This is a genomic window from Spirillospora sp. NPDC049024, assembly GCF_040649235.1.
In the GTDB taxonomy this organism is placed as follows: Bacteria; Actinomycetota; Actinomycetes; order Streptosporangiales; family Streptosporangiaceae; genus Spirillospora.
On record NZ_JBEZFD010000005.1, the window covers coordinates 115,344 to 173,014 of the forward strand.

The 57,671-nt window shown below is 71.3% G+C and carries 40 protein-coding genes, 1 tRNA gene and 3 pseudogenes (2 of these 44 cut by a window edge); 25 read left to right on the top strand and 19 right to left on the bottom strand.

Annotated elements, in window-relative coordinates:
• Positions 1 to 563, top strand: the 3' portion of a protein-coding gene (locus tag AB0C21_RS11000; protein WP_500203849.1) for a DUF2461 domain-containing protein. 67 nt of this gene lie to the left of the window's left edge; 563 of the gene's 630 nt are visible here — the last part of the coding sequence; its start codon lies beyond the left edge, outside the window; its stop codon occupies positions 561 to 563.
• A 58-nt stretch (positions 564 to 621) separates the two neighbouring features.
• Here AB0C21_RS11000 and AB0C21_RS11005 read toward each other — a convergent pair whose 3' ends face one another.
• Together AB0C21_RS11005 and AB0C21_RS11010 are read right to left on the bottom strand one after the other, a co-directional pair.
• Positions 622 to 1,452: an SDR family NAD(P)-dependent oxidoreductase gene (locus AB0C21_RS11005; protein WP_500203850.1), complete on the bottom strand. Its 831-nt coding sequence runs from the start codon at positions 1,450 to 1,452 to the stop codon at positions 622 to 624.
• Positions 1,449 to 2,789 carry a flavin-containing monooxygenase gene (locus AB0C21_RS11010; RefSeq protein ID WP_500203851.1) on the bottom strand — a complete coding sequence of 447 codons (1,341 nt, stop codon included), beginning with the start codon at positions 2,787 to 2,789 and terminating at the stop codon, positions 1,449 to 1,451. Before AB0C21_RS11010 ends, AB0C21_RS11005 begins: the two co-directional genes overlap by 4 nt.
• Positions 2,790 to 2,920: 131 nt before the next feature.
• On the opposite strand from AB0C21_RS11010, the gene AB0C21_RS11015 reads away from it, so the two are divergent.
• The 3 genes from AB0C21_RS11015 (at position 2,921) to AB0C21_RS11025 (ending at position 6,186) form a co-directional block, all read left to right on the top strand.
• Positions 2,921 to 4,048, top strand: a complete 1,128-nt coding sequence (locus tag AB0C21_RS11015; protein WP_500203852.1) for an RsbRD N-terminal domain-containing protein — start codon at positions 2,921 to 2,923, stop codon at positions 4,046 to 4,048.
• 116 nt (positions 4,049 to 4,164) lie between these two features.
• Positions 4,165 to 4,443: a dsRBD fold-containing protein gene (locus tag AB0C21_RS11020; RefSeq protein WP_500203853.1), complete on the top strand. Its 279-nt coding sequence runs from the start codon at positions 4,165 to 4,167 to the stop codon at positions 4,441 to 4,443.
• Between the two features lie 72 nt (positions 4,444 to 4,515).
• The gene (locus AB0C21_RS11025) at positions 4,516 to 6,186 is read left to right on the top strand and encodes a PP2C family protein-serine/threonine phosphatase (RefSeq protein WP_500203854.1); all 1,671 of its coding nucleotides are present in this window, start codon (positions 4,516 to 4,518) and stop codon (positions 6,184 to 6,186) included.
• Positions 6,187 to 6,211: 25 nt separating this feature from the next.
• On the opposite strand, the gene AB0C21_RS11030 is transcribed toward AB0C21_RS11025, so the two are convergent.
• A complete protein-coding gene (locus AB0C21_RS11030) occupies positions 6,212 to 6,658 on the bottom strand; it encodes an Lrp/AsnC family transcriptional regulator (protein WP_149261388.1) in 447 nt (148 codons plus the stop codon).
• A 93-nt stretch (positions 6,659 to 6,751) separates the two neighbouring features.
• Here AB0C21_RS11030 and AB0C21_RS11035 point away from each other — a divergent pair, with 93 nt between their 5' ends.
• Both AB0C21_RS11035 and AB0C21_RS11040 read left to right on the top strand, forming a co-directional pair.
• A complete protein-coding gene (locus AB0C21_RS11035) occupies positions 6,752 to 7,570 on the top strand; it encodes an LLM class flavin-dependent oxidoreductase (protein WP_500203855.1) in 819 nt (272 codons plus the stop codon).
• Positions 7,567 to 8,034: a nucleoside deaminase gene (locus AB0C21_RS11040; protein ID WP_500203856.1), complete on the top strand. Its 468-nt coding sequence runs from the start codon at positions 7,567 to 7,569 to the stop codon at positions 8,032 to 8,034. Before AB0C21_RS11035 ends, AB0C21_RS11040 begins: the two co-directional genes overlap by 4 nt.
• Positions 8,035 to 8,098: 64 nt before the next feature.
• On the opposite strand, the gene AB0C21_RS11045 is transcribed toward AB0C21_RS11040, so the two are convergent.
• Positions 8,099 to 9,346: a M24 family metallopeptidase gene (locus tag AB0C21_RS11045; protein ID WP_500203857.1), complete on the bottom strand. Its 1,248-nt coding sequence runs from the start codon at positions 9,344 to 9,346 to the stop codon at positions 8,099 to 8,101.
• A 124-nt stretch (positions 9,347 to 9,470) separates the two neighbouring features.
• On the opposite strand from AB0C21_RS11045, the gene AB0C21_RS11050 reads away from it, so the two are divergent.
• The 7 genes and pseudogenes from AB0C21_RS11050 to AB0C21_RS11080 form a co-directional block, all read left to right on the top strand.
• A complete protein-coding gene (locus AB0C21_RS11050) occupies positions 9,471 to 12,185 on the top strand; it encodes a helix-turn-helix transcriptional regulator (RefSeq protein WP_500203858.1) in 2,715 nt (904 codons plus the stop codon).
• A gap of 621 nt (positions 12,186 to 12,806) precedes the next feature.
• The gene (locus tag AB0C21_RS11055; RefSeq protein WP_500203859.1) at positions 12,807 to 17,318 is read left to right on the top strand and encodes an RICIN domain-containing protein; all 4,512 of its coding nucleotides are present in this window, start codon (positions 12,807 to 12,809) and stop codon (positions 17,316 to 17,318) included.
• 83 nt (positions 17,319 to 17,401) lie between these two features.
• Positions 17,402 to 24,451, top strand: coding sequence for an RHS repeat-associated core domain-containing protein (locus AB0C21_RS11060; protein WP_500203860.1), 7,050 nt, complete (start codon positions 17,402 to 17,404; stop codon positions 24,449 to 24,451).
• A 132-nt stretch (positions 24,452 to 24,583) separates the two neighbouring features.
• On the top strand, positions 24,584 to 24,904 hold the full coding sequence (locus tag AB0C21_RS11065; protein WP_500203861.1) for a hypothetical protein: 321 nt from the start codon (positions 24,584 to 24,586) through the stop codon (positions 24,902 to 24,904).
• 325 nt (positions 24,905 to 25,229) lie between these two features.
• Positions 25,230 to 25,603, top strand: a pseudogene (locus AB0C21_RS11070) (transposase); the annotation flags it as partial.
• Between the two features lie 341 nt (positions 25,604 to 25,944).
• Positions 25,945 to 27,170: pseudogene (locus AB0C21_RS11075) on the top strand (IS110 family RNA-guided transposase).
• A 26-nt stretch (positions 27,171 to 27,196) separates the two neighbouring features.
• A pseudogene (locus tag AB0C21_RS11080) lies at positions 27,197 to 27,637 on the top strand (IS5 family transposase); the annotation flags it as partial.
• Positions 27,638 to 28,283: 646 nt separating this feature from the next.
• Here AB0C21_RS11080 and AB0C21_RS11085 read toward each other — a convergent pair.
• The 5 genes from AB0C21_RS11085 to AB0C21_RS11105 form a co-directional block, all read right to left on the bottom strand.
• Complete coding sequence (locus AB0C21_RS11085) at positions 28,284 to 29,039, bottom strand: sulfotransferase family protein (RefSeq protein ID WP_500203862.1); 756 nt, start codon at positions 29,037 to 29,039, stop codon at positions 28,284 to 28,286.
• Positions 29,040 to 29,080: 41 nt separating this feature from the next.
• The gene (locus tag AB0C21_RS11090; protein ID WP_500203864.1) at positions 29,081 to 29,854 is read right to left on the bottom strand and encodes a class I SAM-dependent methyltransferase; all 774 of its coding nucleotides are present in this window, start codon (positions 29,852 to 29,854) and stop codon (positions 29,081 to 29,083) included.
• Positions 29,855 to 29,859: 5 nt separating this feature from the next.
• Positions 29,860 to 30,906: an aspartyl/asparaginyl beta-hydroxylase domain-containing protein gene (locus AB0C21_RS11095; protein WP_500203865.1), complete on the bottom strand. Its 1,047-nt coding sequence runs from the start codon at positions 30,904 to 30,906 to the stop codon at positions 29,860 to 29,862.
• A gap of 5 nt (positions 30,907 to 30,911) precedes the next feature.
• Complete coding sequence (locus AB0C21_RS11100) at positions 30,912 to 32,399, bottom strand: M28 family peptidase (RefSeq protein ID WP_500203867.1); 1,488 nt, start codon at positions 32,397 to 32,399, stop codon at positions 30,912 to 30,914.
• 265 nt (positions 32,400 to 32,664) lie between these two features.
• A complete protein-coding gene (locus tag AB0C21_RS11105; RefSeq protein ID WP_500203868.1) occupies positions 32,665 to 33,831 on the bottom strand; it encodes a cytochrome P450 in 1,167 nt (388 codons plus the stop codon).
• 255 nt (positions 33,832 to 34,086) lie between these two features.
• Here AB0C21_RS11105 and AB0C21_RS11110 point away from each other — a divergent pair, with 255 nt between their 5' ends.
• From AB0C21_RS11110 to AB0C21_RS11120, 3 genes are all read left to right on the top strand, one after another.
• The gene (locus AB0C21_RS11110; protein WP_500203869.1) at positions 34,087 to 35,355 is read left to right on the top strand and encodes an MFS transporter; all 1,269 of its coding nucleotides are present in this window, start codon (positions 34,087 to 34,089) and stop codon (positions 35,353 to 35,355) included.
• A 529-nt stretch (positions 35,356 to 35,884) separates the two neighbouring features.
• Positions 35,885 to 37,003 carry a methyltransferase domain-containing protein gene (locus tag AB0C21_RS11115; protein ID WP_500203870.1) on the top strand — a complete coding sequence of 373 codons (1,119 nt, stop codon included), beginning with the start codon at positions 35,885 to 35,887 and terminating at the stop codon, positions 37,001 to 37,003.
• 229 nt (positions 37,004 to 37,232) lie between these two features.
• Positions 37,233 to 37,661, top strand: coding sequence for a DUF5959 family protein (locus AB0C21_RS11120; RefSeq protein ID WP_500203871.1), 429 nt, complete (start codon positions 37,233 to 37,235; stop codon positions 37,659 to 37,661).
• 117 nt (positions 37,662 to 37,778) lie between these two features.
• On the opposite strand, the gene AB0C21_RS11125 is transcribed toward AB0C21_RS11120, so the two are convergent.
• Positions 37,779 to 37,852, bottom strand: a tRNA-Arg gene (locus AB0C21_RS11125).
• Between the two features lie 105 nt (positions 37,853 to 37,957).
• Here AB0C21_RS11125 and AB0C21_RS11130 point away from each other — a divergent pair.
• From AB0C21_RS11130 to AB0C21_RS11150, 5 genes are all read left to right on the top strand, one after another.
• Positions 37,958 to 38,749, top strand: coding sequence for a phosphotransferase enzyme family protein (locus tag AB0C21_RS11130; protein WP_500203872.1), 792 nt, complete (start codon positions 37,958 to 37,960; stop codon positions 38,747 to 38,749).
• Positions 38,733 to 39,629: a cobalamin biosynthesis protein gene (locus AB0C21_RS11135; protein WP_500204099.1), complete on the top strand. Its 897-nt coding sequence runs from the start codon at positions 38,733 to 38,735 to the stop codon at positions 39,627 to 39,629. Before AB0C21_RS11130 ends, AB0C21_RS11135 begins: the two co-directional genes overlap by 17 nt.
• Positions 39,626 to 41,137 (top strand): cobyric acid synthase, encoded by a 1,512-nt coding sequence (locus AB0C21_RS11140; RefSeq protein ID WP_500203873.1) that lies wholly within the window; start codon positions 39,626 to 39,628, stop codon positions 41,135 to 41,137. Before AB0C21_RS11135 ends, AB0C21_RS11140 begins: the two co-directional genes overlap by 4 nt.
• Before the next feature lie 37 nt (positions 41,138 to 41,174).
• Complete coding sequence (locus tag AB0C21_RS11145) at positions 41,175 to 41,810, top strand: DUF1444 domain-containing protein (protein ID WP_500203874.1); 636 nt, start codon at positions 41,175 to 41,177, stop codon at positions 41,808 to 41,810.
• Between the two features lie 64 nt (positions 41,811 to 41,874).
• Complete coding sequence (locus tag AB0C21_RS11150) at positions 41,875 to 42,513, top strand: LysE family translocator (protein WP_500203875.1); 639 nt, start codon at positions 41,875 to 41,877, stop codon at positions 42,511 to 42,513.
• 13 nt (positions 42,514 to 42,526) lie between these two features.
• Here the strand turns inward: AB0C21_RS11150 and AB0C21_RS11155 are convergent, their stop codons facing one another.
• On the bottom strand, positions 42,527 to 44,485 hold the full coding sequence (locus AB0C21_RS11155; protein WP_500203876.1) for a protein kinase domain-containing protein: 1,959 nt from the start codon (positions 44,483 to 44,485) through the stop codon (positions 42,527 to 42,529).
• Between the two features lie 113 nt (positions 44,486 to 44,598).
• Here AB0C21_RS11155 and AB0C21_RS11160 point away from each other — a divergent pair, with 113 nt between their 5' ends.
• Positions 44,599 to 45,549, top strand: a complete 951-nt coding sequence (locus tag AB0C21_RS11160) for an alpha/beta hydrolase (RefSeq protein WP_500203878.1) — start codon at positions 44,599 to 44,601, stop codon at positions 45,547 to 45,549.
• 15 nt (positions 45,550 to 45,564) lie between these two features.
• On the opposite strand, the gene AB0C21_RS11165 is transcribed toward AB0C21_RS11160, so the two are convergent.
• The 4 genes from AB0C21_RS11165 to AB0C21_RS11180 all read right to left on the bottom strand — a co-directional run bounded on the left by AB0C21_RS11165 (position 45,565) and on the right by AB0C21_RS11180 (position 50,529).
• Entirely contained in the window at positions 45,565 to 47,262 is a 1,698-nt protein-coding gene (locus AB0C21_RS11165; RefSeq protein WP_500203879.1) for a serine/threonine-protein kinase, read from the bottom strand.
• Positions 47,263 to 47,346: 84 nt separating this feature from the next.
• Positions 47,347 to 48,690 carry a DUF4389 domain-containing protein gene (locus tag AB0C21_RS11170; RefSeq protein ID WP_500203880.1) on the bottom strand — a complete coding sequence of 448 codons (1,344 nt, stop codon included), beginning with the start codon at positions 48,688 to 48,690 and terminating at the stop codon, positions 47,347 to 47,349.
• Between the two features lie 72 nt (positions 48,691 to 48,762).
• Positions 48,763 to 49,725 (bottom strand): quinone oxidoreductase family protein, encoded by a 963-nt coding sequence (locus tag AB0C21_RS11175; RefSeq protein WP_149261411.1) that lies wholly within the window; start codon positions 49,723 to 49,725, stop codon positions 48,763 to 48,765.
• Between the two features lie 111 nt (positions 49,726 to 49,836).
• Positions 49,837 to 50,529, bottom strand: coding sequence for a TetR family transcriptional regulator (locus AB0C21_RS11180; RefSeq protein ID WP_500203882.1), 693 nt, complete (start codon positions 50,527 to 50,529; stop codon positions 49,837 to 49,839).
• A gap of 315 nt (positions 50,530 to 50,844) precedes the next feature.
• On the opposite strand from AB0C21_RS11180, the gene AB0C21_RS11185 reads away from it, so the two are divergent.
• From AB0C21_RS11185 to AB0C21_RS11195, 3 genes are all read left to right on the top strand, one after another.
• Entirely contained in the window at positions 50,845 to 51,117 is a 273-nt protein-coding gene (locus tag AB0C21_RS11185; RefSeq protein ID WP_353818399.1) for a hypothetical protein, read from the top strand.
• Between the two features lie 103 nt (positions 51,118 to 51,220).
• A complete protein-coding gene (locus AB0C21_RS11190; protein WP_500203883.1) occupies positions 51,221 to 51,496 on the top strand; it encodes a DUF6504 family protein in 276 nt (91 codons plus the stop codon).
• A gap of 1 nt (position 51,497) precedes the next feature.
• Positions 51,498 to 54,860, top strand: a complete 3,363-nt coding sequence (locus AB0C21_RS11195; protein WP_500203884.1) for a DNA polymerase III subunit alpha — start codon at positions 51,498 to 51,500, stop codon at positions 54,858 to 54,860.
• A 15-nt stretch (positions 54,861 to 54,875) separates the two neighbouring features.
• Here AB0C21_RS11195 and AB0C21_RS11200 read toward each other — a convergent pair whose 3' ends face one another.
• The 4 genes from AB0C21_RS11200 to AB0C21_RS11215 all read right to left on the bottom strand — a co-directional run.
• Positions 54,876 to 55,550, bottom strand: a complete 675-nt coding sequence (locus tag AB0C21_RS11200) for a DUF4328 domain-containing protein (RefSeq protein WP_149261415.1) — start codon at positions 55,548 to 55,550, stop codon at positions 54,876 to 54,878.
• Positions 55,551 to 55,646: 96 nt separating this feature from the next.
• Positions 55,647 to 55,994: a hypothetical protein gene (locus AB0C21_RS11205; protein WP_500203885.1), complete on the bottom strand. Its 348-nt coding sequence runs from the start codon at positions 55,992 to 55,994 to the stop codon at positions 55,647 to 55,649.
• Positions 55,995 to 56,064: 70 nt separating this feature from the next.
• Positions 56,065 to 56,712, bottom strand: coding sequence for a response regulator (locus tag AB0C21_RS11210; RefSeq protein WP_500203886.1), 648 nt, complete (start codon positions 56,710 to 56,712; stop codon positions 56,065 to 56,067).
• Positions 56,713 to 56,754: 42 nt separating this feature from the next.
• Positions 56,755 to 57,671: the 3' portion of a sensor histidine kinase gene (locus AB0C21_RS11215; RefSeq protein ID WP_500203887.1), read on the bottom strand. It continues 277 nt past the right edge of the window; only the last 917 of its 1,194 coding nucleotides appear in the window; its start codon lies off the right edge, out of view — the gene reads right to left on this strand; its stop codon occupies positions 56,755 to 56,757.

Here is a 57,671-nt window from a genome sequence, read left to right on the forward strand (position 1 = left end):
GCGAGCACTGGCACGCGCACAAGGCCGACTACGACAGCGCCGTGCGCGGACCGATGCAGGCGCTGCTGGAGGAGCTGGAAGAGGAGTTCGGGGCGGGCAAGCTGTTCAGGCCGCAGCGCGACACCCGGTTCAGCAAGGACAAGTCGCCCTACAAGACGAGCCAGAGCGCCACCGTGGGCGGCGACGGCCCAGCGGGCTACTACCTGGAGCTCGGCGCCGACGGCCTGTTCGTGGGCGCGGGTTTCCACGCCTTCTCCTCCGAGGGCGTCGCCGCCTACCGGGCCGCCGTCGACGACGACAAGTCGGGCCCCGAGGCGCAGAAGATCGTGGACCGGCTGCTCGACCAGGGGTTCTCCCTGGTCGGCGAACGGGTCAAGACCCAGCCCCGCGGCTACAAGGCCGACCACCCGCGCATCGAGCTGATCCGCTACAAGAACCTGGGCGCCGAGAAGCGCATCCCGAAGACCAAGACCACCGGAGCGCAGGCCCTGCCCGCGGTCCGCGACGCCTGGCGCGACCTCCGTCCTCTGGTGGAGTGGCTCTCCGCGCATACCGCGTCCTGAGGCCCCTGGATCGAGGGGGCGGCCCTCCCGGCGCGGATCCCCTCTTCGCGGGACGTGGTCATCTGGTTGACCGGTGACGCGCGATGACCCCGGCGGCCAGCTCGGCGCCCTGGAACGCGCCGGAGCGGACCCGGCCGGCCAGCGTGCCGGCGACGATCCGGTCGGTCAGGGCGGGCAGATGGCGGGCGAGGAAGAACTCGACGGCTCCCCGCCGGGTGGTCGGCAGGTCGCGGCGCGGGCGTCCGCCCAGGGCGGCGCGGAGCACGGTGCGGACGACGCCCTCCAGGGGCTCGTACCGGCTCATGCCCTCCAGCGAGAGCCCGGCGGCGGCCGTCGAGTCGTGGATGGGGCTCCGCACGGCGGACGGGTACACGCAGGTGACGTCGACATGTGTGCCGATCTCCAGGCGGAGCGCGTCCGCGTACGCCACCAGCGCGCGCTTGGACGCGCCGTACGCGGCCGCCAGCGGCAGCTGCATGACGGCCATCCGCGAAGAGACCATGACGACCCGGCCGCGGGAGGCGACGAGGGCGTCCACGCATGCGGCGGTCACCCGCCAGGTGCCGAGCAGGTTGACGTCGAGCTGGCGGCGGACCTCCGCGCCCGGCGGCAGCTCGGCGGGGGCGGGCCCGCCGATCCCGGCATTGTTGATCAGCAGGTCGAGGCCGCCGAGCCGGTCGATCGCCTCGGCCACCGCGGCCGGGACGGCGTCGTCGTCGGTGATGTCGCAGGCCAGGACCGTGACCGGGTCGTCCTCGCGGGGCTCCAGGTCCAGGCCGACGACGCGGGCGCCGAGTTCGCTCAGCCGGGCGCACATCGCCCGGCCGAACGTCCCGGACGCGCCGGTGACGAGGACGCGCATGCCGAGGGGGTCGCGGCGGGTGCTCATACGAGGGTCTCCTTGGGAGTGAACGGGCGCGCGCCGCGGGCGAGGCGGGCGCGGCCGGCCGCGATCTCGCGGGGCAGGTCGGCGACGTACTGGTCGAAGTCGATGCGCATGTGGGGCCGGGCGTTCTCGCCCCAGCGCTTGACGGCGGCGCGCAGGGCGCGGGCGACGGCGCGTCGCTGCTCGTGGGCCGGAGGCAAGGCGTAGGAGCCCGACAGGTACGCGGCGGCCAGTCTCGCCTGGGCCTCCACCACGGGAAGCGCCGCGCCCGTGGACTGCATCAGGCCGACGAACGCCAGGCTGGGGTCTTCCAGATGGAAGACCCGCTTGTAGAGCGGCAGCCCTTCCGGGTCGGGCCCCAGCCAGCGCGGGGACAGGAACGGGATGCTCACCCGGTAGCCGGTGGCCCACACGATCAGGTCGACCGGGTCGGCGGTCCCGTCGGTGAAGACGACCCGGTCCCCGTCGAGGCGGTCGATCCCGGGGCGCGCGGCCACCTCGCCGTGGGTGAGGCGGTGCAGGATCGTGTCGCTGATCGTGGGGTGGTTCTGGAACAGGCCCCCGGCGGGAGCCGGGAGGCCGTAGCTCTGCGGGGTGCCCACCGCCAGCCGCAGCATGGTCTCGGCGACGCGCTGGCGCAGCCGCCACGGCAGGACGGCGAGGGCGCCGCCGGTCGCGTCCGACGGGCGGCCGAACAGGTACTTCGGGACGATGTGGACGCCTCGCCGGGCCGAGAGCAGCACCGGGCCCCGGGCCGTGTACGAGGCGTCCACGGCGATGTCCATGGCGGAGTTGCCCATCCCGACGACGAGAACCCGCTTGCCCTGGAAGACGTCGGCGGTGCGGTAGCCGTGGGCGTGCATCTGGACGCCGTCGAACGTCCCGGGATACATCGGCTCCGGGAAGCGCGGATCCCAGTTGTGGCCGTTGGCGACGACCACGGCGTCGTACCGCTCCACGTCCCCGGATTCGGTCGTCACCGTCCACGCTTCGCCGCGGTCGACACGGGTCACGGAGTTGCGGAAGCGGATGTGCGGCGTGAGCCCGAACCTTCCGGCATAGTCGGCCAGGTAGCCGGCGATGTGGTCGGCCGACGGGTAGTCGGGCCATTCCGCGGGCATCGGGAAGTCGGCGAACTCCGTGCGGCCCTTGCTGGTGTTCAGGTGCAGCGAAGCGTAAGCCGGGGAGAGCCCGCTGCTGTTGTCCCTGGCCCACAGCCCGCCGGGCCGGTCGCCCTTCTCGTACGCGACGGCCTCGCAGCCGGCGTCGAGGAGGGCCTTCAGCGTGGCGAGGCCGGCTGCTCCTGCGCCGATCACGGCGACGCGGCGGGGCGGGGCCATGGCGTTCCTCCTCGGCACGTTGTGGCGCTCGCCAAACCGTAGGGCCTGCTCCACCGGCCTGGACATGGGCCACGGCACGCCGTTCCCGGCCCAGGTTGTGGGCCGCCACATGGCAGGGCAGCATGAGCGCCATGGACGCACCCGACGGCTGGCCGGCGGTGATCGACCTCATCGAGCGGGTCGTGGGCGAGGAGGACCTGCTGCCTTCGGTGATCGTCGGCGTTCGCACGACGGTGCGGGAGGTCGCGGCGCTGCCCCCGTCCGACATCGCCGGGCACACCCGCGCGCTCCTGGCCGCGGCGACCCGGGCGCTGGCGGCCCGGCGCGGCCCCACCGAGGCCGAGCTGTCGTTCGTGGAGGAGCTCGGCGTCACCCGCGCCCGGCAGGGCATACCGATCGAGGCGGTGCTCGCCGCCGTCCATGTCGCCGAACGCGCGATCTGGGCCCGGGCCCGGGAGATCGCCCGCGCCGAGGGGGTCGCCCCCGACCGGCTGCTGGACGCACGGGAGCTGTACGACGACTGGGCCGAGGCCGTCCGGTCCCGGCTGATCACCTCCCACCGGGCCACGCGGGCGGGCGCGGACCCGCGGCCGGGCGACCGGGACGCGGCGATCCTGCGGCGCCTGCTCCAGGGCGGCTCGGCGGCCGCCCTGGCCGTCGCCGAGGCGGGCCTGCCGGCCACCGGCGGGCTGTGGGTGCTCGTCGCCCGGCGCGACGACGCCGCCGTGGCGGAACGGGCCCTGCGGGAGCATCCGCCGGTCCTGTGCGCGGTCGTGAACGACCTGCTCGTCGGGGTGCTTCCCCGAACCCCGTCCCGCGCGCTCGCGGCCGCCGGGATCGCGGCCGGGCTCGCCGGTCCCGCCGAGCCGGAGGAACTGGCGCCGGTACGGCGCCTGGCCGCCGCCGCCCTGGCCGCCGCCGAGTCCGCCGGGCGGAGGGGAGTGGTCCACATCGCCGACGTGGCGGTGCTGGCCGCGCTCACGGAACGGGCGGACCTCGCCGCGGTGCTGCTCGACCACCACCTGCCCGCCTGGGCGGCGCTCGGACCCAATGCCGAGCCGGTGGCGCATGCCGTCCTGGCCTGGCTGGAATGCGACCGGGACGTCACCGCCGCGGCCGCGAGGCTGTTCGTGCACCCGAACACGGTGCGCAACCGGATCCAGCGTTTCGCCGAGGTGACGGGCGTCGACCCGTTCAGCACCTTCGGCGCCATGAACGCCTGGTGGCTCTGCCGCACCCGGCTCACGGACTCGACCTGACGCTCCCGGCGTCGCCGCAGGTCATTCGGCCGTTCGGGGTCGGGACCTCCGCCTCTATGCGGGCGCTCGAGCCGACCCGACGATGGAGATGGGAACGCTGCGAGAGGGGGGCCGTCGTGAGAACGAAGCAGTGGAGCTTAGGGATCTACATCAGCGAGGACGACCGGGAGACGCGCGCGCATGCGGTGCTGTTCAGCGGCGGCGACGAGCACACGGCCGGGGACGGCCGGGCACGCCGCAACCCCGTCGATCCCGAGGTGGCGGAGATCGGCGACGAACTCGCCGTGGCGCGGGCGCTGGCGGACCTGGCCGGCCGGCTGCACGGCACCGCCGACGAGGACATCGCCCGGCTCACGGACCCGGAAGAGAGAGCCGGGCCGCCGAAGGCCTGGTGACCGCTTCCGGCAGGGAGGCCTGTACGGGTGTTCGAGATCAGGAAGGAGAGCCCCACTGGAGGCTGTGGTGCGATGCGACCGACTCAGCGTGAAGGCGGCCCGCGGGACGTGATCGACCCGGTGCTGCAGTCCGCTCCCTACGCGGTCCTGACCCTCGACCCGTCGGGGGCCGTCGTCCAGCTCAATGACGCCGCGCGTCTGCTGCTGGGCGTACCGCCGGGGGAAGCGCCCGCCGACGTCGTGCCGGGATGGCTGCGCGACGCCCAGCGGTCGCTCGACGGCCCTTCCCTGGCCGCACGAGCCGAGCTCGCGGGGCCGGGAGCCGGCCGGCCGGGCCCGGACGCGGTCGCCTGCGGACCGATCGGCGACCGCGTGTTCGACGCCCATCCCGTGCCGGTGGACGGGGCGTGGGGGAGCCCGACGGCCTGGTGGCTCGTCGATGTCACCGAGCAGACGCGGCTGGCCAGGGAACTGGCCGTCGAGCGGGGGCGGCAGGCCTTCCTCGCCGAGGCGTCCAGCAAGCTGCTGTCGTCGCTCAACCCGGACCGGTGCATGGAGGTGACCGTGCGGCTCGCGGCCCGGCACCTGGCCGACGCGGCCGTGGTGATCGGCCCGCGCTCCGGGAGGCCGGGCCACCCCGTCGCCCGCTGCGGGCCCGACGGGCGGGTCGAGCGGGAGGAACTGGTGATCGACCCGGCAGACGTCGTGGGTCTGGCCGAGGCGATGCGGGCCTTTCCGCCGGTGCCCCCGCGTTGGATCGATCCCCGCACCGCCCCCGACTGGATCGCGTCCCCGGAGCTGGGGGAGCCCGCCGCCATGGTGGTGATCGCGCTTCCGGGCCACGGGGTCGCGGCCGGGGCGCTGATACTGATGCGCCGGTTCGCCCCCGAGGGGTTCTCGGAGGGGGAGGAGCGGACCACCCGCCTGTTCGCGAGCCGTGCCGGCGCGGCCCTGTCGGCCGCCCGGCTGTACGCGGAGCAGGCGTCCATCACCGCCACGCTGATGCGCGACCTGCTGCCGCCGCGCACCCAGGAGCTGGAGGGCGTGGAGCTGGCGGCGCGCTACCGGCCGTCCGGCGACGAGGACCTGGTCGGCGGCGACTTCTACGACATCTACCCCGCCGACGCCTCCGACCCGGATGCCGAGTCGCTCGTGGTGGTGGGCGACGTGTGCGGCAAGGGCCTGGAGGCCGCGGTGCTCACCGGCAAGATCCGCAACACGCTGCGGGCCCTGCTGCCGATGGCGGCCGACCACCGGCGCGTGCTGGAACTGCTCAACGGGACGCTGCTGCAAACCGACTCGACGAGGTTCGTCACCCTCGTGCTCGCCTCGGCCCGCAGGCAGGGCGAGCAGGTCCGGCTGCGGCTGACCAGCGCCGGTCACCCCACTCCGCTGATCGTCCGGACCGACGGGACGGTCGAACCGGCCCGGACCGGCGGCTCTCTGATCGGCGTCCTGGAGGACATCGACTCGACGACCGCGGAGGTGACGCTCGAACCCGGAGACTCCTGCCTGCTGTACACCGACGGGATCACCGAGGCCGTCGGCGGACCGCTGGGCGACGAGATGTTCGGCGAGGACCGCCTGCGCGCCGAGCTGCCCCCGTGCGGCGGCATGCCCCCGGAGGCACTGGTGGAGCGGGTCCACATGCTCGCCGCCGAGTGGATCGGCCCCGGCCGTCACGACGACATGGCAGTAATCGCCATAACCGCCCCCCGCCCCGCCCGCCCCACAATCACCTGAACGAGCGCTGCGGATCGCTCGGCGGTCAGGGGCGGGCGGGGCCTCGGTAGGGGAGGGTCTGGCTGTAGACGACGCTGGTGGTCGTGCTGCCGAAGCCGGCCAGCTCGTCCATCAGCTGCTCCAGGTGCGCCATGGAGGTCGCGGCCACCTTCAGCGTGTAGCAGTCGTCTCCGGTGGTGCGCAGGCACTCCAGGATCTCGCGGCGCTCGGCGAGCAGGCGGCGCAGCGGCTGGTGATGGTTGCCGGGGTACTTCAGCCGGACCAGGGCGAGGACGGGGTAGCCGACCTTGGCCAGATCGACCGTCGCCTGGTAACCGGTGATGACGCCCTGCGCCTCCAGTTGCCGCACCCGTTCGGTGGTGGCCGACGCACTGAGGTTCACGCGCCGTCCCAGCTCGCTGAGGGAGATCCGCGCGTCCTGCTGCAGCTGGTCGATGATCGCCCAGTCGACGTCATCAAGATTCGCGGTCATTCCGCGACTTTACCGGCAGATCCCCGGGAAAACGTCGATATGGCCGGTAACAATCGGTTCCGTCGTTGTCACAGGCCGGGATAGCCTCGCGGGATGCAACTCGGCGTGAACGTACCGAACTTTGGACCTGGAACCGATCCCGGCGTGCTGCGCGAGTGGGCAGGGGTCGTGGAGGGGCTCGGATTCGACCTGCTCATGATGTCGGATCACGTGGCCATCACCCCGGACGTGGCCGAGCAGTACCCGGAGCCGTTCTACGAGCCGTTCACCACGCTGTCCTGGATGGCCGGCATCACCACCAGGGTGCGGTTGGGCACGACCGTGCTCATATTGCCCTACCGGCATCCGCTCCTGGTGGCGCGCATGGCCGGCAACCTCCACGAGCTGAGCGGCGGCAGGCTTGTGCTCGGTGTGGGCGTCGGCTGGGCGCGCCAGGAGTTCGAGGCGCTCGACGTGCCGTTCGCCGAGCGCGGCAGGTTGATGGACGAATACCTGACGGTCCTGAGGGACACCCTGCCCGCGGACGGTGGAGACGCCGGCCCCTCCGTGCCCATCTGGGTCGGCGGGAACAGCAACGTGGCGATCCGGCGCGCCATCCGCTTCGGCCACCCCTGGCATCCGCTGCGGAGGACCCTCCCGTGGCTTCGCTCGGCCTTGGCGGAGCACTCGCCGCCCGCGTTCGTGCCCCGCATCGTCCTGCGACTGACCGCCAAGCCCGTCGAGGACGGAGAGCGGCTCGCCGGTGTCGGCACCATCGACCAGATCCTCGACGATCTCGACCAGCTCCGCTCGCTGGGCGCCGAGACCGTCGTCCTCGACCCCTTCAGCGGTGACCCGGAGGAAACTCGCAGGCCCGAAGAGGCCTGGAAGGCGCTCACCGCCGTGGCCACCCACTGGAGCACAAGATCATGATCACCCCTGCCGACGAAGGCTTCCTGCGGCGTGCGATCGCCATCGCGGCCCACGCCGTCACTGTGGGCGACGCCCCGTACGGCTCCCTCCTGGTGGGCCCGGACGGGACGATCCTTGTCGAAGCCCACAACACGGTTAAGCGCGACAACGACATCAGCGCCCACCCGGAACTGAAGCTGGCCCGCTGGGCGGCCCGCGAACTCGACTCGCGCACCGCGGCGGACACCACCATGTACACCAGCTGCCAGCCCTGCGGCATGTGCACCGGCGGCATCGCCCGCTCGGGGCTCGGCCGCGTCGTCTACGCCCTCGCCACCGAGCAGCTCATCGAACTCAACCCGTCGGGAACCTGGCCGACGGTGCCGCAGGACGGCCCGGCCCTGTTCGACGAGGCACGCGTCCCCATCGAAGACTTCCACCGCCTCGGCTCCCCGATTCCGCAAGCACCGTCCACCCAGAAGTGAGGCGATAACACGACGAGCCCGCCCACGCTGCCCCGCCGGGCCTGGAACCCGGCGGGGCAGGGGGTCAGGCGCGGAGGAGGTCGGTGGTGAGGGTGTTCAGCTCGACGGCGCCGTCCTCGCCGACGACCACGGTGCCGCCGAGGTTGGCCAGGCGGCCGTTCAGGACGCAGTTCGGCTCGAACGCGAACGCCATCCCGGGGGCCAGGGGGAGGTCGCTGCCGATGGTGGGCACCTCGGTGAGCAGGCCGTACTCCGCCGCCTCGGGCAGCTCGCGCAGGCCGCCGCCGAAGCCGCAGACGGTCCCGTAGGGGTCGAGGCCGTGGACGAGCGGGTGCACGTTCCAGCCTCCGGCGTCCTCCACGGGCTGCTTCATCGCGGCGACGACGTCGCCGAAGGTGGCGCCGGGCCGCGTCGCCGCCACCCCGGCGTCGTAGGAGGCGCGCGCCGCCTTGGCCGCCTGCTCGATGTCCGAGTGGACGTCGCCGACCGCGATGGCGACCTGGTGCTGGGACTCGCGCATCCCGTAGGAGCTGAACACCTCCGCCAGGATCACGTCGCCGTCCTCGATGACCCGCGGCGCCTGCGGCCGGTAGGACCACACCGGCGGACCCCAGCAGGCGAAGCCCGGCCCGGACTGGATCAGCATGCCCGGCGCGGCGACGCCGAGGCGGAACCCGGCGGCCATGCCCGCCGCGTACACGTCCGCCTCGGTCGCGCCGGGCCGTGCCGCCTCCAGCATCGCCGCCGCCATCGCCTCGCCGGCGTCCGCCGCGTGGCGGAGCGCGGCCAGCTCCTCCTCCGACTGGACGAGCGTCCGGAGCAGGAAGCTCAGCCAGACGGGCTTGAACGTCGCGTCCGGGAGCTGCTCCAGAACCGTCGACCACAGCCCGTACGGCATGATCGGGTTGAAGTGGAACGGCGGGTACGGCTCCAAGCCGATCACGCCGATCGCCGCCCGCTCCAGGCCGTGCTCCTTGAGCACCTCGACCACGCCGGGCGCGTGCTTGGCGACCCGCATGTTGCGCGGCTCGGTCCAGCACGCCTCACCGCGGCGGCGCGCCTCGATGTGGTCGGCGACGTGCATCGGCGACCACACCAGCGAGACCGGGTCGGCGTCCCGGGGGAACACCACGATGGCGCCGGGCCGCTCGTTGGTGAAGTAGACGTCCGGCGCGAACGGCGCGGGACCGCTCGACTCGTGCTCGCCGTACACCACGAGCGCCTCGACGCCCTCGGCGTCCATCAGCTCGCGCGCCAGCGCCCAGCGCCGGTCCCGCTCGGCGGTCGAATAGCCGGGAACCCCTACGGTCATCGTGCTCTCCTCGCGTTGGTCTTCCTGCTGGTCAGAACGCTACGGAGCGGGTGATGCCGAGGAATCGGTCGAATTACCGGTACCTGGTCGGCGCGGACGCGCACGACCTCAGTACGTTCCTCTCATGATGGTCGGTCGCGAGGCGGAGCAGGGCGTTCTCGACGGACTGCTCGACGAGGCCCGCGCCGGACGCAGCGGAGCCCTGGTGCTGCGGGGCCAGCCGGGCATCGGCAAGTCCGCGTTGCTGGAGTACGCCGTCGCGCGGGCGGACGGGCTGCGCGTCCTCCGCACCGCCGGGATCGAGTCCGAGGCGGAGCTGCCGTTCGCCGGGCTGCACCTGCTGCTCGGGCCCGTCCTCGACCGGGTCGACGTCCTCCCCGAGCGGCAGGCCGCGGCGCTGCGCAGCGCGTTCGGGCTCGGTCCCGCCGGGCAGGACGGCCCGCTGCTCGTCGGGCTCGCGGTGCTGTCGCTGCTCGCCGACCTGGCCCCGCTGCTGTGCGTCGTGGACGACGCGCAGTGGCTCGACCAGGCGTCCGCCGAGGCGCTCACCTTCGCCGCACGACGGGTGCAGCGCGAGGGCGTGGTCCTGCTGTTCGCCGTCCGCGGCGGCCGCACCCGCTTGGACGGGATGCGCGAGCTGCCGCTGTGGGGGCTGGACGGCCGGGCGTCGGCCGCGCTGCTCGCCGAGCACGCCGCCGACCTCGCGGCGCACGTCCGGGACCGGGTCCTCGCCGAGTCCGAGGGCAACCCGCTGGCGATCATCGAGCTGCCCGCCGCGCTCACCGCCGAGCAGCGCGGAGGCGCGATACCGCCGCTGTCGTACAACCTCGGCGCGCTGCCGCTCACCGACCGGGTGCGCCGCGCGTTCGGCGCGCAGGCCGCCCGGCTGGACGAGGGGACCCGCACGCTGCTGCTCGTCGCGGCCGTCGAGGAGGCCGGCGACCTCGACGTCGTCCTGCGTGCGGCGGCGGCCCTCGGCGCCCCGCCGTCCGCGCTGGAGCAGGCCGAACGCTCGGGCCTGCTGTCGTTCACCGGGATGGCGGCGGCCTTCAAGCATCCGCTCGTGCGGGCGGCGGTCGTCCAGGAGGCGCCGCTGGCCCGCCGGCTGGCCGCGCACCGGGCGCTCGCCGAGGCGCTCGGCGAACAGCACCCCGACCGCCGGGCCTGGCATCTCGCCGCGGCGGCGACCGGGCCGGACGAGCCGATCGCCGCCGGGCTGGCGGACACCGCCGAGCAGGCCGCCGCGCGGGGCGGGTACGCCGCGCAGACCGCCGCCCTGGAGCGCGCGGCCGAGCTGACCCCCGACCCGGCGCGGCAGGCCGGCCGGCTCGTCGGCGCGGCCGAGGCCGCGCTGCTGGCGGGCGACCTCGCGCGGGCGGCGCAGATCGCGCGCCGCGCGGGCCGGGCCACCGTCGACACCGCGCTCACCGCACGACTGGCCCACGTGCGGGCCGGAGTCGAGTTCGAGCGCGGGTCACCGCTCGCCGCCGCGGCGATCCTGCTCACGGGCGCCGACCCGATCGCGGACCGGCGGCCGGCCGAGGCCGCGCGGATGCTGGCGGAGGCCGTCCGGAACAGCTACTTCGGCGGCGATCCCGCGCTCGCCCGCCGCGCCGCCGACCGGCTGCTCGACGTGGTCGGCGAAACACCCGGCGCGGTGGCGCTCGGCGGTCTCGCCCGGCTCATGGCGGGCGACCCGGCCGAGGCGATGCCGCGCATGCGCGTCCTGCTCGCCGAGGCCGGGCGCGGCGGGGTGACCGGCACCGGGGAGCGGGTGATCGCCGGGGCGATGGGCATGCTGACCGGCGACGACGAGGCGGCACTGGCGATCTACGAGCCGCTCGTCGCCGACGCGCGCGACGCCGGGCAGATCGGCTGGCTGCCGAACGCACTGGAGCACCTGGCGGTGACGGAGATGTTCCTCGGCCGCCGCAGGGACGCCGTCGTCCACGCGGAAGAGGGCGTGCGGCTCGCCGAGAGCACCGGGCAACTCCACCGCGTCGACCACCTGCGCTGCGTGCTGGCCTGGGCGGCGGCGCTCGCCGGGGACGAGGACGCCTGCCGCTCCCTCGCCGAACCGGCCGTCGCCCGCGCCCGGACGGCCGGGATCGCCCGCACCGCCGCCTGGGGCTCGATGGCGCTCGCCCTGCTCGACCTCGGCCACGGCCGGCACGCCCGCGCCCTCGACCGGCTGGAGGCGGCCTCCCGCGGAACCGGAGACGGCCCGCTCGGCCTGATGAACCTGGTCCATTTCGCGGGCGACCAGGTCGAGGCGGCCGTCCGCGCCGGGCAGCCGGAGCGGGCGGACGAGGCGCTCGCGCGGTTCGAGGGCTGGAGCGTCGCGTCGGAGCAGCCGTGGGCGGCGGGCGTCCTGCTCCGCTGCCGCGCGCTCCTGACCACGGCCGAGGACGCCGGACGGTACTTCGCCGAGGCGGTGCGGGCGCACGCCAAAGGCGGCCGGCCGTTCGAGCGGGCGCGGACCGAGCTCCTGTACGGCGAGTGGCTGCGCCGGGCCCAACGCAAGGCCGAGGCGCGCTCGCTTCTGCGTCCGGCGCTGGAGACCTTCGAGGGGATGGGCGCGGCGCCGTGGGCCGAACGTGCCCGGGCCGAACTCCGGGCGACCGGCGAGGCGGGCACCAGCACCCGCGACGACTCCGCCCTCGACCGGCTCACCCCGCAGGAACTGCAGGTCGTCCGGCTGGCCGCCCAGGGCCTGTCCAACCGCGACATCGCGGCTCAGCTGTTCCTGAGCCCGCGCACCATCGGCCACCACCTGTACCGCGCCTACCCGAAACTGGGCGTCTCCTCTCGTAGCGAACTCCCTCACCTAGGCCTCTAACCCGCCGACTCCCCCGGCGACAAGCGATCGTCACGCTCGCTCCGTTCCACGCCACAGGAGTAAACGGCGAGCGAACGTTGCCCAGCGCGCCGTCCGGTTGCGAATTCTGTGGGAACCCGAGGCACAGGTCGACGATCTGGAAGTCGCTATCGAGTTCGCGCACTCGAAAAAAGAATAAAGGCCTGCCCTGGAAGCACAATCCGGATTCCATTCGATGATCGCTCCTGCGATATTACTTGCTGGTAACTGTCACTCTCAGTGGTGGTTCGTGATTGTCGGCGTGAACTGTTTCGGCAAGGACGTGCAGGTCATAGGGTCGGGTTACCGAGGTTCGAGTGATGTAGATCACAATTGCTTGATCGTTCTGACTCTTCCGTGCCGCGATCGGTCACGTTACGTTAAAGCGACTTTATTGGGGCTTTATGTGGGCGGGAGACCTCTGTGGCCTTTTTGGGTCGTTTTCTGGCGCAAAAGTCCAGGTCCAATCTCGTCCGAAGTCGGCCATTCACCGTAGCCGCTGCGGCTACGGCGCTCGCTTTGGCGCTGCCGTTGTCGCTGGTGCCGCTTCCTGGAGTCGCCGCCCCCATTTCCGCAGCTCAGGCGAAGGAGGCGCCGCAGGCGGTGCCCTCTCAGCGTGAGGCGGTGACGACCGCGCTGAAGACGAAGCGACCCGTCACCGTCACCTCGATGACCGGCCCCCAACGCGAGGTGCGCGCCCTGCCCGACGGCCGCCTGGAGGCGACGCTGAGCGCCCGCCCTGTCCGCACCCTGCGTGACGGGAAGTGGGTCGCCATCGACACCAGGTTGCGTCGGAGCTCCGATGGGACGCTCGCTCCCGGCGCGACGACCGTTGGTCTGGCCTTCTCCGGCGGTGGCAGCGGTCCGTTCGTGACAATGACCCGTGCCGGGCGGAAGATGTCCCTCGCATGGCCGTTCGGCACGCTGCCGGCGCCGGTCCTGGACGGGGAATCGGCGACCTACCAGAACGTCCTCCCCGACGTGGACCTGGTCCTGCGCGCCAAGCCCAGCGGATTCAGCCATGTGCTGGTGGTCAAGACCCCGGCCGCCGCCAAGGATCCGAGGCTGGCCCAGATCCAGATGGGCCTGAAGGCCGATCGGATGCAGGTGCAGCCCGACAAGGCCGGCGGTCTCCGAGTAGTGGACCAGGCTGCCGGCGGGACGGTCTTCAAGGCCGCCGAGCCCATGATGTGGGACTCATCTGGAAAGGGTGCCGCCAACGGCGTCCGCAAGACCACGCTCGCCGAGCGCGCCCGCGCCGCTGAGACACCGGCCGATGGAGTGAAGCGGGCCCGCATCAAGACGTCCGTGGGACGGGGGACGCTGAATCTGGTCCCCGATCCGGGACTGCTCACCGGACCGGCTACGACATATCCGCTCTACATCGACCCGGACTGGCAGGGGCCGGGCGAGTCCGCCGCGGTGATGGTCTCCACCAAGTACAGCGACGCCTCGTGGGAGGACGAGGGAATGGGGTACTGCTCTGACAGCGACCCCTACATGGGCGGCCAGTGCGGCGGAACCATCACCAAGCGTCTGTTCTACAAGTTCGTGCTGCCTTCGGCGGTCATGAACACCAACATCCTGACGGTCGAGTTCAAGCCGTACCAGACCGGCGCCTACAACTGCACGCCCGCCGAAGCCGAGGTGTGGAAGACCAAGGGAGTCAGCGGCTCCACCAGCTGGAGCACCCAGAACGCCTCCGGGTTCTGGCAGCGCAAGCTCGTCGAGAAGAGCTTCAACTACGGGAACGAGGGCGTCGGCTGCGCCAACAACACGGTCCTGCTGCAGGACGCGCGGCTGAAAGAGGAAGTGCAGAACGCCGCGAAGGGCGGCGGCACCTTGTGGCTGGGCATGAAGGCCGGCAGCGAGAGTTCCACCGCCTACTGGAAGCGGTTCAACAACGACGCGGTGCTGCGCGTGCTGTACAACCTGCCGCCGAAGGCGCCCACCAACGTCCAACTGCTGGCCGAGGGCGGCTACTACCCCTGCGGCGCGAACGACGCGGCCAAGCCGTACGTGCGGGTGTGGCCGACGATGTCCGCCAAGATCACTGACCCGCAGAGCAGCGACCGCGTCCAGGCCGAGTTCCTCGTCGGCTGGGGGGACGCCAACGGCGCGGGCTTCCAGTGGCGCATCGGCGCCGGCGGGCTCGGACCCGACTCCACACCGCTGTATTCGGGTGGAGGCAACTCGGGAACGACGTTCACCAAGTCGCTGTCCAGTCTGGCAAGCTCGCGCGCCATTCCCAAGAACATCCCGATCGCGTGGGCGGTCCGCGGTCACGACTTCAAGGACAACCTGGAGAACGACGATTGGCGCAACTGGCAGGGCTCCGGCGTCTGGAGCGATTTCCCGACCACGGTCGGCGGTCAGGGCCACAAGTGCTGGTTCGTCTACGATGACGCCGCTCCGAAGGCGCCCACCATCACCTCTGCCAAGTACCCCGCCGACAGTGCCGAACACGACGGTGTCGGCCAGGCAGGCGACTTCACCATCGCCGCCGCCACCGATAGCGAGCCGCTCGCCAAGTTCGGCCTGCAGTTCACGCCGCCGGGCGGGGCCGCCCAGCCGATCGAGTGGAAGAACCTGGGCACGGCCCCGTCGCCCGGATGCACTGCGACCCAGTGCACCTTCTCCAAGACACCGGACGTCAAGGGCGACTGGAAACTGAACGTTTGGGCGGTGGACCGGGCGGGCCGCCAGGGCAATGCCCTCACCTACCAGTTCCGCGTCCGGAACATGACCGCCGAGGAGGCGCACTGGCGGCTCGACGACCCCAAGGGCTCCAAGGTCCTGCTCAACGAGATCATCGGCAGCGACACCTTCCAGATCGTCGCGATGCACAGCGGTAAGTGTTTCGACGTGAGCGGGCGGACGACGGAGAACGGGCCGACGGGTAAGACCGTGCAGTTCGAGTGCGATGGTCATCTGAGTCAGCGGTGGCGGCTGAGTCCGATGGGCGGGGACGATTACAAGCTCGTCAACGTCAACAGCAACAAGTGCGCGGACGTCGGCGCTGATGGGAATGGTGCGCAGGTCTGGCAGTGGGGCTGTTATGACACCACGAACCAGATCTGGACGAAGCAGAAGCAGGGTGATGGTTTCGCGCTGGTGTCCAAGCGCAGCGGCCGGTGCATGGACGTGTTCAGCGCTTCGCAGGACAACGACGCCACCGTCGTCCAGTGGGACTGCGACCCGGAGGACGCCAACCAGACCTGGAAGATCACCTCGGTCAACAACACCTACAGCTTCGTCGCCGCGCACAGCGGTAAGTGCTTCGACGTCGCCGGGCGGTCTCTCGAGAACGGTCCGACGGGCAAGACCGTGCAGCAGGAGTGTGACGGTCAACTGAGTCAGCGGTGGCGGCTGGATCCGATGGGCGGCGACGACTACAAGATCGTCAACGTCAACAGCAACAAGTGCGCTGACGTCGGGGCCGACGGCAATGGGGCCCAGGTGTGGCAGTGGGGCTGTTATGACACCACGAACCAGATCTGGACGAAGCGGAAGCAGGGTGATGGTTTCGCGCTGGTGTCCAAGCGGAGCGGCCGATGCGTGGACGTGTTCAGCGCTTCGCAGGACGACGGCGCCACCGTCGTCCAGTGGGACTGTGACCCGGAGGACGCCAACCAGACCTGGAAGATCACCTCGGTGAACACCGCGACCATGGTCGGCACGGACTTCTCGACCGGCAACCCCGCACGGGTCGGTTCGGACGCGCTGAAGCTGAACTCCGACAACGACCCGAGCACGTTCGGATATGCCGAGACGGGCGTCCCGCTGATCAACCCCGCCAAGAGCTTCTCGGTCTCGGTCTGGGCGAAGCTCAACAAGGACGAGGGCTACCAGACCATCGTCAGCCAGGACGGCCAGACCCAGGCGGCGCTCCAGCTGAAGTACTTCGGCGGCACCCGCGGCCAGGCGAACTGGACCAACAAGTGGGCCGCCGTCGTCCGCTCCAAAGAGGGCGCGGACGCCACTGTCACGACCGTCCTGTCCGACGAGCAGGTGCGGGTCGGGCAGTGGACCCACCTCGTCGCCGTCCACGACGCTTCCGCCAAGAAGCTCACCCTGTACGTCGACGGCAAGCCGCAGAACACTCCAGGCACCGCGGACATGTCGGCCTGGACCACCAGCCGCGGCAAGTTCGCCATGGGCCGCACCCTCAACGCGGGCAGTCCGGCCGAGTACTTCAACGGCGAGATCGACGACGTCCGGGTGTTCGACCGGGCCGTGTCCGCGCAGAACGTGGCGGGCTGGTACCGGCCCACCGCCTGGGCGCGCTGGCGGCTCAACGCCCCGGCCGGCCAGAACGTGGCGGTCCCGGACGACTCCGGCGCCGGCCACGGCCTCACCCTGCACGGCGGCGCCGAGATCAAGACGGACGAGGAGACCTGCGTCCAGCTGACCGGCCAGTGCCTGCAACTGGACGGCGCCGGCACCGACGGCGGCGAATGGGCGGACACCGGGCAGGTCGTGCGCACCGACGGCAGCTTCACCGTCGCCGGCTGGGTGGACGCGGCCAAGCCCACCGTCCCGATGACGGTGTTCTCCGCCGCCGGAACCAAGCAGAGCGCGTTCACCGTCCGGTTCAACCCCCGCGTCGCCAAGAACCCCAACTGGGATCCCGACCGCGACGACCCGGCCGACGAGTACATCGGCAAGTGGGAGATCGAGATGCCGGACAAGGACGGCGACGACCCGGTCCGGCTCACCGCCTACCACGGCCAGTCCTGCAACGTCTGCACCAACTCCGGCCCGGACCACCTGGCACTGACCTACGACGCCGCCACCGGCACCATGGCCCTCTACGTCAACGGAACTCTGGACGCCAGCGAGACCAACACCTCTGCCAAGGCCGGCGTGACCGGTTTCAACGCCACCGGGCCCGTGCAGATCGGCCGCCGCCTCGCCGACGGCCAGACCAGCGACGCCGGCGCCAACCGGGAGTACTTCACCGGCCTGATCGACGACGTATGGGTCTTCAACGGCGCGCTGGCCGGGGACGAGCTCACGAGGTTCGCGATCACCCAGGAGATCGACACACCGTACGGCAACCCCCCGCTGCCCTGCACTTACGACGAATCCACCCTTCAATGCCCCGACACCTGACCGCTCGCGGCCGGCTGACGGATTCCTACTGACATCACCGTGGGCCCTTGCGGACGAGGGCAGACGTCGCCTTGGAGGGCGTTGTGAGCAAGCGCGGTACCCGGATGCTGCTGGGAGGCCACGGCTGGGCGCGGTCGAAGATCGCGTTGGGCATGGCCGCCGTGCTGGCGCTCGGACTGGCGTCCCCGATGCCCGCGCGGGCCGAATCCGCGCCGCGGCGTCAGTTCAAGGACGCCAAGCCGGTCAAGGGCCGGGCGCTGGACGTGCGGCCGCGCAAGGCCGGGAACAAGCACCTGACCACCAAGGCGTCCCCGGCTCCGAGCTGGCCGAAGGCCGGCACGGCGACCAGCAAGGTTCCCGGCAAGGGCCGCTGGGCCCGCGCCGGTGACCTCCCCGTCTGGATCACCGCTCCGAGCGATGCGCCGCGCCTCGATTCGCGTCCGGGCTCCCGAGGTCTGCCGGCGGCCGAGCAGGTCCGGGTCCAGGTCGTCGACCGTAAAGTGAGCCGACGCGCCGGTGTCCAAGGCGTCATGATCTCGGTTGCCCGCACTGACACCGCGGCACCGGGACAGGTCGGGGTCGGGCTGAACTACGCGTCGTTCGCCTCGGCGTTCGGTGGTGCTTACGCCGACCGGCTCAAACTCGTGCAATACCCGGCGTGTGTCCTGACGACGCCGGAACGAGCCGAATGCCGGGCGGCCACTCCGGTGGCGACGACCCACGACACCAAGAACCGAACGCTGATCGCGCAGGTGCGGGCCGAATCGGATCCAGCCAACCGGCAGGCGTCACCGCAGCAGCCGACGGTCACGTCGGGGCCGACGGTGCTGGCCACGGCCGCGGGAACCGCCGGTGAGCAGGGTGATTTCAAGGCCACCAAGCTGTCGGCGTCGTCGACCTGGAATGTGAATCTCAACACGGGCGATTTCACCTGGTCGTACCCCATGCGGGTGCCGCCCGTGCCCGGCACCATGACCCCCGAGGTGGCCATCAGCTATTCCTCGGGCAACATCGACGGCTTGACCTCGAACACCAATGCCCAGTCCTCCTGGGTGGGGGATGGCTTCGACCTGTGGCCAGGGTTCATCGAGCGCCGCTACAAAGCCTGTGAAGACGACGATGCGCCGAAGGACGAGTGGGGGTCCTCCCCGGGCGACCAGTGCTGGGGTTACGACAACGCCACGATGCAGCTGAACGGGCACGGAGGTGAACTGGTCCCGGACGGTGCAGGGAAATGGCGGCTGAAGAACGACGACGGTACCCGCGTCGAGAGGCTGACCGGCAACGACGCCACGACCGGCAATGGCGACGACGACAACGAGTACTGGAAGGTCACCACCACCGACGGCACCGTCTACTACTTCGGCAAGCACCGGCTGGACAACTGGGCGAGCGGCAATCCGGAGACCAATTCCACCTGGACCGTCCCGGTGTTCGGAGACGATGCGAACGAGCCGTGCCACAAGGACGCGTTCAAGGATTCGTGGTGCCAGCAGGCGTGGCGGTGGAACCTGGACTACGCGGTCGATCCCGATGGCAACGCGGTCACCTACTACTACGACAAGGAGATCAACCACTACGGCCGCAACCTCAAGCCCGAGGACGAGACGCCGTACGTCCGCGGCGGTGTGCTGAACCGGATCGAGTACGGACTGCGGTCGGACAACCTGTGGGCCAAGGCGCCGGCCCGTGTGGTGTTCAACAGCAAGGAACGGTGTCTGGACACCGACGCCAACTGCGACCCCTCCAAGATCGAGACCAACCCGAACCTGTGGCCTGACGTCCCCTACGACCTCAACTGCAAGTCCGGCACCGAGTGCAAGGACTTCAAGGGCACGGTCTCGCCGACCTTCTGGACGCGCAAGCGGCTGGAGTCGGTCAAGACACAGGTGATCAAGGCGGATGGCACCTGGCGGGACGTCGACTCCTGGACGCTGTCCCACAAGTGGGGCACCGCCGACTACGCGCGGGCACTGCTGGCCACATCCATCCAGCACACCGGGCACGCCGCCAGCACCGCGATCACGCTGCCCAAGGTGACGCTCGACTACGAGGAGCGCTACAACCGCGTCCGGGCCGGTGACACCGGCGGACTCATGCGCTACCGGCTGGACTACGTCGCCGACGAGTCCGGCGGCGAACTGTCCGTCGCCTACAGCACCGCCCAATGCACGTCCGACGACCTGCCGACCCCGCAGACCAACACCAAGCGCTGCTTCCCGGTCTACTGGGCCCACGACGGGGACCTCAAACCCAGCCTGGACTGGTTCCACAAGTACGTCGTCACCCATGTGATCGCGCGGGACCGGACCGGCCACAGCGCCGACATGGTCACCAAGTACGTCTACGACGACTCCAAGGGCGGCGCCTGGCATTACGACGATGACGACGGCCTGACACGGGAGAAGTACAAGACCTGGAGCCAGTGGCGCGGCTACGACAAGGTCAGCGTGCTGACCGGTTCCGACCTCGCCGACGGCATGGTCGCCCAGACCGACCATTACTTCCTGCGCGGCATGCACGGCGACCGCACCTCGACGACCGATCCTGACCAGAAGCGCACGGTCACCGTCGACAACGGCGACGGCGGCACGGTCACCGATCACGAGGCCTTCGCCGGCCGGGAGCTGCGCACCGTGCAGTTGGACAAGCCCGGCGGCCAGATCCTGCAGTGGGACCAGAATCTGCCGGTGCGGTTCCAGACCGCGTCCAAGACGCGGTCCTGGGGCACGGTCACCGCCAACATCGTGGCCACCGAGTACGGCCGGACGTTCACCCCGACAGGACCGGGGACTTGGCGCAAGGCCGAGGTACGCACCAGTTACGACTCCGACACCGGGCGGGTCAACTGGGTGTCCGACAACGGGGACCTGGCGGTCGGCGACGATGACCGCTGCACCCGTTACACCTATGCGGACAACACCACCGCCTGGATACGCAACCAGGTCGCACAGGAGGAGGTCACCCGCGGCAGTTGCCTATGGAGCGGGCTGGACCGCCGTATCCACGTGCTGTCGGGTACCCGCACCTACTACGACGGCACTACGTCGGCGCCCAAGAGCGCCTTCAAGTCGATCAGCAAGGGGCGGGTCACCTACACCGAGCGGCTGGTGTCGCACGCCGCCGCGGATGGCTCCGACCCGACGTACCAGAAGCTGTCGGCCGTCACCGGCTTCGACGGGTACGGCCGCCCCACCGCGGTGTCGGACGCCCAGGACCACGTCACCACCACCGCCTACACCCAGACTCCCGGCGGAACGGCACCCGGGCTGACCACCAAGATCACGGTCACCAAGCCGGCCGTGACCAAGGAGGACGGCACCAGCCTGCAGCTGTCCACCAGTGCCACGTTGGACCCCGCCTGGGGCTCGCCGATCGTCAAGCTCGACGAGGCCGGCGGCAAGACCGACGTCTACTACGACGCGCTGGGCCGCACCATCAGAGTGTGGCTGCCGAACCGTAGCCGCACCGGCGGTGAGACCGCCAGCGCGGAGTACACCTACCAGATCGCGGAGAACGCGCCCGTCGTCGTCGGCACCCGATCCGTCACCAACAGCGGCGCCCTGGGCACCCCGTCCTATGCGATCTATGACGGATTCCTCCGTGCCCGCCAGACCCAGGAGCCGGGGCAGAACGGCGGCCGGCTCATCACCGACACCCTCTACGACGGCCGGGGCCTGGTCGCCTTCACCTACAACGGCTACTACAACGATCAGGCCGGACCCACCCCGAGCTTGTTCGGCCCGGAGATGCAGGGCCTGGTCCACAGTCAGACCCGGTACAGCTACGACGGTGCGGGCCGTAAGACCCGCGAGGCGCTGCTGGGCGGCGCCGGTGACGGCGCCGAGGTATACGCCACCGCTTACGCCTACGGCAGCGACACGGTCGGCACCTGGGTGAAGACGACCCCGCCCAGCGGCGGGACGCCCACCACCACCTACGCCGACTCCCGCGGCCGCACCATCGAGCTACGGCAGCACAACACCGCCACACCGGACGGCACCGACTACATCTCCACCAAGTACGAATACGATCCGGCCGACCGGAAGACCAAGATAGTCGGGCCGGGTGGCAAGACCTGGGAGTACCGCTACGACGTTCGCGGTCGCCAGACCACCACCATCGACCCCGACCGCGGCACCACCACGACCGCCTTCAACGACCTTGACCAGGTCGTGTCCACCACTGATTCTCGTGGCAACGCGGGCAAGGTCTTCCACGAATACGACGCGCTCGGCCGCAAGCTGCGCTCATACGCCGCCAACGGCGACGGAGACAAGGGCGACCTGATCGCCCTGTGGGGATATGACACCGTGCGCGCCGGCCAGCTCACCTTCGCCTCCCGCAGGGCAACCGGTGCCGACGGCAACACCTACGAGTACAAGATCCGCACGGATGACTACGACAACCTCAACCGGCCCAAGCGCACCACCATCACCGTCCCGAATGGCGCGGAAGGCGGCGGCCTGGACGGCGGCTACCAGTTCAACACCGCCTACAACCCGGACGGGACCGTCCAGTCGACGAGCCTGCCCGCGGCCGGCGACCTTCCGGCCGAAGTTCTCACCTACACCTATGACAACGAGAACCTCAGGCGGCCGCTCACGCTGACCGGGAACTCGCCGTACGTCACAGGCACGAGCTATACCAACATCAACCAGGTCCGCGGCTACGTACTGGCGGCCGGGGGCAAAACGGTAAACGTCGGATACGACTACGACCCCGCCACCCGCAGGGTGATCCACGCCACCGTCAGCCGTGAGGGCATCGACGGGTACGCCCGCGACGCCGGCTACACCTACGACGACGCCGGCAACGTCCGCCAGATCACCGATATCACCGGGCATGCGTCCACCGGCGGCGTCACCACCGACACCCAGTGCTTCCGCTATGACCTCCAGCGGCGCCTGACCGACGCATGGACGCAGAGCACCGCCACCTGCGCGGCGTCCGCCGCCACCGCTGAGATCGGCGGTCCCGCTCCGTACCGGAACGTCTACACCTACAACCCCGACGGCAACCGCACCACGGAGGAAAGCTGGGGAGCCGGGCCTGACGGCGGTGTCCGGCAAGAGACCCGCACCTACCGCTACCCCGGCGACGCCGGCGTCGACCCCGCCTACAAGGGGCACCAACTCGCCGGCTACTCCCAGGAAGTCGACGGCACCAGCGACACGCAGAACTTCACCTACACCTACGACGCCGGCGGCAACACCACCCAGCGCACGGACGGCAGCAACACCCTCCAGTTCTCCTGGGACCAGCAGGGCGAGATCTCCAAGATCACGGACACCGCCCAAGGCAGTACGACGTTCGTCTACGACGCCGACGGAAACCGGCTCGTCCGTCGGGACAAGTCCGGCACCGTCCTCTACTTGCCGGGCATGGAACTCCGCCTCAGCAACGGCGCCGTCACCGCCACGCGCTACTACTCCTTCGGCCCCCAGACCGTCGCCATGCGCACCGGCGCCGGCGTGACCCTCCTGGCCGGCGACCACCAGAACACCGCCCAGCTGGCCATTCCCGCCGATGACCCGTCCAAGCTCAACCAGCGCCGCTCCACACCCTTCGGCGAAGACCGCGGCGCCATTGTCGGCATCTGGCCCGCTGCCATGGACAAGGGGTTCGTGGGCGGAACCAAGGACAACACCGGGCTCACCCACCTGGGGGCCCGCGAGTACGACCCCGCGACCGGACGGTTCATCTCCGTCGACCCCGTCCTGGACCCGGCCGACCCTCAGCAGCTGAACGGCTACAGCTACGCCGACAACAACCCCGTCACCAGCTCCGACCCCTCCGGCCTCTGCCCGCCCGACCGCTGCGGCAATGGGGTCATGAACCCCGGCCACAAGACCCCCGCCAAGGGAGGCGGCTGCGGCTTGGACTGCGGTGACCCATACCCGCAGTACAACTGGCCGGTCTGGCTGAACCCTCGCAAGGCGGCACGCGTCAGGCAGGCGCTCGCCATTACCAGCTGCAGACTGCAGGGCGGCTGCGGCGGAAGCCGCAACGTCCTAAAAGGACGCACCCCCGACGACCCTCTCTTCCTCAAGTATGCGAGCTATGGACCGAGCGGCATCTGCGGAGCAGAAGACGTCATCTGCCAGGTCCAGAAAGAACTGATCGCCCAGGGCTTCTCCCCCGACATAGCGGATGACCTGGGGGACGACTACTGCTCCTTCCTGCATTGCAACTCGCCGCTCGAAGCCCTGGCCAGCAGCCGATTGATCGAGTGGCCCTGGGTTCATGGCGCCAGCAATACGGAAATGCTCGAAAACGGTCTCGCGCTCGGGCGGGGACGGGGAAGAGTCGGCTGCCACAGTTTCGTTCCTGGCACCGAGGTCTTGATGGCGGACGGCAGCCGCGAAGCCATTGAAGACGTAGAGGTCGGCGACAAGGTGCTCGCCACCGATCCTGAGACCGGCAAGACGCGCGCCGAGCCCGTCGTGGCCACGATCTTCGGTCAGGGCGAAAAGAACTTCGTCCAAATCACCGTCGACACCACCGGGCTTCGCCCCTTCTGGCCCGCAGACGAGGGGCTCAAGAAACCCGCCAGCCCGCTGCGTCCCAAGAGGGGCGTCATCATTGCCACCGACACCCACCCCTTCTGGGTCGCCGGCCGCCTCAACAAGTGGGTCAACGCCAGTGACCTCAAGCCCGGCATGTGGCTCCGCACCAGCGTCGGCACCTACGTCCAGGTAACTGCGACAAAGCAGTGGACCGCCCACCACCAGAGCGTCCACAACCTCACGGTCGCCGACCTGCACACGTACTATGTGCTCACAGGCTCGACTCCGGTGCTGGTGCACAATGCCAATGGGGATGGGCCGGAACCCCCAGGTCCCGTCCAGAAGCGCATTGCGGAAATCCTTGCTGGGCAGGCGCAGCCAAGGTTGAACCGTGATCGTACCGGCCCTGACAGGTTCGAGGTGAGAACGGGCCGCAACGCGACCCCTCTAGCGCATGCGCGAAAGTGGGGTCCTTCATCGCCAGGTGCTGGCGATGCGGCCTTGATCTACGACTTGGGTGACGGGGAGAACAATTATCGGATTCTCAGGAACCGGCATGGCGACTTTGGATGGGTGGAAGGGCACAATTACCAAAACATCAGGATTGTCAATCGCTCATGCTAGCATCGCGAGAGATTCTCTTGCATTAGCCGGTAAATGAATGTTATGTTCCATGAGGTCGACCGGATGATTCTGGTCGACCTCAGGGGCAGCGTCATATTTGGTACGTAAAATCGACTGTTGAGAGTGTGTGGAGTGGAGAGGATTACGGAGGATCAGATTGCGCGGCTGGTCGCGTTCGTAGAGGCCAGAATCGCGGATGCTGATTCACCTCAGGAAGAGATGCGTCGCATGGTGGCTGCCTTGCGTCTGGTTGTTCACCGGCAGGTTGGAGCCGTTGGTTATTTTCGGGCTGCTCACACTGATAGTGTGGCAGCGGCCGAGATCGCAATTGGCTCATGGAATCTTCTCGTCTATATAGCTTGTATCTGGCGGGACCATTCAGAATTTCCGGTTGATGCTGCGATAGAGACTTATGAGTTCGTTGCCGAGAATCCTCTCATGCCGCCACCCTGAGCCTTGAACCCTCGGCGGTCGGTCATATGCGATCGATCACAGACAGGTCGCGATGCGAGGCTGGGAACAGTCGCGGACAGGCCGCGACACCGTCCTCGTTCAAGATCTGTCTATGCGGATTTCGACGCGCCTCGTTTGACGCTTATTTCTGGTGGCCGTCCCGACGGCTGCAAGATGTCGGACTCCACCATGACCAACGCTCGGCTGGCGGCGAAGCGGGGGCTTGCGCTGCCGAACTGCCTGAGGCGAAGAACCTGAGCCTCGGAGGTGGGCCAGGGTGCTAAGACGTCATCTCATTTGGGTTGGCGCCGGTAGTCTGCGGCCCGTGGAGATGGTCGAGCGGCTGGTGCCGGAGGAGTTGTGGGAGCTGTTCCAGCGGGTGGTTCCGCCCGCTCCGACGCGGCCGCAGGGCGGTGGTCGGCGCCGGTACGGGGATCGTGAGGTGCTGGCGGCGATCGTCTTCGTGGCTACCACTGGCTGTACGTGGCGGCAGTTGCCGCCGGTGTTCGGGCCGTCGGGCCCGACCGCGCACCGGCGCTTCACCGAGTGGAGTGCCGCGCGGGTGTGGGCCAAGCTGCACCGGCTCGTGCTGGACGAGTTGGGTGCGCGCGGTGAGCTGGACTGGTCGCGGTGCGCGATCGACTCGGTCAGTGTCCGTGCGAGCAAAGGGGGGAGCTGACGGGCCCGAATCCTAATGACTCCTGATCGCCGCCCCTCGGCCCGGCCGTTGGTCGATGTCTGGTCCGAATCAGGAGCATGGGACTCCCCTCGACAGGCCGACACGTTGGCGGAGTGGAGCCGGGCGGCGGCGATCAGCAGAGTCGGCCCCGAACCAGCAAGATCGTGGGCTGAGCCAGCCGCATGAGCACCGCTCACTTGAATGGGGGCCACGAGCCCTGATGCAGCGGGCGGACCTGCGGTCGGCTGGGGTCACGGACTGCTGATCGGATGTTGAGCCCCGAGCTCTCTCATTAGGGCGTGGCGTGTCCCCTGCACGGCTCACCGACCTGCACCAAGTCCCGTCGAAGGAGCGGTGGATCATGAAAGTGACCTGCGGGATCGACTGGAGCGAGAAGCACCACGACGTCGCATTGCTCGACCAAGACGGCAAGCTGATTGCACGCAAGCGCATCCTGGACGACGCCGCCGGATGGAAGGCGCTGCTGGAGTTGTTCGCGGCGCATGGCGACACTCCCCAAGAGCCGATCCCGGTTGCGATCGAGACGGGCCGCGGCCTGCTGGTCGCCTGCCTGCGGGCCAGCGGCCGCAAGGTCTATGCCATCAACCCGCTGGCTGTCGCCCGCTATCGGGAACGCCACACCGTCGCCCGGTCCAAGAGCGACCATGCCGATGCCATGACCTTGGCGAATATCTTGCGGGTCGACGCCGTCCACCACCGGCCGCTGCCCGCCGACTCCGAACTGGTCCAGGCGATCGCGGTACTGGCCCGAGCCCAGCAGGACGCGGTCTGGAGCCGCCAGCAGCTGGCCAACCAGCTCCGTTCCCTGCTGCGCGAGTACTTCCCCGCCGCCCTGAAAGCCTTCCAGGTCAAGAACATCGGGCTGACCAGCCGCGAAGCCCGTGCCGTCCTGGCCCTGGCACCGACCCCGGCCAAGGCGGCCAAACTCACCAAGCCGCGCATCATCACCGCGCTGCGCCGCGCCGGGCGTGAGCGAAACCTGCAGTCCTGGGCCGACCGGCTCCACTCGATCTTCCGCGAAGAGCAGATGCGCCAGCTCCCGATGGTCGAGAACGCCTTCGGCAAGCAGACGCTGGCACTACTGCGCCAGACAGATGCCGCCTGCCGGGCCGCCGACGAACTCGCCCAGGCCACCAGCGAGGTCTTCCACCAACATCCCGACGCCTCGATCGTGACCAGCTTCCCCGGCCTGGCCGACCTCACCGGCGCCAGGGTCCTGGCCGAGATCGGCGACGACCGCGAACGCTTCGTGACGCCAGACGGCTGAAGGCCTACGCCGGATCCGCGCCCATCACCCGCGCCTCCGGCAAGTCCACAGTGGTGCACCACCGCAAGGTCAAGAACCAAAGGCTCGCAGCGGCCGGCTACGTGTGGGCGTTTGCCTCACTTCAAGCCGCCGGGCCCAGAGCCCACTACGACCACCGCCGCAACGTCGGCGACCGCCACTCCAGCGCCCTGCGCAACACCTTCAACCGCATGCTCGGATGCCTGTTCCACTGCCTCCAAACCGGCACGCCCTACGACGACCAACAAGCCTTCGGCCCCCGCCTCGCCGCCGCCGCTTGACACACTACGAAGATCGGATGTCTGTCGACCGCGGCAAACGTGGGTCGAAGATCCATCTGCTGACCGATCGTGCCGGACTGCCCCTGTCTGTCGGAATCTCAGCGGCCAACACCCACGACAAACTCGCGCTGGAGCCGCTGGAGCCGCTGGTGCGGGGCATCGCGCCGGTCCGCTCCCGGCGCGGGCCGCGCCGGCGCCGCCCGGCCAAGCTGCACGGCGACAAGGGTTATGGCTACGCCGACCTGCGGCACTGGCTACGCGGGCGGGGCATCACCCCGCGCATCGCGCGCCGCGGCATCGAGTCCTCCGACCGGCTCGGGCGGCACCGCTGGGTGGTGGAACGGACGGTGTCCTGGCTGAGCGGCTGCCGCCGCCTGCACCGCCGCTACGAACGCAAGCCCGAGCACTTCCTGGCCTTCGTCGGCATCGCCGCCACCCTTATCTGTCACTGCCGACTCGCCAAATGAGATGACGTCTAAGAGGATCTGACCTGCTGGAATCGGCTTGAGCATGGATCGCTGAGGAGGATGCCAAACGGCCTGATCGGACCATCAGGTCGGAGATCGAGGTAGCCCCGCTGGACCGTGACCCCCGGTCTATCGGCTGGATTCTTGAGAGCGCGGACTCGTTGGGCAGGTCGTGATCTGGAGTGATGGGCAGGTGGAGATCGATTTGGCCGATGTCGGTATGGGGGAGGTTCGATCCGAGCATCGGAGAGTTGAGGATCGCGAGGACCTTACAGTCATTCTTGGGATCGTTCAAGATTGGGTGGATCGAGAAGAGTTCGCGTAGCAGGACTCCATTTTGTTCGAGTGGGGCGCCGCAACCTCTGACAGGTCTCGCGGATGGTGCTGGACAGTCAGAACGGACGGCACTCTGACCTGGGCAGTTGGGCAGGGACATCCTCAGACCGGGGGCAGGCCGTCGATCTTCCGGCTTGGCGGGTGAGCTCCGTGCTGGGGTTGCGGGTTGGTGACGTTCCGGACCGTCGCCGGCGGCTGCCGCGATGGCGAAGGCGAGCAGCGGAAGGAGATCGCCTGGCCCCGCCACGGGCGTGGTGGCCACGACTGCTCGGTCGGCGTCCCGGTACTTCGGGGGCGAGGAGCCTTTGGGTTAGGTTGGTTGGCGTTTGCGGTGTAGGGCCCAGGTGATTGCGGCGCCGGTCGCTAGCGCGGTGGTGGCGAGGGTGGCGAGGATTCGGGGGGCCAGGGTTTTCTTCAGGGCCTGGCGTTGGCGTCGTTTGAAGGTGGCCGCGTCGTTCTCGCGGGGGAACGGCTCGTCGGGGACCGGGACGCCGAGGAAGGCGCACAGCGGCTCCCAGCCGTCCTTGACCTCGAACACCAGCAGCCGGTCTTCGGGCACGTACGCCTTCACTTCGGCGACATGCCGTTCGAATCTCTCGGCCATCTCCGCGCGCTCGCCGAACGGCCCGCCGATCTCAAGGTGCCACGTCGTCCGCTGCACGCGGTCGAGGACCTCCGCTTCGGGATCGGGTCGGCGCGGGCCCCGCCAGCTCAGCATCCGCACCAGGAGCGGCGGCTTGGCGAGCACTGCGGCCATGGTCTGCGCGGCGCTGTCGTACCAGCGTTGCGGATCGCGGACGGTGAGCACCACCTTGGCGTCCGGGAACGCGTCGACGATTTCGCGCCAGAACGCGGTGGTCGGCGAGCCGACGGCGCAGCCGTAGCCCGCGAACACCTTCCCCCAGTCGACCGTCCGCCCGTCCATCGCGGCGGCCCAGTCGGCGGCCCGCTCCGGCTCGGCGTTGAGGACCCGCATGTTGTAGCAGGGGCCGTACCCGAGCCGGTCGAGTGCCAGCGCGAGTGAAGTCGTACCAGTTCGGAGCAAACCGATGCCGATGACCTGCACGCGAACTCTCCTCAGGACGAAGTGGATGACGGTTGGGCCGGTCAGGTCGTACGGCGGGCGACCAGGGTGCCGGGGTCTTCGCCGTTGGCGACGGGGCGGAGGGCGGTTCCGGCCGTCGGGGTCAGCCCGACCGCCGCCAGGTCGGCGACGACGGCGTCCGGCCGGTGCAGGTAGTGGGCGCGTTCCACCACTTCGGTCGCCACCAGATCGCCTTGGTGGTACGTGCGGTAGACGAACCGCAGATGCGCATGGTCGTCGCCGTCGGGCCGCGCCTCGCATGACATCTCGTACCGGCAGTCGCCGAGGGTGGCCTCGTCGGTGACGTGCTCCGGCCAGTCCGGTACGGGTTCTGACAGCACCATGTCCATCGCCACCTCGCCGTCCTCGGCCAGATGTTCGGCGATCGCGTCGAAGAGCGCGGGCCGTTCGGGGGGCGGCACGTGCTCCAGCACCCCCGCCAGGTACACGAAGTCGAACCGGCGGGCCAGGTCGAAATGGGGCGCCGCGCGGTCGAGCACGGTGACGCGGTCGCGCAGGTGCGGGCGTTCGGCGAGCTTGGCCAGCAGCACCGCGCGCATGGTCGCCGACCGCTCCAGGCACACTACGGTGGCGGCTCGCTCGGCCACGGCCAGCGTGATCCGGCCGGTACCCGCGCCGATCTCCAGCGCGTGTCCGCCCTCGGGTGCGCGGCCGGCGAAGAACCGGGGGTCGGGGAGGGCGCCCTCGCCACGGGAGGCGCGGAAGAGATCGTAGTAACCGGGCTGGAAGGCGTACGGGTCGGTACCGAGCGGAGCGACCCGGGCGGGGGAGGACATGCGAGTCACCTGCCTGTCTGGCCGGAACGACGATCGTGCGTGGCCGGCGCCGTCCGACCGTCGTGGGTGAACTGCGCCTGTCGTGTCCACTCGCGGAGAGCGCGGCCGGCGCGTTCCCTGATCCGCACCTGGCCGGTTGACTCGATGGCGATGGTGCGTTCCTCGCTCCAGCCGGTCAGGCGGAACTCGCCCAGCCCGAGATGCACCAGGCCGAAGGCGGGCTCGCCGTCGACGGCGAGGACGAGCCGGTCCCCGTCCACCAGGACCGAGGCGTCGCTGTCGGGCCTGGCCTCGACCTCCTCCTCCGACCACTGCGCGAAGTCGCCCGGCAGCCGGAACCGGCAGCAGAACCGGTCGCGTTCGGACGCGCTGAGCGGCACCGGGTCGCGGGCGAACATCACCTCGCTCAGCGGCAGTTGTTCCAGGAACTCGTCCGGCAACAAGCCGACGACCTCCCGGCTGACCAGGCAGTCGAGCACCATGTGCACCCGAGGGCGGTCCCCGCCGTTCGCCACGTAGTGCCTTCGGCCGAAGTCGCCGAACCACAACCGTCCTGCCGTCCAGTGCTCGGACACGCCGTCGATGACCACGACGGCGTCCGGGTCGGTGTCGATCGGCACGTGCAGCCGCAGGAGTCCGCGTTCGAACCCGTACTTGTAGTCGCGATGCTCGTGGACGGTCGCACCCGCGCCCAGGGCGATCAGCCGTACGCCCCGGACCGGTGCCGGTATAGCGTCGATGACCTGTGCGAGGGCCGGGGCTTCGGCCAGCCACGGGGTGTCGGCGAAGTCGGTCAGGCCCGCGCCGCCCGGGTCGGTCCGTACCGGATCGCCGCCGACGCTGCGCAGCGGCAGGATGCGCCAGTCCACGCCGGACTCCGTGGCGGCGCCGTCCTGGCTGTAGGCGCGCTGGGCGCGCCACCGCTGGTGCCGCAGCCGGTCGAGGTCGGCGCGCAGCGCATCGGCGTCGAAGCTGAGCCGCATCGGCGACGACGGCGGGTAGGCGGCGGGCGGATCCGTCAGCGGTTCGATGGCCTGGGGGTACGTCGTCATGGTCGCTACTCCTGGGCGCCGGCGGCGGGCAGGTCGGAGACGTCGAGGGCGAAGCGGCCCACGGCCCACGCGATGGCGGGCACGTTCTCATCGAGCGCCCGGCGGTCGAGGTTGCCGATCGTGTCGCATGGCTGGTGGTAGCAGGGGTCGTACAGCTGCCCGGCCACCCCGCCGAACCGCGCCGCCTGCGCGGCGGTCTTGACCCCGAGGACGCCGCCGTTCAGGCCGCCGACCGGGATGCCCGCGGCCGCGAACGGCTCGTGGTCGGAGCCGACGGCCCGCAGGTCGTGGCTTTCGTAGGGGAGTCCGGCGCGGTCGAAGTAGTCCTTGAAGACCTTCTCCACGACCTGAGAGCCCGCCGGGCCCGGCGGGGTGCCCGGCGGCTGCTCGCTCGCGTCCCCGTCGAGGACGAACCGCACCCCGTTCGGCGCGGCGATCAGCTCGAAGTTGAGGTAGAGCGCGATCTTGGCGCGTTCGGCCGGTGACAGGTTGCCCACGTAGTAGTTGGAGCCGACGTCGATGAGCTCCTCGGCCCCCCACAGCGCGAACCGGACCTTGTGCCGCACCTTGTCCTGGTGGGGAGCCAGCCGCAACGCGGTCGCCATCAGCGCGGCGGCCGCGGCGGCGTTGTCGTTGATGCCGGGTCCTTCGGTCACGCTGTCCAGATGGGCGCCGGCCATGACGGTGCGGTCGTCGCCGCCGCGCGTCTCGGCGATCAGGTTGGTGGTGACGCCCGTGACCTCGTGCCCGCGCAGGTCGAGGCGCAGCCGCACCTCGTGCTGCGCGGCCTCCTGGGCGAGCTGTTCGGCCTGCGCCTGCGTGACGCTGGCCACCGGGATGGTGAACGCCTGCGGGTTGAACGCGTGCAGCCGGTAGATGTTGTTCGGGCTCGGCGTGGACAGGTAGATCAGCATCGCCCGCGCGCCGAGCCCGGCGGCGACGCGCTGCTGCGCCGTGTAGCCGCAGGATCCGCGCTGGACGAGCACGATGGATCCGGACACGGGCAGCCCGTCGTAGTCGGAGGCGGAGCATCCGGCGGTGGCGTCCGTCGTGGCCCGGGGCACGACGAGCTGCGCGTCGAGACCGCCGGGCGGGGTCACGGGTGAAAAGCGCATGACCAGCGCGCGCACCTGCCGGGCGGCGGGCGCGATCACCGTCGCGCTCTCCGCGTCGACCCGATAGTCGGTGTACGGCACTTGCTGCTGGTGAACGCGGTAGCCGGCGTCGGTGAGCACCTTGGCGGCATAGCGCGCGGAGGCCTCGAACCCCGGCGTGCCGGTGGCGCGCACCCCGCCGTTCTCCGCGGCGATCCGGTCAAGGACACGCAGGTGCCGCCACGCGTCGCCGCCGCTGGTGGACCCCGCCAACAGCCGCGCCAGCCACGGCTCGCCCGAATGCCCTGCCGCCCCATGGGCGGACGCCGCGTGGGCTGTGGTGGCGGCGGCATGGGAGGTCGCCGACGGTGGAGCGGCCGAAAGGATGGTGGCCGTCATGGTGACGAGGCCGGTTACCAAGGCGGTTTTCGTGCGTACGAACACCCTCATCAGCGCTCCAGAAAAACAGGTGAGGCCAAGAAAAAGAAGCCACGTTGATATGTGCAGAGAGTCTCTGAGGCCGGCGGTGTGGTGAATAGTGCGTGCCCGGCATATCGGGGCAGGTGGAAGCGCGTGCCCCGATATGCCGGGCACCCTCTACATCACTCAGTGGATGTAACGCATCCGTTCCACCTCCTTTCTGTAAAGGCGGATCTGAGGCCGGTCAACCGAGGCGGGCTCTGAGTCGGGCCACGCCTCGCAGCGTGAGGTTCCGGTGGTAGACGGGCTCGCCGACAAGGCGGATGCCTGGGAACTCGGTCGCGAGCAGGCCGAGGACGACCTGTGCCTGGAGGACTGCCAGAGACTGCCCAAGGCAGGAGTGGGCGCCCCGGCCGAACCCCAGATGCGGGTTGGGATGGCGGGCGAAGTCCAACTCGTCGGGCTCGGCGAACTTGGCTGGATCCCGGTTCGCGGCGGCCAGCATCAGCGTCACCGCTTCGCCGGGCGCGATGACATGGCCGCCGATGCGCGTCTCCCGTACACACGCCCGTCCGTCGGCCTGCACCGGCGTCACGTACCGGACCAGTTCCTCCACCGCGCGTGACAGGTCAGCCTGGGCGAAACGTGCCAAAGTGTCCGGTGCGCTCAGCAAAACCACCAGAGCGTTGCCGAGCAGCCGCCCCGCCGATTCGAACCCCGCGTGCAGGACGGCCCGGAGCGTGTTCAGCAGCACCGGGCGGGCGATGCCGGAGCCGGGCGCCTTGGCCGCCACATGCGCCACCAGCCCGTCCGCCGGCGGGTCGTCCAGCCAACGGCCGGTGTATTCGGCCAGCTCAGCGCGGGCTTGTACGGCGGGCTCGGCGGTCTCCGGCCAGATCCCGGCGTCCATGCCGTCCACGATCGTCTGCGACACGGGCAGGAACCACGCGGCGTCGATGGGCGGCACCCCGAGGACCGCGGTGATGGTGTCCAGCGCGAGTGGCGCGGTGAACTCGGACATGCAGTCGAACTCCCCGCTCGCGCGCAGCCGCTCGGCGCGGGCGCGGACCTGCGCGGCGATGCGCTCGCGCAGCATGCCCGGGTCGAGACCGCGGACCGCGTCGACCATGAAGTGCCGGATGGCCGTGTGCTCGGGCGGGTCGAGCGACTGGATGCTCAGCAACGGCTCCGGCACGACCTCCCCGATCCGGCGCCAGTCCGAGGCGAACGACTCCGTGTCGCGCAGCACCGCGGCGCAGTCGTCGTACCCGGTCATCACCCAGGAGTCGAGGAAGGTGCTGCGGTAGACGGGGGCGCTCTCGCGAAGGCGGCCGAAGAGGGAGTAGGGATCGAGCAGCGCCGCGGGCTCCGCGAGTCCCGCGGCCGGATCCGCGACCGGCGCCTCCGACATATCGACCTCCTCGCACGGACTGCTACCGGCGAGCGGCCTCGAGCCCGTTCGTCGCGTCCCGTCCGGGTTGCCGGGAGGACGACGGCGCTGTCGCTCAGGTGTCCGGAGATCGTCCGACACATGATCTTTTCCGATGGTAAATGAGCAACGCGGAATTGCAAGGTTCCGGATCCGGCCATGATCTCCGATATGCCCGCAGGATCCTCCGTGGCATGATCTTGTAGTTCCGCCTCACCGCCGAGGAGGAGGTCGCCTGTGAGAGTTCTGCTGACCAATCGCGGGTTCCGGCTCCTGATCATCGGACAGTCCTTATCGACCCTTGGTGACCGGGCACTAATCATCGCCTTCGGCATCTGGGTCAAGGAGCTGACCGGCAGCAATGCCGCGGCGGGCGGTGCGTTCTTCTTCGTCGCCCTGCCGTTCCTGTTCGCCCCGTTCGCCGGGGTGCTCATCGACAGGTTCCCGCGGCGCCAGATCTTCATCGCGACCAACCTGGCGATGGCGGGCGTCATGCTGCTCGGCCTGCTGGTGCGCGGCGAGGGCCAGGTCTGGCTGCTGTACGCGATCATCCTCTGCTACGGCATCGCCGCTGTGATCATCACCGCCACCCAGGCCGCCCTCGTCCCGGCGATCGTGGACGAGGACGCGCTCCCCGACGCCAACGGCCTGCTGCAGACCTCCGCCGACGGAGTGAAGCTGCTGGCTCCCCTCTTCGGCGCGGCGTTGTTCACAGTGGTGGGCGGCCACGTAGTGGCTCTGCTGGACGCTGCGACGTTCCTGGTGGCCGCGGTATGCGTGTGGCTCATCCGGGCGCCCGGCGACCAGCGCCACGTCACCGGTGCACTGGAGTTGCGCGAAGAGATGCTTTCGGGCCTGCGCCACCTCTACCGGTCCTCGCCGCTGCGCACGCTGGTGGGCGCCCTGGGCCTTGCCATGCTGGTGACGGGCTTCTCCCAGACCCTCATCTTCTCCATCGTCGACGACGGGCTTCACCGCGCTCCCGCGTTCGTCGGCGTGCTGAGCAGCGTGCAGGGCGCGGGCGCGATCTGTGCCGGCCTGTCGGCGGGCGCCGCCATCCGCCGCGTGGGCGACCTGCGCACGGTGATGCTGGGCATCGCCCTGGTCACGGTGGCGTCCTTGGTCTATCTGGCACCCTCCATCCCCCCGGTGGCGGTGGGGGCGTTCCTCTTCGGGTTCGGCATGTGCTGGACGACCGTCGGCCTGGTCATGGCGGTGCAGCGACGAACGCCCGACGCTCTGCGCGGCCGAGCCCTGACCGCGGCGATGGGCGTCGTCAGCACTCCGCAGACCGTCTCCATCGCCCTCGGCGTGGCACTGTCCCTGGTCGTCGACTACCGGGTCCTGCTGATCCTCATGGGCGCGGTCACCGCCGTGTGCGCCATCTGGCTGGTACGCGTACCCCCCGAACCCGAGCCCCAGAACCCCCCGCACAAAGACCTAGACCCGACCTCCGCAAAACCCGAGCCTTCGCCTCCCTCACCGAACACCAAGACCGCCTCTTGACCGGCACAGGCTCTAGCCGGTCTGGAGCGCAAGCGGAGGAAGACCTGGTTTGTCGGTGAGAGGCGACAGACTCGGCACGACCTTCCATCAGGGGTATCGGGAATCGATCATGCGAGTCCTGTTCGACGGCCGAAGTGGAGAAAGCCCGCGAGGGGGAGCAGGCCAGGCTGCGGGCTGAGGCGCGGTCATGGAGCGGACGCCTGCCCAGCGAGCGGCTTCGGCGCTTGTCGGGTAACGCGCTGGCCGCGGCGCGGCTCGACCGCGACGTGAGCGAGGCGATAGCCGCGGCCGACCCGGAGGTGCAGCGCGCGCCTTCGGAACCGACTACTGCGACCTTCTCCAGGAGGTCCGGGATGCCTTCGATTTTTAGCCGGGAGGCGGATGCGGAGAAAGGTCTAAACTGCTGCCCATGACGTTCTTCTTCCACCTGCGTTAGCACGCCGCCGGCGAAGCGAGGTTCACCCGTCGTCGGCGAGGCGGGGCGGCGGAGCGCTGCCCCGGGTGCTGACGTGGGAGAAGAACGATCATCATGCGCATTCCGCGCACCCATCTGGTCGCCCGCTGCGTACGCGGGCTGGAGTCCGCGGTCGCCGCCGAGGTCCTGGAGTCGGAGCTCGGCTCCGTCACCCGCCTCGGCCATCGCGAGGTCCACTTCCGTCTCCGCTCGGCCCGGCCGGTCCCGGCGCTGCGCACAGCCGACGACTTGTTCCTGTCGGCCGCGCGGCGGTCCGACATCGGGACGACGAAGCATGGCCTGCCTGCACTCGCCGAGCTAGCCGCCCTGGCCGACACCGATCTCCTGGTGCGCCTGCGCCGCGCACTGACGCAGGCCCCGGCCCAGGTGCCGGGCATCGATGTCTCCGCCTCCTTCCTCGGGCCGCGCACCTTCAACCGGTACGACGCTGAGGATGTCGTGGGCAAGGCTTTGGCCGAGCGGCTCGGCGTCCCCTACCACTCGCGGCGCACGGGCGCCGCGCCCCCGCCGGGGTACTGGGGGTGGCGGCTGACCCTGGACGGAACGCACGCCGCGCTCATGATGCGGGTCGGCGACCGGCCGCTGCACCGCCGCGCCTACAAGCAGCGGATGATCAAAGGCACGCTGCACCCGCCGCTGGCCGCGGCCATGGCGGTGCTGGCCGACATCCGCCCGGACCACACCGTCCTGGACCCGTGCTGCGGCGCCGGAACCCTGCTGATCGAGGCCGCGCTCGCCCGGCCCGGCGCCCGCCTGTACGGCTTCGACCTTTCTCCCGACGCCGTCGCGGCCGCACGGGCGAACGCCGCCGCCCTACCCGTCCGCGTGGACCGTGGCGACGCAGGCCGCCTCCCTCTCCCCGACGCCAGCGTCGACCGCGTCCTGTGCAACCCGCCCTGGGGCGTCCAGGTCCACCCCCGCGGGCTGCTCGCCGGCTCCCCGTCCCGCTGGTGGACGGAGCTTCGCCGCGTACTGGTCCCGGACGGCACGGCCGTGCTCCTCCTGCCCACCTCCGAGACCCTGACCGACGCCATCCGGCACGGCCTCACCCCGGTCCACGTCCAAGGCGTCCGCATCTCCGGAGCGCAATCCTTCATCGTCGGCCTACGCCCGGCAGCGTCGATCAAAGCCCGGAAACGCACCACGCACCACACTGAAGAGAAGCCTCGTTGAGATAAACGAGCGGTGTGGAGTTGCCAATGCCGCGGGACATGCTGGGTAATTCCAGCATGTCCCGCCGACCGCCACACCTGCACCTCGGTGGCTCAGAGCGCTGGCAACGGTGTCCGCGGCGGCTCCAGGTGCGTCCTTCGGGTGGCCGTGGAACCGCCCTCAAAATGAGGTGGAAGTCGTCCTCCGGCCGGGCGAGGATCTGTCACCGATCGCCGACGAAAGGGCAGCCATGGGCGACGGCCCCCCGAGGGAGTTGATCTCCCTCGCCGACGACGAGGGGAACAGCGTCACGGTCAACGTGCTGGGACGTGCGGCCGGGTGGGCCGCCGGACTCGACGCCGAGATCGTCGTCAAGACGCCCTTCGTGTCCGGCCGTATCGACCTGGCGCTGTACGTTTCGAGGCTGGAGAGCTGGGCCGACGCGCTGGACCGGCTCGACGCAGGCGAGGACGCCGCCTGGATGGAGATGAGTCGGGGCCCGTCCGTCTTCATCCAGCTCACTGGCGAGCGCGACTGTCCGGAGGTGGTCGTGGAGGACGGGGGCGGATCCATGGTCACCGTGCGGGTCCCGCTCGTCCCGCCGGACGGCTGGATCGCGGACCACCGCCGGCGCCTGCACCAGGTGATGAGCTACTGGATCCCGATGCAGTCAGGCTGATCGCAGCGATTCGCGGGGGGTGACGGCGACAGGCGAACGAACATCGAGCGGACGCGGGGACGTACCGGGACAGAAGTCGGGATCTTGGCAGCGGTAGGACTGCAGGTCAGACAAAGGCGCGCCCGGCAGGATTCGAACCCGCGACCGTCGGATTAGAAGTCCGATGCTCTGTCCAGCTGAGCTACGGGCGCTCGGCGCCCGGCGGGACGCCGGGACACAGTGTAAGGGTGCGCGTCGTCCGGCTCCACATCCATAACGGCGTTACCGCTGGGGTGGGGGTTCTATCTTGGGTTGCTGTGGCGGTGAACATCGAGGTGCCGCTCTCCGGTGGGGCCGTGTCGGAGGGTGTGGTGCGGGTCGGGGAGACGGTGCGGCGGCCGCTGCGCGCGCACAGTCCGGCGGTCCACGGGTTGCTGCGGCATCTGGAGGCCGTGGGGTTCGACGGGGCGCCGCGGGTGCTGGGGATCGACGAGCTGGGGCGTGAGGTGCTCAGCTGGGTGCCCGGGGAGGTGCCGCATCGGCCGTTGGGGGCGGGGGTCGTCTCCGAGGACGCGCTGCGGGGCGTCGCGCGGCTGCTGAGGCGGTACCACGAGGCCGTCGCGTCGTATGAGGCGCCGGTGGGGGCGCCGTGGGACGCGGAGACGTCCAACCTGGACGGGGAGCCCGAGGTCATCGGGCATTGCGATGTGACTCCGGAGAACGTGGTCTTTCGGGGCGGGCAGCCGGTCGCGTTGATCGATTTTGACCTGGCGCGGCCTACCACGCGGGTGTTCGACGTGGTCACCGCGCTGCGGCACTGGGGGCCCATCGAGGATCCCGCCGATCGGGACGCTGTGCTTTACGGGGCGGATGTGGGGCGGCGGCTGCGGATCTTCTGTGATGCCTACGGGCTGGAGCCGGAGCGGCGGCGGGAGGTGCTGCCGGCGGCGCGGGTGCGGTTCGAGCGGTCCTACCGGGCGATGCGGGAGAAGGCGGAGCGCGGTGGGGGATGGGCGCGGATCTGGCAGGGCGGCGCGGGGCCGCGGATACGGCGGGCGCAGGATTGGCTGGAGCGGCACTGGGATGAACTTGATGCGCGTCTCTGGTGAGGGGCTGGTTCTCGGGGTCGCGCTGGACGCGGTTCTCGGGGATCCGAAGCGGTGGCATCCGGTGGCCGGGTTCGGTCGGGTGGCGTCCGGGGCGGAGCGCTGGATCTATGGGGATTCGCGCTGGCGGGGTGCTGTCTATGTCGGGGCTCTGGTGGGGGGCGCCGGGGTTGCGGGAGTCGCGCTTGAGCGGGCGAGTCGGCGGCCCCTCGTGCATTGCCTTGTGACTGCCGGGGTCACTTGGGCCGTGCTCGGGGGGACGTCGTTGGGCCGCGAAGGGCTCTATATGGCGCGGGTGCTGGAGCGGGGAGATGTGGAGGCCGCAAGGAAGCGGCTTTCCCATCTGTGCGCGCGGGATCCCCGGGGGCTGGACGCCCGTGCTCTGAGCCGTGCGGTGGTGGAGTCGGTCGCCGAGAACACGTCGGACGCGTCCATCGCGCCTTTGGTGTGGGGTGCGGTGGCGGGCATTCCGGGGTTGCTCATGTACCGGGCCGTGAACACGCTTGACGCCATGGTGGGGTATCGGAATCCGAGGTACGAGCGGTTCGGGTGGGCGGCGGCGAAGCTCGATGATGTCGCCAACTGGGTTCCGGCGAGGGTCACCGGGGGATTGGTCGCCCTCTGTTCGGGACGGGAGGCCTGGCGCGTTCTGAGAAGGGACGGGGCGAAGCATCCGAGCCCCAATGCCGGACGGTGCGAGGCCGCTTTCGCCGGGGCGCTCGGGGTGAGGCTGGGCGGGGTCAACGCCTATGGCGGACGGGTCGAGCACCGGCCCGAGATGGGGGACGGCCGGGCCCCCGAGGTCCGGGACATCCGGAGGGCCGTCCGGCTCTCCGCGGTGGTGACGTTCGCGGCGGCGGCCGTGGTCTGGAGCGTGCGGTGAGCGGGCTGCTGGTGGCCGGGACCACGTCCGACGCGGGCAAGAGCGTCGTCACGGCGGGGCTGTGCCGGTGGCTGGCCCGGCAGGGCGTGAAGGTCGCGCCGTTCAAGGCCCAGAACATGTCGCTGAACTCGATGGTGACGAGCGACGGGGCCGAGATCGGGCGGGCGCAGTACATGCAGGCGCAGGCCGCGGGTGTGGAGCCCGCGGCACTGATGAATCCGGTGCTCCTCAAGCCGGGGAGCGACCGCAGAAGCCAGGTCGTGGTGCTGGGACGGCCCGTCGCGGAGGTCGACGCCCTGCAATACGGGGCGCACAAGGAATGGCTCAAGGGCGTCGTGCTGGAGAGCCTTGACGAGTTGCGGGCCAAGTACGACGTCGTCGTCTGCGAAGGGGCCGGGAGTCCCGCCGAGATCAATCTGCGGGGCGGCGACATCGTGAACATGGGGCTGGCGCGGGCCGCGGATCTGCCTGTGGTGGTGGTCGGCGACATCGACCGGGGCGGTGTCTTCGCGGCGCTCTACGGCACGGTCGCCCTGCTGGAGCCCGCTGACCAGGCGCTGATCGCGGGATTCGTCATCAACAAGTTCCGGGGGGCGGAAGAGCTTCTGGCGCCCGGGCTGGAGCAGCTCAAGATGCTTACAGGGCGGCCCACTTTGGGCGTCCTGCCCTGGAAGCTCGGGCTGTATCTCGATTCCGAGGACACCCTGGCATTGGACGCGCCGCGGCCCGACGCGAAAGGGCCGTACGGGAAGGAGACGCTGCGCATCGCCGTCGTCCGGTTCCCGCGCATCTCCAATTTCACGGACCTGGACGCCCTGGCCTGCGAGCCCGGCGTCGTCGTCCGGTACGCGGCGAGCGCCGGGGATCTGGCGGAGGCCGATCTGGTGGTGCTGCCGGGCACCCGGGCCACGGTCGCCGATCTGGCGTGGCTCCGCGAGCGGGGAATGGCGGAGGAGGTCCGGAGAAGGGCCGAAGCGGGACGGCCGGTGCTCGGTATCTGCGGCGGCTACCAGATGCTCGCCGAAGAGATCGTGGACGACGTCGAGTCGAAGGAGGGGAGGACGAGGGGCCTCGCCCTCCTTCCCGCGAGAGTCGAGTTCAAGAAGGAGAAGACCCTCGGGCGGCCGGAAGGGAGCGCGTACGGGGAACCCGTGCACGCCTACGAGATCCACCACGGCATCGTGACCGCGCAAGGAGAGCCTTTCCTCGACGGCTGCCGGAAAGGCTCCGTCTGGGGGACGACCTGGCACGGCGCCATGGAGAACGACGGTTTCCGGAGGGCGTTCCTCGCGGACGTGGCCCAAGCCGCCGGAAGGGCTTTCGTCCCGGCCCCGGACGTGTCGTTCGAGGCGCTGCGGGAGACGACCCTGGACGCGCTCGGCGACCTCGTCGAGGAGCACATGGACACCGAGGCCGTGTGGCGGATCATCGAGGGCGGGGCGCCCGGCGGCCTGCCCGTCGTCCCGCCCGGCGGAGCCCCGGAACCGCCCTCCGCGGCGGTAAGGTGATCCACTCGTACGCGCAGAGCACCAGGAGGAACGCCCCGTGACCGACCCGCGGTCCAAGCTGATCGTCCCGCTGATGAAGGCGCGGGTCCCGGCCGAGGTCCAGCTGGAGTTCCCGCTCCCGGCGGACGAGGAGCCGATCCGCGACCCGTTCGCCGCCGACCTGTACGTCACCTACGCGCTGGAGATCGCCGACGAGGGCGCCCCGACCGGCCGCCGCTACGAGCACGTGGCGCGGCGGCACTGCGCCGACCTCGGCGTCGCGCCGGGCGAGCTGCGCCGCCACGCGGTGATCAACCTGCGCGACCTGCGTCCCGAGCTGAGCCTCAGCTGGTACCCGGACGCGCGCGCCGTGACGGTGTCGCTGGGCGGTTCCGCGCGCAGCGGGAGCCTGGAGTCGGGCCTGCTGCTGGACGAGGGCTTCCTGGAGAAGCTGGCGCAGGACGTGGACGGCGACCTCGTCGTCGCGGCGCCCGCGCGGGACGTGTTCGTCGCGTCCGGCACCGGGCATCCGGACGGTGTCGACAAGCTCCGCTGGGCGGTCGCGCAGGTGTGGGCCGAGGACCGCGGGGACGAAACCGCCTCCGACCCGGTGTGGGACGTCCCCGCCGGGACCCTTCTCACGCACAACCTCCTGGTCCGCCGCGGCGGCGCCTGGGACGTCCTCGCGGTCTGAGCCCGGCCGCGGCCCCCGGAAAATTGAGTGGGACGCCCTGGCCGGGATGCGTACCGTGCCGTCCATGGTGTCGACTCATCAGCTTCTGGCCTTCTCCGCGATGGCGCTGGCCATCATCTTGATCCCCGGACCGTCGGTCCTCTTCGTCGTAGGCCGCGCGCTGGCGCACGGCCGGCGCACCGCGCTGGCGGGCGTGGTCGGCGGGGTGCTCGCCGCCCTGGTACTGACCTCGGCCGTCGCGGTGGGCATCGGTTCGATCGTGGAACGCTCCGTCATCGTGTTCACCGTGCTGAAGATCGTGGGCGCGGTCTACATCGTCTACCTCGGGGTGCAGGCGATCCGGCACCGGCGCTCGCTCCAGGAGGCGATCGCCGGGAGCGAGGCGGAGCGCGGCGGCGGCAGGGCGCTGCTGCAGGGATTCATCGTGGGCATGACCAACCCGAAGACCACCGTCTTCTTCGCGGCCGTCCTGCCGCAGTTCGTGGTGCGCGAGAACGGGCACGTCGCGCTCCAGATGATCGTCTTCGGCGCGGTCTTCGCGGTGATCGCGCTGTTCTGCGACAGCGTGTGGGGCCTCGCGGCCGGGACGGCCCGCGACTGGTTCGCCCGGTCGCCGCGGCGCCTCGCGGCCATCGGCGGCACCGGCGGCCTGATGATGATCGGCCTCGGCGTCACCGTCGCGGCGACCGGCCGCAAGGACTGAGGGCCCGGCCGGTTCAGACCGCGCAGAGCGAGAAGTCGTCGAAGACCGCCCGCAGCTGCCCGGTGGCGCCCTCGGCACGGAGGACGACCAGGCCGCTCCAGCCGGGGACGCCGGCCGGCGGGGTGGCGGCGGACGACGCGACCGGCTCGCCGTTCACCCACATCGCGAGGTCGATGTTGCCGTCCTTCCGCTTGACGCAGGCGGCCTGCACGCGGTTGTCGTCGCGCGGCTTGGGGATGGTGCCGCTCGTCACGGTCTGCGTCTGCCAGCTGCTCTGAGGCTGCCCTACGCTCAGCTTGGCGATGCGGGCACGCCCGTCCGCGCGGACGAGGAACGCGTAGCCGGTGCCTCCGTGGCAGAACACCCCCGCCTCGCCGTTGGGGTCCTGCAGAGAGACCTCGGCCTCGATGAGCTGCGAGTCGGGGGTCGTGCTCGTCGGTGCGTCGACGGTCGTCCGCGTGGTATCCGGGAGGACGCGGATCTCGTACTTCTTGTCCTGGTAGGCCGCGTCCCAGTCCGGTGTGGTGGCCGTCTTCCAGCCGGAGTCCTCGTGGCTGAACTTGTCGTCGAAGACCTTGTCCTTGACCTCCGGCGGTTCGTCGCCGAGGACGGCGGCGGCGCCGGGGGCGGCCGGGGCCTTGTCGCCGTCCGGGATGCCGAGGGCCCCGATCACGCCGGAGACGGCGACGACCGCGCCGGCCGCGACGGCGAGCAGGCCGTGGTTGCGGTACCGGCGCAACGGCTTCCTCGCCCGGGCCGCCGGGGTCCGCGCGCCGACCGGACGCGTGAGCGGCACGGAATGCGCGCTCGTCGCGGACCCGCCCGCGGCCCCCGGCGAAGGCGCGGACCCCTGCTCGGCCGCGGGCCCGGGCGGAGGCGCGGTCTGCGCCGAGGGCTCGGTCTGCGGGGCGGCAGCGGACTGCGGGAGGGGCTTGCTCTGCGCGGTGGGGCCGGATTGCGGTGAGGGTTCGGGCTGCGGCGTATGCGCGGTCTGCGGGGCGGCAGCAGACTGCGGCGAGGGCTCGGACTGCGGAGTGGGGCCGGGCTGCGAGGTGGGGCCGGGCTGCGGGGTGGGGCCGGACTGGGATGAGAGGCCGGGCTGCGGGTGCGCGGGGCTCGGATCCGATGTCGGCAGTTCGACCGTGGGCGGGGTCGCGGGGGGCTCGTCCTCGCCGGTCAGCGCCTGGATCAGCTGCTTCACCGCAGGACGTTCGGCGGGGTCCTTGGACAGCGACCGGGCCACCACGTCGCGGACGGCCGGGTCGAGGCCGTCCAGGTCGGGTTCGCCGGACGTCACCCGGTTGATGACCTCCGGGAGGTTCCCGCCGCCGAACGGGGCGCGTCCGGTGCCCGCGTAGGCGACGACGCACCCCCAGGAGAACACGTCGGCGGCCGGCGTGATCTCCCGCCCGTGCATGAGCTCGGGCGCGATGTAGGCGGGCGTGCCGACGAACTGGCCGGTCCTGGTCGGGCCCTCGGTGGCGTCCAGCGCCCGCGCGATCCCGAAGTCGATCACGCGCGGCCCGGTCGGGGACAGCAGCACGTTGGACGGCTTGAGGTCGCGGTGCACGATCCCCGCGCCGTGGATCGCGCCCAGCGCCGTGGCGATGTTGACCGCGAGGGCCTCCAGGTCGCCGCCGCGCAGCGGCCCGTTCGCCTTGACGGCCTCCTCCACGGACGGCCCGTTCACGTACTCGGTCACCACGTACAGGGGGTCGCCGTCGAGGCGGGCGTCGAGGACGGCGGCCGTGCAGAACCGGCTGACCTGCCGCGCGGCCGTCACCTCGCTGCGGAACCGGTCGTGGAACGCCTCGTCGTCGGCCAGTTCCGCGTTGATGACCTTGACCGCGACCTGCCGCCCCGCCTCGTCCTCGCCGAGGTAGACGGTGCCCATGCCGCCCCGGCCGAGCCGGGCGGTGAGCACGTAGGGGCCGAGCAGACGCGGGTCTCGATCACGGAGGGGCGCCTGCATCTCTCGACTCCCGGGGGTGGAGGTGTGCTGTGATTCAGTCTGTTCTGCGGTCAGACTCTTTGACGTCCGATCATGGGGCATCAGTTCATTGGAGTGCGGGAGGAATTGTGGACGTGACGGCGGACGTGCTCGGCCCCGGCTACGAGGCGATCGAGCTGCCGATGGGCCGCGACGCCGAGGGCGAGGTCGTGGCGACGCTCGTGCGGCGGCGCGGCGGCGGCGACCCGTCCCGGCGGGCGGTGCTGTACCTGCACGGCTTCGTCGACTACTTCTTCCAGCGGCACCTCGCCGACTTCTACGTCGACCTCGGCTTCGACTTCTACGCGCTCGACCTGCGCAAGTACGGGCGCTCGCTGCGTCCGCACCAGACCCCGAACTACGTCGAGAGCCTGTCGGACTACTTCCCCGAGATCGACGAGGCGGTGCGGATCGTCCGGGACGTGGACGGGCACGACACGCTCCTGCTGAACGGCCACTCGACCGGCGGCCTTGTCGCCGCCCTGTGGGCCGACCGGGCGAGCGGCAAGGGCCTGGTCGACGGCGTGTTCCTCAACAGCCCGTTCCTGGACATCGCCGAGCCGCTGGTGATGCGCAAGGTCGGCGCGGGCCTGGCGCGGGCGCTGCGGCCCCGGTTCCCGAAGGCGAAGCTGCCCGCGGGCGTGTCCGACCGGTACCCGCGCAGCATCCACCGCGACCACGAGGGCGAGTGGGACTTCGACCTCGCCTGGAAGCCGATCGCCGGGTTCCCGGTGCGGGCGGCGTGGCTGGCGGCCGTCCGCCGGGGGCAGCTGCGCCTGCACCGCGGCCTGGACGTGGACGTTCCGGTGCTGGTCATGGCGTCGACGCGCAGCGTCCGCCCGACCCGCAAGGTGCTGGACGTGACGGGCGCCGACGCCGTCCTGGACGTCGAGCACATGGCGAGGTGGGCGCCGCGGATCGGCCGGCACGTCACGCTCGTGCGGATCGACGGCGGCCTGCACGACCTGGTGCTGTCCGCCGAACCGGCCCGCACGCAGGTCTTCACGGAGCTGACCCGCTGGACGAACGGCTACCTGCCGGCCTGACCGGCCCCCGCCCGGCTACTCCAGGATCTTCGACAGGTCGAAGTCGTCGAAGTCGACGATGATCTGCTGCGCGGCGTTGCCGCCCCGCTCGACGGTGAGGCCGACCTTGCCGTTGCCGAGCGGCTGGTCGGCGTCCGTCACGTCGATGACCTGGTCGCCGTTCGCCCAGAGCCGCAGCCGGACCTGCTTGCCGTCGTTGCCGCTCTCGCACGCGATCTGGAGCTTGTTGGACTTGCCCTCGCTGAAGCCCGGGACCGAGTCGGGGTTGGCGAGCTCCTTGGTGCCGCGGTCCTTGGTGCCCTTGCGGAGCACCGCGCCCTTGCCGTCGTTGCGGACCAGGAACAGGTACCAGTTGCTGTCGGCCGAGCGGCAGTAGAGCCCGTACATGCCGTCGGGGGCCCCTTGGGCGGCCTTGGCGCTGACCGTGGCCAGCATCGGGTCGGGGGCGAACTCGTTCTTGGGCACGTCCCGCGACTGCGAGCCGGCGCTGCCGTCGGTCTGCATCCGGTAGGCGCCGTTCGTGTAGGTGTACTCACCGGTGAAGGAGCCCCAGCCGGAGTTCTCGTTGGAGAAGTCGTCGGCGAACGCCATGGCCAGGTTGTCGTCGGGCGGGCCGTCCGGGCCCAGCGCGAAGAACCCCACGGCGGCGAGCAGGGCGAGGGCCGCCACGACGGCGCCGCCGATGAGCAGCGGGCGCCGGGGGAGCCCGCCGCCGCTCGGGCCGGGGGCGGGGCGCGCGTCCTGGCGGGTGGCGCCGGGCGCCGCGGGCGGAGCGGTCGGCTGCTGGAAGGCGGCCGGGGCGGTCGGCGCCGCCGCGGTCGGCTCGCCCGGGGTGGCGTGCCAGCTCGCCTGGACGGTCTCGGCGAGCTTGGCCGGGTCGGCCTTGCCGTTGCCGACGAGCCGTCCGAGCAGCTCCTGGACGGTCGGCCGCCGCTGCGGGTCCTTGTCGAGCGCGGCGGCGACGACGTCGCGGAGGGCGGGGTCGAGCCCGTCGAGCTTCGGCTCCTCGTGCACGACGCGGTAGAAGATCTCCGGGACCGTGTTGCCCGCGAACGGGGGGCGCCCCGTCCCGGCGTAGGCGACGACGCAGCCCCACGAGAACACGTCGGAGGCGGGCGAGACCTGCTCGCCGCGCAGCAGCTCGGGCGGCAGGTAGTTCGGGGTGCCGACGAACTGGCCGGTGCGGGTGGGGCCGTCGGCGGCGTCGAGGGCGCGGGCGATGCCGAAGTCGATGACGCGGGGTCCGGTGGAGGACAGCAGGACGTTGGCGGGCTTGAGGTCGCGGTGCACGATCCCGGCGCCGTGGATCGCGGCGAGCGCGGTGGCGACGCCGACGGCGAGGCCCTCCAGGTCGGAGCCGGGCAGCGGGCCGCGCTCGGCGACGGCGCTTTCCAGCGTCGGCCCCTCGATGTACTCGGTGACGACGTACAGGGGGTCGGTGTCCAGTTCGGCGTCCATCACGGGCGCGGTGCAGAACCGGCGGACCTGCCGTGCGGCGGTGACCTCGCGCCGGAACCGTTCCCGGAACGCGCCCTCCCCGGCGAGTTCCCGGTTGATCATTTTCACGGCGACGCGGCGGCCGGCGCGGTCCTCGCCGAGGTAGACCGTCCCCATGCCGCCCCGGCCGAGCCGCCCGACCAGCCTGTAGGGGCCGAGCTCTCCGGGGTCGCCGGGGCGCAGGGTCTCCCCGTTCTCTCCTGCGTGCGTGGTCATCATGATCCTGAGGGGAATCGGGAGTCTTTGCGGTAGAACCCTAGCGGTCCACGGTAATTCGGACGCGCCAAGCCGTCAGCGCGTTCAGTGGGTTGGCGGAGTCGATCTGGGCGACGGGGCGCGGCGGGCCCGCGGGAGGGTCCGGAACGGCGGCAGCTTCTCGCCCGTGAGCCCGAACGCGTACGCCACGACCCGGCTGGACCAGCGCTGGCACCCGACGACCAGCGCGTACAGGCCGCGGGGGTACCGGCCGGTGAACGGGATGACCAGCCAGCTGAGCAGCATGACGACCACCAGGGCCGCGTACATCACCAGCATCACCGCCAGGTGCGGGATCACCAGCAGGCCCCGGAGCAGGGTGAGCCAGCGCCGCGGGCCGCGCCAGGCGGCCGGGAACGGCAGCTCGACCAGGACCGTCTCCTCGTCGGGGCCGGGCTCGCGCGCCGCCGGGGCCGCCGTCGCGGGGGGCTCGGGCGCGGCACTCTGAGCCGGTACGCCGACCGCCGCCGGACGCTCCCCGTCCGCGGCGGGGGCGGCGGCCGGATCCGCGGCCGGATCCGGCCCCCGCCACGACTCCGAGATCGTCTCCACGGCCTGGGTGAGGTCGGCCTTCTCCTGCCCGACGAGCAGGGTGAGCAGCCGCCGCGCCGACGGGCGGTCGCGCGGGTCCTTGCCGAGCGCGGCGGCGACGACGTCGCGCAGCCGCGGGTCGAGGCCGGCGAGGTCGGGCTCCTCGTGCTCGATGCGGCGGAACGTCTCGGCGACGGTGCCGCCCTGGAACGGCGGGCGGCCCGTCCCGGCGTAGGCGACCACGCAGCCCCACGAGAACACGTCCGACGCCTGCTCGACCGGCTCGCCCCGCAGCACCTCGGGCGCGATGTAGGACGGCGTCCCGACGAACTGGCCGGTGCGGGTGGGGCCGTCGGCGGCGTCGAGGGCGCGGGCGATGCCGAAGTCGATGACGCGGGGGCCGGTGGAGGACAGCAGGACGTTGGCGGGCTTGAGGTCGCGGTGCACGATCCCGGCGCCGTGGATCGCGGCGAGCGCTGTGGCGACGCCGACCGCGAGGCCCTCCAGGTCGGACCCCGGCAGGGGGCCCTTGTCCCGGACGGCCTTCTCCAGGCTCGGGCCGTCGATGTACTCGGTGACGATGTACGGCGGGTCCTGGTCGAGCTCGGCGTCGATCACCGGCGCGGTGCAGAACCGGTGGACCCGCCGCGCGGCGGTCACCTCCCGGCGGAACCGGGCGAGGAACGCCGGCTCCCCGGCCAGCTCCCGGTTGACGACCTTCACCGCGACCCGCCGCCCGTCCGGCTCGGCGCCCAGGTAGACGGTGCCCATGCCGCCCCGGCCGAGCCGCCCGAGCAGGCGGTACGGGCCGAGAACGCGGGGCTCGTCCTTCTCCAGCGGTCCGGCGTACGTCGTCATGGGGGGCGGCGCTCCTTGGAAGATCGTCTGTCCGGGCCAGCCTAAGGGAGGCGGCGGCGCGGCCCGGGACGGTCAGGGGATCAGCAGGAGCTTGCCGGTGCTCCGCCGCGCCTCCAGGTCGGCGTGGGCGGCGGCGGCCTCGGCGAGGTCGTAGCGGCGGCCGACGTGGACCTTCACGGCGCCGGACTCGACCCACGCGTAGACGGCGGCGGCGCGCTCCAGCAGCTCCTCGCGGTCCGCGACGTAGTGGGTGAGGGACGGCCGGGTCAGGAACACCGAGCCGGCCCGGTTGAGGCGCTGCGGGTCGAACGGCGGGACGGGGCCGCCCGCCGCCCCGTACAGGGCCAGGGTGCCGCGCCGCCGGAGGCTGTCCAGGCTCCCGTCGAACGTGGGCGCCCCGACGCCGTCGTACACCACGGCGACGCCCTCGCCGCCGGTCAGCTCCCGCACCCGCGCGGGGAAGCCGTCGTAGCCCATCGTGGCGTCCGCGCCCGCGTCCTTCGCCAGCTTCTCCTTCTCCGGGGTGGACGCCGTCGCGAGCACCCTGGCGCCGAGCGACGTGGCCGCCTGCGTGAGCAGGAGCCCCATCCCGCCGGCGCCCGCGTGCACGAGGACGGTGTCGCCCTCCTGGACCGGGTAGGTCGACCGGGTCAGGTAGTGCGCGGTCATGCCCTGCAGCAGCGACGCGGCCGCGTCCTCCAGTTCGACGCCGTCGGGGACGGGGACGACCTTGTCCGCGGGGACGACGGCCTTCTCCGCGTAGCCGCCCTGCACGTTCGCCCAGGCGACGCGGTCGCCCACCGAGAACTCCCGGACGCCCTCGCCGACCGCCGCGACCGTCCCGGCCGCCTCGACGCCCGGCGTGTACGGGGTCTCCTGCGGGTACGCGCCCGTCCGGTAGTACACGTCGATGAAGTTGACCCCGGCGGCCGCCACGTCGATCAGCACCTCGCCCGGCCCGGGCTCGGGGGCGGGGCGCTCGGACGCCTCCAGGACCTCGGGGCCGCCGCTGCGGGTGATGACGATCGCGCGCATGTCGTTCTCCTGACGGGTAGGTTCGCGTGGACGCTCCCGGAAAACCCGGTCGCCCCTACGGGCTATTCCGCCCGCGGGCCGTTCGAATCCGCTCGAATCCGCCGCCGGGGCTCACACCCAGTCGCGCATGGTCCGGCCGGCGAGGGCCACGGCCTCCTCCACGCGGGCCGCGACGGTCCCGGCGTCCCAGATGTCGCGGCGGGCGCAGTCCTCGAACGCGACCTTGGCCGCGGCCAGGTAGAACGACACGACGATCCGCGGCCGCAGGTCCTGCTCCATGTCGACGCCCTCGCGGCGCGCGATCTCGGCGGCGAGCGCCTCCGCCGACGCCGAGTACCGCGCCATCTGCGCCGCCATCAGCGCCGGCGTCGCCTCGATCACCTGCCGGACGCGCCGGAACCGGGCGCCGTCGGCGGGGTCGCTCTCGGCGATCGTCCGCAGCACGACGCGCAGCGACTCGAACAGCGCGGTGAACGGCCGCTCGTCGGGCGGGCGGGCCGCCAGCGCCTCCGCCAGCACCTGGTCGTGCTCGGTGAGGAAGGTCGTGACCACGTCCTCCTTGGTGCCGAAGTAGCGGAAGAAGGTGCGCTGCGACACCTCCACCGCCGCCACGATCTCGTCGATGGTCGTGGCCTCGTACCCCTTGGCGAGGAACAGGTCCAGGGCCGCGTCGATGAGGGCGAGGCGGGTCCGCTGCTTCTTGCGCTCGCGGAGCCCGGCGAGGGCGCGGCCCTGCTCGGGGCCGTGCCCGCGGACGCCGTGATCCGTGTGGCCTGACGGGTCGCCGGCGGGGACGGCGCTCATCGGCTCGCTCCTTCTATTTGGCTGACGCGGGCCATGCCCGCCTCACAGAGGCTTCTATCACGGACAGGACCTCCGCATGCGGGCCGGGTTCCGGGGACCGGAAAACCTGGTGTGGGGTGATTGGCGCATAACACGCCGGTCCGTTCCCACCGCTCCCGCGGACCATCCCCTTACGGGCGGGGTACACCCGTCCCCACCTTTGGGATTCTCCCTCCGCGGGCCCCGGATCCGGGTCATGCTGAGGACCGGTCACCAACCGTCGCCGGGTGATCGCACAAGGTCATCGCGGCGGCCGGACCTGCTGAGGCGGCTGATGTGTCTGTAGTCGGTGGGCGGGAGATCGCCGAGGTGCGCCGGCGTCACCTCGCGGCGCTCGCGTGCGAGGTCGAGGCCCGGGGCCTCGCCTGGCGGTTCGCCGGGCCCGGGGAGTCGCTGCTGGCCGTCTCCATGCCGGGGACGGGGCGGCACCTGATCGTCCTCGCCACCCCGTCCGGCGACGGCTGGTACTACCTGTGGCCCGCCGGGGGAATGGCCGACGTCGCCCGGCTCAACGAGGTCGCCGACCGCATCCACACCCTTCTCGGCTGACCCCGCCTTGCCCCCCGGGCCGGGGGTTCCCTAGACTCGGATGCGAACGTCTGTTCGAGTTCCGCATGTCTTCCCCCGTGCGGTGAGCGCGAGGGGGAGGCAGATGACGCGCGTGTTCGGCGATCCGGTCGACGTCTGGGTGAGCGACGGGCGTCCGGTCCGGTTCGTCTGGCGTGGCCGGCTCTACACCGTCCGGCGGGTGCTGGAGCACTGGGTCACGACCCGCGACTGGTGGCGGGAGCGGCAGCCCGACGGCGAGGCCACCGGCGAGCGGGAGTTCTGGCGGGTCGAGGCGACCCCGGAGCGGGAGATCGGCGTCTACGAGCTGCGTTATGACGTGGCCGCCGACAGCTGGCTGCTATCCCGGGTATGGGACTGACGTGCATATTCATGTCGCTTCGTCCTATTCGCTCCGGTTCGGCGTCGCGCCGCCCGCGGCGCTGGCGGAGCGCGCGGCGGTCCTCGGCATGGAGACGCTGGCGCTGACCGACCGCGACGGCCTGTACGGGGCCGTCCGGCACGTCCGCGCATGCGCGGACGCGGGGATCGGCGCCGTCGTCGGCGCCGACCTCAGGGTCGCCTCCACCGGCGACGAGCGCATCGTTGTCCTCGCCGAGGGGCGCGCCGGGTGGCGGTCGCTGTGCCGGCTGGTGACGGCGGCGCACGCGGCGGGCCGGCGCGGCCGCCCGCTGGTGACCAGGGAGATGGTCGGCGCGCACGCCGACGGCCTCGTCGTCCTGCTCGGCCCCGCGTCGGACGTCGGGCGGGCCCTCACCGGGCGGCGCCCGGACGTGGCGGCGGCCCGGCTGGCGGCGTGGCGGGCCACCGCCGAGACCGTGATCGAGATCGTCGACCACCGCGACAGGGGCGACGGGCCGCGGGCGGCGCGGATGCTCGCGCTCGCCCGCGAGGCCGGGGTGCCCGCCGTGCTGGGCAACGCCGTCCGCTACCTGGACCCGTCCGACCACCCGGTCGCGCAGGTCCTGGACGTGACGCGCCGCCTCGTCCCGCTCGACCGGCGGCACCTGGACGACCGCACCGGCCAGGCGTACCTGAAGTCGGTCCCCGAGATGCGCCGGGTCGCGGAGGCGAGCTGCGGCCCCGAGGAGGCCGACGCGCTGCTCGCGGCCACCCGGCGGCTGTCGGAGCGCTGCGTCCTCGACCCCGCCCGCGACCTCGGCATGGACGAGGTCCACCTGCCGGCCGTCGAGGGCGATCCGCACGCCCGGCTCGCCGCCCTGTGCGCCGAGGGGATGGCGCGGCGCGGGCTCGACGGGTCGCGGGAGGCCGCGGCCCGGCTCGACCACGAGCTCGGCGTGATCGGCCGCAAGGGCCTGGCGCCGTACTTCCTCACCGTCGCCGACGCCGCCGCACTGATCAGGGCGCGCGGCATCCGCTGCGCGATCCGCGGCTCGGGCGCGGGCAGCCTGGTCAACCACCTGATCGGCATCAGCGACCTGGACCCGCTGCGGCACGACCTCGTGATGGAGCGGTTCCTCGCCGACAGCCGCGAGGGCCTGCCCGACATCGACCTGGACGTGGAGTCGGCCCGGCGGCTGGAGGCCTACCAGGCGCTGTTCGACCGGTTCGGCGCGGACGCCACGGCGTGCGTGTCGATGATGGAGACCTACCGGGCGCGCAGCGCGCTGCGCGACGTCGGCAACGCCGTCGGGCTCCCGCCGCACGAGATCGACGCGATCGCCAAGGCGTTCCCGCGGATCCGGGCGAACCAGATTCGCGCCGCCCTGGACGACCTGCCCGAGCTGCGGCAGAGCAACCTGGCGGCGGGGCGCCTGGAGGTGCTGTTCCGCATCGCCGAGCGCCTGGACGGGCTGCCCCGCCACATCGCCATGCACCCGTGCGGCGTCCTGCTGTCCAACCCGACGCTGCGGGACCGGACGCCGGTCGAGAGCGCCGCCGTCGGGTTCCCGATGAGCCAGTTCGACAAGGACGACGTCGAGGCGATGGGGCTGCTGAAGCTCGACGTCATCGGCGTGCGGATGCAGTCGGCGATGGCGCACGCGGTGGCGGAGGCCGCCCGGGTGACGGGGGAGCGGATCGCGCTGGAGGACGTCCCGCGCGACGACCCCGCGACGTACGCGCTGGTGCGCACGTCCCGGACGCTCGGCTGCTTCCAGATCGAGTCGCCCGGCCAGCGGGAGCTGATCGGCCGGCTCCAGCCCCGCGACCTGGACGACCTCGTCATCGACATCTCGCTGTTCCGCCCCGGCCCGGTCAACTCCGACATGGTGACGCCGTTCCTCGAGGCCCGCGCCGGGGACCGGGAGCCCGCCTACCCGCACCCCGACCTCGAACCCGCGCTGCGCGAGAGCCTCGGCGTGGTCGTCTTCCACGAGCAGGTGCTCCGCGTCTTCGACGTGATGACCGGCTGCGGCCTGTCCACGGCGGAGGCGGCGCGGCGGAGCCTGAACCACGAGCGGGGCCAGGCCGTGGTCGGCGACTGGTTCCGGGAGCGGGCGCTGGCGCGCGGCTACGACGGGGCGACCGTCGAGCGCGTCTGGCGGATGCTGACCGCGTTCGGCGCGTTCGGCTTCTGCAAGGCGCACGCCGCGTCGTTCGCGCTGCCCACCTACCAGTCGGCCTGGCTGAAACGGCACCACACCGCCGCCTTCTACGCCGGCGTCCTCACCCACGACCCCGGCATGTACCCCAAGCGGGTCATCCTCGACGACGCGCGGCACTTCGGCGTCCCGATCCTCCCGCTGGACGTCAACCGCTCGGACGCGGAGTGGCGCGCCGAACCCGTCGCGGCGGGCGGCCCGGCCGGGATCCGGGTCGCGCTGAGCGAGGTCAAGGGAATCTCGGAGGCGGAGATCGGAAGGATCACCGGGGCCCGGCCGTACCGGTCGCTGACCGACTTCTGGCGCCGCGCCCGGGTGTCGCGGCCGATCGCCGAGCGGCTCGTCCTGGCGGGTGCGTTCGACGCCATCTACGACGGCGTCCCGCGCCGCGACCTGCTGTGCCGCGTCGGCGCCCTCGACCGGGTCACCGCCCGTCCCGCGCGGATCCCGGAGGGGCAGCTCCCCCTCGGCCGCGAGGACGGCGAGGGCGCCCTCATCGACGTGGCGGCCGACCTGGCGGAGGAGATCCCGGCGGGCGAGCTGCCGCCGATGACGCCGGCCGAGGTGGTGGAGGCGGAGCTGGACATCCTGGGCATGGACGTGAGCCGGCACATCATGAGCTTCTACGCCGGACTGCTCGCCGGGCTCGGCGTCGTCCGCGCCGCCGACCTGCCGGGACGTCCGGACAAGAGCGAGGTCCTGGTCGCCGGGGTCAAGGTCGCGACGCAGACCCCGGCGGTCAGGTCGGGGCAGCGCGTCATCTTCGCCACGCTGGACGACGCGACCGGCCCGGTCGACCTCACGTTCTTCGAGTCGGTGCAGGACAGGTGCGCCGCCACCGTGTTCGGCTCCTGGCTGCTCGTCGCCCGGGGGCGGCTCCGCCGCGCCGGGGCCCGCGCCGTCTCGATCACCGCGAACGCCTGCTGGGACCTGAACGCCCTGCACGAGGAGTGGCGGCGCGGCGGCCCGGACGCCCTCCGCGCGGCGATGGCGGGAACGGACGGCCACGGCCGGCCGGTGGGTCGCCGCATCGTCCAGCCCACGGGCTTCGCGATGTCGCCGTACTCCGACATCGGCCATGCGGGCCCGGCCATCAAGCGGCCCCCGAGAACCGCCCTCTGGCACACCAGCCAGGGCAGCTCCGGCCCCGCTCCGGGCTGACCCGCGCCGCCCGGCTCACCGGGTGATCTGGATCCGGGTGATCTGGAAGACGGTGGCCATGCAGAGCGCGGCGGCGAGGGCCTGGAAGGCGGCCGCGGCGACGCCGACGTGCACGTCGAGGCGGGCGTCGGCGAGGGTCTCGACGCTGCCGTGCGTGAACACGCGGCCGAGGACGAGGCCGAGCAGGGCGCAGCCCCACCAGCCCGCGACGACGAGCGCGGCGCCCTGGCGCTCGGCCGTCCGGTACCGGCCGCTGTTCACCCAGACCTCATAGACCACCCGGGGCGGCACCCACAGGTTGACGACCGGGAGGAACCAGCCGAGCAGGACCCAGGCGCGGTGGTGCCGGTGCGGGCCGGGGGACTGCTGGAACGCCCGCCACAGCCAGGTGAGGTACAGCAGGCCGGTGACCGCCGCCATGATCGCGCCGATCGTGAACACGTCCGCGTAGGGGGCGAGGGCCTTGCCGGTGGCGGCGGCGTCATAGCTGTCGTGCGTCGCGCCGTGCAGCGGCCGCGCCAGCCTGAGCAGGCTGATCCCCGAGCCGAGGGCCACGAACGCGTTGAAGCCGAGCAGCATGAACACGGCCACGCCCACGGCCCGGAAGTCGCGGCGCCGGGCCCAGGCGCCGCAGGCCGGGCACCGGTCGACCTCCGTCGGGATGATGTCGCCGCACAGCGCACACGGCATGATCCACCTCCCCAGGGCCTTTGCCGTTGCCTGTTTTGGATACTACGTACGTTTGACCGACGCGGCCCAACGCGGGTTCGGGCCCTTACCGGATCGTCACATGTGCAGGACGAGCCGGGTCGCAGCCCACGTCGCGGCGGCGGTGACGGCGGCCCAGGCGGCGAGGCGCCCGAGGCCACCTGTGGACAGCAGCCGTTCGGGCCGGAGCCCGGTCACCGCCAGCAGCGCCCACCACTCGGCGGTCAGCGCGATCGTCGCCGGCAGCGACCCGAAGCCGATCAGGGCGAAGAGCAGGACGACGGCCGCCGGGGTCGCGGTGTGCGCGAACAGGGCGGGCCCCCGGGCCGGTCCGCGCAGCCCGCGCCGCAGGCCCAGCAGGACCGCGCCCCAGCCCGCCGCGCACAGCACCCATACGACCAGGACGGTCACGGGCAGCCCGTTCATCGACTCCGGTGCCAGTGCCCAGCCTCCCCCGTCTCCCGTGTTCCCCCGTCCGCGTTCCCCGCCGGGGCCGTCAGGTCATGAGGCCCGACTCCCAGGCCCACGCGGCCGTCGCGACCCGGTTCCGCGTGTTCAGCTTGCGGTTGACGCTGCCGAGATGCGTCTTGACCGTGGAGAGCGACACGTACAGCTCCGCGGCGATCTCCTCGTTCGTCTTGCCGCGCGCCACGAGCCGGACCACGTCCAATTCCCGGTCGGTGAGCGGCTCGCGCGGCGGGACGGCCCGGGCGCGCGGCTTCGCCAACTGCTCCAGCAGCCGGACGGTGATGGACGGCGACACCAGCGACCCGCCGTTCGCCGCCGCGCGGACGGCCTCGACCAGCAGCGCGGGCCCGCTGTCCTTCAGCAGGAACCCGACCGCGCCGCCGCGCAGCGCCCCGTACACGTACTCGTCCATGTCGAACGTCGTGACGATCACGATGCGCGGCGGGTCGGGGACGCCGGGGCCGGCGAGGGTGCGGGTCGCCTCCAGGCCGTCCATCCGCGGCATCCGGATGTCGAACAGGCACACGTCGGGACGCAGCCGGCGGGCCAGCGCGACGGCCTCGGCGCCGTCGGCGGCCTCCCCGACCACCTCCATGTCGGGCTGCGAATCGACGATCATCCGGAACCCGGTCCGGACCATCTCCTGGTCGTCGGCGATCAGTACGCGGATGGTCACCCTGCCGATTGTGTCAGCATCCCCAGTCATCCGCCGATACGGTCATCCGTCCGGAACGGGCAGGTGCGCGACGACCTCCCACCCGCCCTCGGGGCGCGGGCCCGCGTGCAGCCGCCCGCCGAGCGCGCCGACCCGCTCGGCCAGCCCGGTGAGCCCGAACCCGCCGGACGGCAGCCGCCTGCCGCCGCGCCCGCGCCCGTCGTCCCGTACAGCGATCTCGACGTCGCCGCCCACCCGCGCGAGCGAGACCCGCACGCTCGCCGCGTCGGCGGCGTGCTTGCGGACGTTGGTCAGCGCCTCCTGGACGACCCGGTGCGCCGACGCCGCGACCTCGGGCGGCAGCGTGCCGAGCCCTGGCTCCAGCGTGAGCGCGGCGGGCGGGTGCGCGAACCCCTCGACGAGCTCTTCGAGCTGCGCGAGGCCGCCGACGGGCCGGGTTCCGGCGCCGCCGGAGGGGAGGGCCTCCCCGTCCGGCGCGTTCACGTTCTGGGCGTCCCGCAGCAGCCCGACCATGCGCCGCATCGAGGTGAGCGCCTCGGTGCCGGCCTTCTCGATCTCGCCGAGCATCCGGTCGAGCTGCTCCTGCGTCTGCGCGGCGCCCGACTGCGCCGTGAACCGCGCCGCCTGCGCCTGGACGACTATGCCGGTCACGTGGTGGGCGACGAAGTCGTGCAGGTCGCGGGCCAGCTCCAGCCGCTCGTCCCGCCGCGCCGCCGCCAGCGACCTGGCCCGCCGCGCGTCCAGCGCCCGCAGGTAGAGGCCGACGCCGAGCGCGACCGCCACGGTGATGCCGAGCGGGGCGGTGAACAGCGCCGCCGCGATCAGCGACCAGCGCAGCGGCGTCGCCAGGACCGCCGCGCCGAGCAGCACCGCGAGCGGGACGAGCCGGTCGCGGTGGGCCTTCCACACCACCCGCGCGAGAACGATCAGCAGGCCGCCGATCTCGGCGAACAGGCTCG

Coding starts and splice junctions, on each gene's coding strand:
- AB0C21_RS11005 (WP_500203850.1), bottom strand. CDS start 1,452: ATGAGCACCCGCCGCGACCCCCTCGGCATGCGCGTCCTCGTCACCGGC.
- AB0C21_RS11010 (WP_500203851.1), bottom strand. CDS start 2,789: ATGGCCCCGCCCCGCCGCGTCGCCGTGATCGGCGCAGGAGCAGCCGGC.
- AB0C21_RS11015 (WP_500203852.1), top strand. CDS start 2,921: ATGGACGCACCCGACGGCTGGCCGGCGGTGATCGACCTCATCGAGCGG.
- AB0C21_RS11025 (WP_500203854.1), top strand. CDS start 4,516: ATGCGACCGACTCAGCGTGAAGGCGGCCCGCGGGACGTGATCGACCCG.
- AB0C21_RS11030 (WP_149261388.1), bottom strand. CDS start 6,658: ATGACCGCGAATCTTGATGACGTCGACTGGGCGATCATCGACCAGCTG.
- AB0C21_RS11035 (WP_500203855.1), top strand. CDS start 6,752: ATGCAACTCGGCGTGAACGTACCGAACTTTGGACCTGGAACCGATCCC.
- AB0C21_RS11040 (WP_500203856.1), top strand. CDS start 7,567: ATGATCACCCCTGCCGACGAAGGCTTCCTGCGGCGTGCGATCGCCATC.
- AB0C21_RS11045 (WP_500203857.1), bottom strand. CDS start 9,346: ATGACCGTAGGGGTTCCCGGCTATTCGACCGCCGAGCGGGACCGGCGC.
- AB0C21_RS11050 (WP_500203858.1), top strand. CDS start 9,471: ATGATGGTCGGTCGCGAGGCGGAGCAGGGCGTTCTCGACGGACTGCTC.
- AB0C21_RS11090 (WP_500203864.1), bottom strand. CDS start 29,854: ATGTCCTCCCCCGCCCGGGTCGCTCCGCTCGGTACCGACCCGTACGCC.
- AB0C21_RS11095 (WP_500203865.1), bottom strand. CDS start 30,906: ATGACGACGTACCCCCAGGCCATCGAACCGCTGACGGATCCGCCCGCC.
- AB0C21_RS11100 (WP_500203867.1), bottom strand. CDS start 32,399: ATGACGGCCACCATCCTTTCGGCCGCTCCACCGTCGGCGACCTCCCAT.
- AB0C21_RS11105 (WP_500203868.1), bottom strand. CDS start 33,831: ATGTCGGAGGCGCCGGTCGCGGATCCGGCCGCGGGACTCGCGGAGCCC.
- AB0C21_RS11115 (WP_500203870.1), top strand. CDS start 35,885: ATGCGCATTCCGCGCACCCATCTGGTCGCCCGCTGCGTACGCGGGCTG.
- AB0C21_RS11120 (WP_500203871.1), top strand. CDS start 37,233: ATGGGCGACGGCCCCCCGAGGGAGTTGATCTCCCTCGCCGACGACGAG.
- AB0C21_RS11135 (WP_500204099.1), top strand. CDS start 38,733: ATGCGCGTCTCTGGTGAGGGGCTGGTTCTCGGGGTCGCGCTGGACGCG.
- AB0C21_RS11150 (WP_500203875.1), top strand. CDS start 41,875: ATGGTGTCGACTCATCAGCTTCTGGCCTTCTCCGCGATGGCGCTGGCC.
- AB0C21_RS11155 (WP_500203876.1), bottom strand. CDS start 44,485: ATGCAGGCGCCCCTCCGTGATCGAGACCCGCGTCTGCTCGGCCCCTAC.
- AB0C21_RS11165 (WP_500203879.1), bottom strand. CDS start 47,262: ATGACCACGCACGCAGGAGAGAACGGGGAGACCCTGCGCCCCGGCGAC.
- AB0C21_RS11170 (WP_500203880.1), bottom strand. CDS start 48,690: ATGACGACGTACGCCGGACCGCTGGAGAAGGACGAGCCCCGCGTTCTC.
- AB0C21_RS11175 (WP_149261411.1), bottom strand. CDS start 49,725: ATGCGCGCGATCGTCATCACCCGCAGCGGCGGCCCCGAGGTCCTGGAG.
- AB0C21_RS11180 (WP_500203882.1), bottom strand. CDS start 50,529: ATGAGCGCCGTCCCCGCCGGCGACCCGTCAGGCCACACGGATCACGGC.
- AB0C21_RS11190 (WP_500203883.1), top strand. CDS start 51,221: ATGACGCGCGTGTTCGGCGATCCGGTCGACGTCTGGGTGAGCGACGGG.
- AB0C21_RS11200 (WP_149261415.1), bottom strand. CDS start 55,550: ATGCCGTGTGCGCTGTGCGGCGACATCATCCCGACGGAGGTCGACCGG.
- AB0C21_RS11205 (WP_500203885.1), bottom strand. CDS start 55,994: ATGAACGGGCTGCCCGTGACCGTCCTGGTCGTATGGGTGCTGTGCGCG.